This is a genomic window from Nonomuraea sp. NPDC050394 (assembly GCF_044459065.1).
GTDB lineage: Bacteria > Actinomycetota > Actinomycetes > Streptosporangiales > Streptosporangiaceae > Nonomuraea.
Genome location: NZ_JBITIO010000004.1, coordinates 504,849 through 560,440 on the forward strand (window position 1 = coordinate 504,849; position 55,592 = coordinate 560,440).

General features: G+C 70.6%; 57 protein-coding genes (2 of these 57 cut by a window edge). 27 read left to right on the forward strand and 30 right to left on the reverse strand.

The window, feature by feature from the left end:
- From ACIBKY_RS19815 to ACIBKY_RS19825, 3 genes are all read left to right on the forward strand, one after another.
- A protein-coding gene (locus ACIBKY_RS19815; protein ID WP_397098094.1) for a ketosynthase chain-length factor crosses the window boundary here: on the forward strand, positions 1-715 show its 3' portion. Its footprint begins 518 nt before the window's first position; the window shows 715 of its 1,233 coding nt (coding positions 519-1,233); its start codon lies off the left edge, out of view; it ends in the stop codon at positions 713-715.
- A gap of 177 nt (positions 716-892) precedes the next feature.
- Positions 893-1,672 (forward strand): BTAD domain-containing putative transcriptional regulator, encoded by a 780-nt coding sequence (locus tag ACIBKY_RS19820; protein ID WP_397098095.1) that lies wholly within the window; start codon positions 893-895, stop codon positions 1,670-1,672.
- 2,386 nt (positions 1,673-4,058) lie between these two features.
- Positions 4,059-4,538 (forward strand): GntR family transcriptional regulator, encoded by a 480-nt coding sequence (locus ACIBKY_RS19825; protein WP_397098096.1) that lies wholly within the window; start codon positions 4,059-4,061, stop codon positions 4,536-4,538.
- Here ACIBKY_RS19825 and ACIBKY_RS19830 read toward each other — a convergent pair.
- Positions 4,525-4,926, reverse strand: coding sequence for an ASCH domain-containing protein (locus ACIBKY_RS19830; RefSeq protein WP_397098097.1), 402 nt, complete (start codon positions 4,924-4,926; stop codon positions 4,525-4,527). The genes ACIBKY_RS19825 and ACIBKY_RS19830 overlap by 14 nt on opposite strands.
- Positions 4,927-5,015: 89 nt before the next feature.
- Between ACIBKY_RS19830 and ACIBKY_RS19835 the strand changes: the two genes are divergently transcribed.
- On the forward strand, positions 5,016-5,267 hold the full coding sequence (locus tag ACIBKY_RS19835) for a hypothetical protein (protein ID WP_397098098.1): 252 nt from the start codon (positions 5,016-5,018) through the stop codon (positions 5,265-5,267).
- On the opposite strand, the gene ACIBKY_RS19840 is transcribed toward ACIBKY_RS19835, so the two are convergent.
- A complete protein-coding gene (locus tag ACIBKY_RS19840) occupies positions 5,264-6,154 on the reverse strand; it encodes a LysR family transcriptional regulator (RefSeq protein ID WP_397098099.1) in 891 nt (296 codons plus the stop codon). The two genes, ACIBKY_RS19835 and ACIBKY_RS19840, sit on opposite strands and share 4 nt — an antisense overlap.
- A 63-nt stretch (positions 6,155-6,217) precedes the next feature.
- Here ACIBKY_RS19840 and ACIBKY_RS19845 point away from each other — a divergent pair, with 63 nt between their 5' ends.
- The 5 genes from ACIBKY_RS19845 to ACIBKY_RS19865 are packed head-to-tail and all read left to right on the forward strand — an operon-like array spanning position 6,218 to position 10,316.
- A complete protein-coding gene (locus tag ACIBKY_RS19845; RefSeq protein ID WP_397098100.1) occupies positions 6,218-6,673 on the forward strand; it encodes a nuclear transport factor 2 family protein in 456 nt (151 codons plus the stop codon).
- 8 nt (positions 6,674-6,681) lie between these two features.
- Entirely contained in the window at positions 6,682-7,335 is a 654-nt protein-coding gene (locus ACIBKY_RS19850; RefSeq protein ID WP_397098101.1) for an SDR family NAD(P)-dependent oxidoreductase, read from the forward strand.
- Positions 7,336-7,355: 20 nt separating this feature from the next.
- Positions 7,356-8,183, forward strand: coding sequence for an NAD(P)H-binding protein (locus ACIBKY_RS19855; protein ID WP_397098102.1), 828 nt, complete (start codon positions 7,356-7,358; stop codon positions 8,181-8,183).
- Complete coding sequence (locus tag ACIBKY_RS19860; RefSeq protein ID WP_397098103.1) at positions 8,180-9,424, forward strand: MBL fold metallo-hydrolase; 1,245 nt, start codon at positions 8,180-8,182, stop codon at positions 9,422-9,424. Before ACIBKY_RS19855 ends, ACIBKY_RS19860 begins: the two co-directional genes overlap by 4 nt.
- A 13-nt stretch (positions 9,425-9,437) precedes the next feature.
- Positions 9,438-10,316, forward strand: coding sequence for an alpha/beta hydrolase (locus tag ACIBKY_RS19865; RefSeq protein WP_397098104.1), 879 nt, complete (start codon positions 9,438-9,440; stop codon positions 10,314-10,316).
- Positions 10,317-10,437: 121 nt separating this feature from the next.
- On the opposite strand, the gene ACIBKY_RS19870 is transcribed toward ACIBKY_RS19865, so the two are convergent.
- The 4 genes from ACIBKY_RS19870 to ACIBKY_RS19885 all read right to left on the reverse strand — a co-directional run bounded on the left by ACIBKY_RS19870 (position 10,438) and on the right by ACIBKY_RS19885 (position 13,220).
- Complete coding sequence (locus ACIBKY_RS19870) at positions 10,438-10,632, reverse strand: AAA domain-containing protein (RefSeq protein ID WP_397098422.1); 195 nt, start codon at positions 10,630-10,632, stop codon at positions 10,438-10,440.
- Positions 10,584-10,868 (reverse strand): hypothetical protein, encoded by a 285-nt coding sequence (locus ACIBKY_RS19875; RefSeq protein ID WP_397098105.1) that lies wholly within the window; start codon positions 10,866-10,868, stop codon positions 10,584-10,586. Before ACIBKY_RS19875 ends, ACIBKY_RS19870 begins: the two co-directional genes overlap by 49 nt.
- Before the next feature lie 368 nt (positions 10,869-11,236).
- Complete coding sequence (locus ACIBKY_RS19880) at positions 11,237-12,259, reverse strand: hypothetical protein (protein ID WP_397098106.1); 1,023 nt, start codon at positions 12,257-12,259, stop codon at positions 11,237-11,239.
- A gap of 46 nt (positions 12,260-12,305) precedes the next feature.
- The gene (locus tag ACIBKY_RS19885; protein WP_397098107.1) at positions 12,306-13,220 is read right to left on the reverse strand and encodes a DMT family transporter; all 915 of its coding nucleotides are present in this window, start codon (positions 13,218-13,220) and stop codon (positions 12,306-12,308) included.
- Here ACIBKY_RS19885 and ACIBKY_RS19890 point away from each other — a divergent pair.
- Entirely contained in the window at positions 13,219-14,616 is a 1,398-nt protein-coding gene (locus ACIBKY_RS19890) for a PLP-dependent aminotransferase family protein (RefSeq protein ID WP_397098108.1), read from the forward strand. The genes ACIBKY_RS19885 and ACIBKY_RS19890 overlap by 2 nt on opposite strands.
- Here ACIBKY_RS19890 and ACIBKY_RS19895 read toward each other — a convergent pair.
- Positions 14,613-15,341 (reverse strand): alpha/beta fold hydrolase, encoded by a 729-nt coding sequence (locus tag ACIBKY_RS19895; RefSeq protein WP_397098109.1) that lies wholly within the window; start codon positions 15,339-15,341, stop codon positions 14,613-14,615. The genes ACIBKY_RS19890 and ACIBKY_RS19895 overlap by 4 nt on opposite strands.
- A 55-nt stretch (positions 15,342-15,396) precedes the next feature.
- Between ACIBKY_RS19895 and ACIBKY_RS19900 the strand changes: the two genes are divergently transcribed.
- Positions 15,397-15,999 carry a TetR/AcrR family transcriptional regulator C-terminal domain-containing protein gene (locus tag ACIBKY_RS19900; RefSeq protein WP_397098110.1) on the forward strand — a complete coding sequence of 201 codons (603 nt, stop codon included), beginning with the start codon at positions 15,397-15,399 and terminating at the stop codon, positions 15,997-15,999.
- Here the strand turns inward: ACIBKY_RS19900 and ACIBKY_RS19905 are convergent.
- Positions 15,975-16,280: an antibiotic biosynthesis monooxygenase family protein gene (locus ACIBKY_RS19905; RefSeq protein WP_397098111.1), complete on the reverse strand. Its 306-nt coding sequence runs from the start codon at positions 16,278-16,280 to the stop codon at positions 15,975-15,977. The two genes, ACIBKY_RS19900 and ACIBKY_RS19905, sit on opposite strands and share 25 nt — an antisense overlap.
- 49 nt (positions 16,281-16,329) lie before the next feature.
- Between ACIBKY_RS19905 and ACIBKY_RS19910 the strand changes: the two genes are divergently transcribed.
- The 6 genes from ACIBKY_RS19910 to add all read left to right on the forward strand — a co-directional run bounded on the left by ACIBKY_RS19910 (position 16,330) and on the right by add (position 22,633).
- Positions 16,330-16,833 carry a CGNR zinc finger domain-containing protein gene (locus ACIBKY_RS19910; protein ID WP_397098112.1) on the forward strand — a complete coding sequence of 168 codons (504 nt, stop codon included), beginning with the start codon at positions 16,330-16,332 and terminating at the stop codon, positions 16,831-16,833.
- A 44-nt stretch (positions 16,834-16,877) separates the two neighbouring features.
- Positions 16,878-17,486, forward strand: coding sequence for a GNAT family N-acetyltransferase (locus ACIBKY_RS19915; protein ID WP_397098113.1), 609 nt, complete (start codon positions 16,878-16,880; stop codon positions 17,484-17,486).
- Positions 17,487-17,500: 14 nt separating this feature from the next.
- Positions 17,501-18,373, forward strand: a complete 873-nt coding sequence (locus tag ACIBKY_RS19920; protein WP_397098114.1) for a 1,4-dihydroxy-2-naphthoate polyprenyltransferase — start codon at positions 17,501-17,503, stop codon at positions 18,371-18,373.
- Between the two features lie 128 nt (positions 18,374-18,501).
- Complete coding sequence (locus tag ACIBKY_RS19925) at positions 18,502-19,860, forward strand: purine-cytosine permease family protein (protein ID WP_397098115.1); 1,359 nt, start codon at positions 18,502-18,504, stop codon at positions 19,858-19,860.
- Positions 19,857-21,650, forward strand: coding sequence for an adenine deaminase (locus tag ACIBKY_RS19930; protein WP_397098116.1), 1,794 nt, complete (start codon positions 19,857-19,859; stop codon positions 21,648-21,650). Before ACIBKY_RS19925 ends, ACIBKY_RS19930 begins: the two co-directional genes overlap by 4 nt.
- Positions 21,647-22,633, forward strand: coding sequence for an adenosine deaminase (gene add, locus ACIBKY_RS19935; RefSeq protein WP_397098117.1), 987 nt, complete (start codon positions 21,647-21,649; stop codon positions 22,631-22,633). Before ACIBKY_RS19930 ends, add begins: the two co-directional genes overlap by 4 nt.
- Here the strand turns inward: add and ACIBKY_RS19940 are convergent.
- The 8 genes from ACIBKY_RS19940 to ACIBKY_RS19975 form a co-directional block, all read right to left on the reverse strand.
- Complete coding sequence (locus ACIBKY_RS19940) at positions 22,630-24,228, reverse strand: PucR family transcriptional regulator (protein WP_397098118.1); 1,599 nt, start codon at positions 24,226-24,228, stop codon at positions 22,630-22,632. The genes add and ACIBKY_RS19940 overlap by 4 nt on opposite strands.
- Positions 24,219-24,881, reverse strand: a complete 663-nt coding sequence (locus tag ACIBKY_RS19945; RefSeq protein ID WP_397098119.1) for a TenA family protein — start codon at positions 24,879-24,881, stop codon at positions 24,219-24,221. The genes ACIBKY_RS19940 and ACIBKY_RS19945 overlap by 10 nt, the downstream gene beginning before the upstream one ends.
- A 9-nt stretch (positions 24,882-24,890) precedes the next feature.
- Positions 24,891-25,376: a GNAT family N-acetyltransferase gene (locus ACIBKY_RS19950; RefSeq protein ID WP_397098120.1), complete on the reverse strand. Its 486-nt coding sequence runs from the start codon at positions 25,374-25,376 to the stop codon at positions 24,891-24,893.
- Positions 25,377-25,529: 153 nt separating this feature from the next.
- The gene (gene dapB, locus ACIBKY_RS19955) at positions 25,530-26,264 is read right to left on the reverse strand and encodes a 4-hydroxy-tetrahydrodipicolinate reductase (RefSeq protein WP_397098121.1); all 735 of its coding nucleotides are present in this window, start codon (positions 26,262-26,264) and stop codon (positions 25,530-25,532) included.
- A gap of 306 nt (positions 26,265-26,570) precedes the next feature.
- Positions 26,571-27,881, reverse strand: coding sequence for a M16 family metallopeptidase (locus tag ACIBKY_RS19960; RefSeq protein WP_397098122.1), 1,311 nt, complete (start codon positions 27,879-27,881; stop codon positions 26,571-26,573).
- The gene (locus ACIBKY_RS19965; protein ID WP_397098123.1) at positions 27,878-30,208 is read right to left on the reverse strand and encodes a polyribonucleotide nucleotidyltransferase; all 2,331 of its coding nucleotides are present in this window, start codon (positions 30,206-30,208) and stop codon (positions 27,878-27,880) included. Before ACIBKY_RS19965 ends, ACIBKY_RS19960 begins: the two co-directional genes overlap by 4 nt.
- Before the next feature lie 262 nt (positions 30,209-30,470).
- Positions 30,471-30,740 carry a 30S ribosomal protein S15 gene (gene rpsO / locus ACIBKY_RS19970; RefSeq protein ID WP_184966993.1) on the reverse strand — a complete coding sequence of 90 codons (270 nt, stop codon included), beginning with the start codon at positions 30,738-30,740 and terminating at the stop codon, positions 30,471-30,473.
- A 197-nt stretch (positions 30,741-30,937) separates the two neighbouring features.
- Positions 30,938-31,864, reverse strand: coding sequence for a bifunctional riboflavin kinase/FAD synthetase (locus tag ACIBKY_RS19975; RefSeq protein WP_397098124.1), 927 nt, complete (start codon positions 31,862-31,864; stop codon positions 30,938-30,940).
- A gap of 95 nt (positions 31,865-31,959) precedes the next feature.
- Here ACIBKY_RS19975 and ACIBKY_RS19980 point away from each other — a divergent pair, with 95 nt between their 5' ends.
- Positions 31,960-32,982 (forward strand): TRM11 family SAM-dependent methyltransferase, encoded by a 1,023-nt coding sequence (locus ACIBKY_RS19980; RefSeq protein WP_397098125.1) that lies wholly within the window; start codon positions 31,960-31,962, stop codon positions 32,980-32,982.
- Positions 32,983-32,987: 5 nt separating this feature from the next.
- Here ACIBKY_RS19980 and truB read toward each other — a convergent pair whose 3' ends face one another.
- The 8 genes from truB to rimP form a co-directional block, all read right to left on the reverse strand.
- The gene (truB, locus tag ACIBKY_RS19985) at positions 32,988-33,857 is read right to left on the reverse strand and encodes a tRNA pseudouridine(55) synthase TruB (RefSeq protein ID WP_397098126.1); all 870 of its coding nucleotides are present in this window, start codon (positions 33,855-33,857) and stop codon (positions 32,988-32,990) included.
- Positions 33,857-34,915, reverse strand: a complete 1,059-nt coding sequence (locus ACIBKY_RS19990; RefSeq protein WP_397098127.1) for a bifunctional oligoribonuclease/PAP phosphatase NrnA — start codon at positions 34,913-34,915, stop codon at positions 33,857-33,859. Before ACIBKY_RS19990 ends, truB begins: the two co-directional genes overlap by 1 nt.
- A gap of 8 nt (positions 34,916-34,923) precedes the next feature.
- Positions 34,924-35,397, reverse strand: coding sequence for a 30S ribosome-binding factor RbfA (gene rbfA, locus ACIBKY_RS19995; RefSeq protein WP_379618097.1), 474 nt, complete (start codon positions 35,395-35,397; stop codon positions 34,924-34,926).
- A gap of 17 nt (positions 35,398-35,414) precedes the next feature.
- Positions 35,415-35,711, reverse strand: coding sequence for a DUF503 domain-containing protein (locus ACIBKY_RS20000; RefSeq protein ID WP_379618095.1), 297 nt, complete (start codon positions 35,709-35,711; stop codon positions 35,415-35,417).
- 120 nt (positions 35,712-35,831) lie between these two features.
- Complete coding sequence (gene infB, locus ACIBKY_RS20005; RefSeq protein ID WP_397098128.1) at positions 35,832-39,011, reverse strand: translation initiation factor IF-2; 3,180 nt, start codon at positions 39,009-39,011, stop codon at positions 35,832-35,834.
- 112 nt (positions 39,012-39,123) lie between these two features.
- Complete coding sequence (locus tag ACIBKY_RS20010; RefSeq protein WP_397098129.1) at positions 39,124-39,438, reverse strand: YlxR family protein; 315 nt, start codon at positions 39,436-39,438, stop codon at positions 39,124-39,126.
- Entirely contained in the window at positions 39,422-40,426 is a 1,005-nt protein-coding gene (gene nusA, locus ACIBKY_RS20015; RefSeq protein ID WP_397098130.1) for a transcription termination factor NusA, read from the reverse strand. The genes ACIBKY_RS20010 and nusA overlap by 17 nt, the downstream gene beginning before the upstream one ends.
- A gap of 12 nt (positions 40,427-40,438) precedes the next feature.
- Positions 40,439-40,930, reverse strand: a complete 492-nt coding sequence (rimP, locus tag ACIBKY_RS20020) for a ribosome maturation factor RimP (RefSeq protein ID WP_397098131.1) — start codon at positions 40,928-40,930, stop codon at positions 40,439-40,441.
- 221 nt (positions 40,931-41,151) lie between these two features.
- On the opposite strand from rimP, the gene ACIBKY_RS20025 reads away from it, so the two are divergent.
- Positions 41,152-41,634 carry a hypothetical protein gene (locus ACIBKY_RS20025; protein ID WP_397098132.1) on the forward strand — a complete coding sequence of 161 codons (483 nt, stop codon included), beginning with the start codon at positions 41,152-41,154 and terminating at the stop codon, positions 41,632-41,634.
- Entirely contained in the window at positions 41,631-42,128 is a 498-nt protein-coding gene (locus ACIBKY_RS20030; RefSeq protein ID WP_397098133.1) for a ferritin-like domain-containing protein, read from the forward strand. The genes ACIBKY_RS20025 and ACIBKY_RS20030 overlap by 4 nt, the downstream gene beginning before the upstream one ends.
- Before the next feature lie 70 nt (positions 42,129-42,198).
- Here the strand turns inward: ACIBKY_RS20030 and ACIBKY_RS20035 are convergent, their stop codons facing one another.
- From ACIBKY_RS20035 to ACIBKY_RS20045, 3 genes are all read right to left on the reverse strand, one after another.
- On the reverse strand, positions 42,199-42,405 hold the full coding sequence (locus tag ACIBKY_RS20035; protein WP_184967012.1) for a DUF4236 domain-containing protein: 207 nt from the start codon (positions 42,403-42,405) through the stop codon (positions 42,199-42,201).
- A 71-nt stretch (positions 42,406-42,476) separates the two neighbouring features.
- On the reverse strand, positions 42,477-44,219 hold the full coding sequence (locus ACIBKY_RS20040) for a proline--tRNA ligase (protein ID WP_397098134.1): 1,743 nt from the start codon (positions 44,217-44,219) through the stop codon (positions 42,477-42,479).
- A gap of 94 nt (positions 44,220-44,313) precedes the next feature.
- The gene (locus tag ACIBKY_RS20045) at positions 44,314-44,964 is read right to left on the reverse strand and encodes a hypothetical protein (protein WP_397098135.1); all 651 of its coding nucleotides are present in this window, start codon (positions 44,962-44,964) and stop codon (positions 44,314-44,316) included.
- A 129-nt stretch (positions 44,965-45,093) separates the two neighbouring features.
- Between ACIBKY_RS20045 and ACIBKY_RS20050 the strand changes: the two genes are divergently transcribed.
- Entirely contained in the window at positions 45,094-46,029 is a 936-nt protein-coding gene (locus tag ACIBKY_RS20050) for an acyl-CoA dehydrogenase family protein (RefSeq protein WP_397098136.1), read from the forward strand.
- Here ACIBKY_RS20050 and ACIBKY_RS20055 read toward each other — a convergent pair.
- Positions 46,026-46,472: a hypothetical protein gene (locus ACIBKY_RS20055; RefSeq protein ID WP_397098137.1), complete on the reverse strand. Its 447-nt coding sequence runs from the start codon at positions 46,470-46,472 to the stop codon at positions 46,026-46,028. The two genes, ACIBKY_RS20050 and ACIBKY_RS20055, sit on opposite strands and share 4 nt — an antisense overlap.
- A gap of 174 nt (positions 46,473-46,646) precedes the next feature.
- Here ACIBKY_RS20055 and ACIBKY_RS20060 point away from each other — a divergent pair, with 174 nt between their 5' ends.
- The 4 genes from ACIBKY_RS20060 to ACIBKY_RS20075 all read left to right on the forward strand — a co-directional run bounded on the left by ACIBKY_RS20060 (position 46,647) and on the right by ACIBKY_RS20075 (position 51,905).
- Positions 46,647-47,693, forward strand: coding sequence for an LLM class flavin-dependent oxidoreductase (locus ACIBKY_RS20060; RefSeq protein ID WP_397098138.1), 1,047 nt, complete (start codon positions 46,647-46,649; stop codon positions 47,691-47,693).
- A 42-nt stretch (positions 47,694-47,735) separates the two neighbouring features.
- Positions 47,736-48,782 carry a hypothetical protein gene (locus ACIBKY_RS20065; protein WP_397098139.1) on the forward strand — a complete coding sequence of 349 codons (1,047 nt, stop codon included), beginning with the start codon at positions 47,736-47,738 and terminating at the stop codon, positions 48,780-48,782.
- Positions 48,783-48,791: 9 nt separating this feature from the next.
- Complete coding sequence (locus ACIBKY_RS20070; protein ID WP_397098140.1) at positions 48,792-50,351, forward strand: AMP-binding protein; 1,560 nt, start codon at positions 48,792-48,794, stop codon at positions 50,349-50,351.
- A 255-nt stretch (positions 50,352-50,606) separates the two neighbouring features.
- Positions 50,607-51,905, forward strand: coding sequence for an FAD-dependent oxidoreductase (locus tag ACIBKY_RS20075; RefSeq protein ID WP_397098141.1), 1,299 nt, complete (start codon positions 50,607-50,609; stop codon positions 51,903-51,905).
- Here ACIBKY_RS20075 and ACIBKY_RS20080 read toward each other — a convergent pair.
- The gene (locus tag ACIBKY_RS20080; protein ID WP_397098142.1) at positions 51,859-52,740 is read right to left on the reverse strand and encodes a type II CAAX prenyl endopeptidase Rce1 family protein; all 882 of its coding nucleotides are present in this window, start codon (positions 52,738-52,740) and stop codon (positions 51,859-51,861) included. The genes ACIBKY_RS20075 and ACIBKY_RS20080 overlap by 47 nt on opposite strands.
- A gap of 11 nt (positions 52,741-52,751) precedes the next feature.
- Positions 52,752-53,681 (reverse strand): caspase domain-containing protein, encoded by a 930-nt coding sequence (locus ACIBKY_RS20085; protein ID WP_397098143.1) that lies wholly within the window; start codon positions 53,679-53,681, stop codon positions 52,752-52,754.
- Between the two features lie 62 nt (positions 53,682-53,743).
- Between ACIBKY_RS20085 and ACIBKY_RS20090 the strand changes: the two genes are divergently transcribed.
- Together ACIBKY_RS20090 and ACIBKY_RS20095 are read left to right on the forward strand one after the other, a co-directional pair.
- Complete coding sequence (locus ACIBKY_RS20090; RefSeq protein ID WP_397098144.1) at positions 53,744-54,910, forward strand: DUF6986 family protein; 1,167 nt, start codon at positions 53,744-53,746, stop codon at positions 54,908-54,910.
- A gap of 106 nt (positions 54,911-55,016) precedes the next feature.
- Positions 55,017-55,592: the 5' portion of a copper homeostasis protein CutC gene (locus ACIBKY_RS20095; protein ID WP_397098145.1), read on the forward strand. Its footprint extends 105 nt past the window's final position; 576 of the gene's 681 nt are visible here — the first part of the coding sequence; it begins with the start codon at positions 55,017-55,019; the stop codon falls past the right edge of the window.

Sequence of the window (55,592 nt, forward strand, 5' to 3'; positions counted from 1 at the left end):
GCGGCGGATGCTGCGCTCGGGGGCCCGGCTGGCGTTGGTCGGGGGTACCGACGCCTCCCTGTGCCCCTACGGTCTGGTCGCCCAGCTGTCCAACGGCGGGTTGAGTACCCTCTCCGATGCTTCTCGGGCTTATGTGCCGTTTGACGAGAAGGCATGTGGCTACGTGCCCGGGGAGGGCGGTGCGATGTTCACCGTCGAGCGCATCGACGGAGAACGCATCGACGGCCAGCGCATCGTCGGAGAGGATGAGCGGATTTATGGCTATATAGCCGGATATGCCGCGACATTTGACCCTCCCCCCGAGCGGGAACGCCCGCCCACGCTGACCCGCGCCATCACGCTCGCGCTGGAAGACGCGGGACTGCGTCCTGACGAGATCGACGTCGTGTTCGCCGACGCCATGGGCCTGCCCCACGCGGACCGGGCCGAAGCGGAGGCCTTGAACGCTATTTTCGGTCCCCACAAAGTGCCGGTTACTGCGCCCAAAACCATGACCGGCCGTCTTTATGCCGGTGGCGCGGCATTAGACGTGGCAACAGCCCTGCTGAGCATGCGTGATGGTGTGATTCCGCCGACAGTGGGAACGACAGACCCCGTGCGATCTCTCGGTCTCGACCTCGTCCTCGGGCGGCCCCGCGAGCGCACCCTGCGCACAGCCTTGGTGGTGGCCCGCGGATTCGGCGGCTTCAACGCCGCCCTCGTGCTCACCAAGTGAATCGGGGAGCAGACAATACCAACACGGAATTGACAGCGCAACCAGACTTTCGACCGTTGCCATTCCTTGCCGGGTCTGCTTATTCTGAGTCAACTCCCATGCCAAATCGAAGATGGGCGGCGGCTTGCCTCCGCCCGTCTCCATGCGCTTCGATCCGCATTCAACGGGGTAGGTAAAATGCTGGAGTTCAAAGTTCTGGGGGCACTGGAAGTCCTTGATAACGGCCGTGTATGCACACCCACACCGCCCAAAGTCCTGCGCGTGCTGGCGCTTCTGCTCCTGCGCGCCAACCGCGTCGTCCCCATCGAGACCCTGGTCGAGGAACTGTGGGGCGACAACCCCGCCAGGACCGCGGTCACGACCACGCAGACGTACATCTACCAGGTCAGGAAACTCATCGACCGTGACCGGTCGGGCACCGACGAGGAACTCCTCGTCACCAAGTGGCCCGGCTACATGCTCCGGCTCCCCGCGGGGGCGCTGGACGCAGACAAGTTCGAGGCGCTCGTCACACGAGGCCGTACGCATCTGGAGCAGGGCCGCGCGGCAGAGGCGGCGCCGATATTGCACCAAGCGCTGAATTTGTGGACCGACTTACCGCTGGCGAATGTCCCGCAGGGCACCATTCTGGCGACGCACACGCAAAGCCTAATGGAACAACGCCTGCGCGCGATCGAACTACGCATCCAAGCGGACAGCCAATTGGGCCGCCACGTGGAACTCATCGGGGAGCTACGCGAGCTGATAGCTGAGTACCCATTCAATGAATGGTTGCACGAGCAGCTGATTTCCGCGTTGAATCACGCCGGACGGCGAAGTGACGCTTTGCTGGCATACCAAGAGATTCGGTCGACATTGCACACGGAACTGGGCCTGGAACCATCGACCCAGCTCCAGCGCCTGCAGCACGAGGTCCTGTCGAACCAACCGGTCCGCGTACCCAGGCTGAAAGCCTAGCCGAAACGCCGGCCGTACCGGCGGTGCAATCCCGCGACACCCGCGCGAGCGCCCCCTCGCGCACCCACAACTGAACAGCACACCCGGGAGTCAGCCCACACAACGACCCCCGCGCACAAGCACAGATCAACACCGCACATGAGACCCGCGCAGCGCCCCCGCACCCCCCACCGCGAGGCAGCGCGCCACCCTCGCCGGCTAAGCCGCGAGCACCCCCTGCAGCACCTCACCCGGGCACCCCTCGCGCGAAGTACCACCGCCCGAGCACCCCCGGCGCCGCAGCACCACCGGCCAGGCCACCCCGGTGCGCAGCCTCCCTTGCGCAGCCCCCCGCGCGCAGTCCCCCGCGTGCAGTCCCCCGTGCGCAGGACCACGTGCGCAGGACCACGTGCGCAGGAAGCCCCACGCGAGCCCACCGTGCGATAGGCCTCGCCGGCCCCGCCGCGCCCACGCCACGCGAACACTCCCCCGCGCCAAGCCACACCGGCCCTGCGCGCACCTCACACGAGCACCCCTATACGCCAAGCCACGCCGGCCTTGCCACGCGAGCACTCCCCGTGCCAATCCTTGGGCGGCCCACCGCGAGCATCGCTTCCTCTCGCATCCCCGCCGAAGCCCCACTGAGGCGCCCGGTTCGCACCCTCTGTGCCATGCCTTGCCAAGGCTTCCTGCCCGCCGGGCACGGTCACGCCCCCGCAAGCAGCTGCCCGCTGAATCTCACGTGACGTCCTGGGCGGCTCTCCCGCGGAGACGAGCCGGAGGGCACCGTGCGGAGACACCCGTGAGCGACCCCCAGACCCGCCCACGGGGGCCCCGGCGCGAGACGCAGGCGTCATCCCGCGCGTGAACCGGGCTGGGCGCGCGACTCCCCGGCGGAAGGCGCCCAGCCCGGAAGCAAGGCGAAAGGCGTGGCCCCGGCAACGCAGGGAGGGAGGCCGAGGCCACGCCAGTCGACGGCGCCGCAGCGCCATTCGGCGGCGTGGCTCCCGCAGCAGAGGCCACGCACCAAAGTGAACCGCCGAGTACGCATCCCACTGCGCTGGGACGCGCACACGGCAGATCTGCCTCGGACAGGGAGGGGGACCTAGCCAAGAAACCTGCCCGAGAGCCTCGAAGGGCGGGGTCCCCGCAGGGGTTCAATTCTGGGATGACCTGCGGGGACCAGCTCCACCCGGCCGAGGGGGAGACGAAGCCCTCGGCCTGGACCAGCACCACGTGATCCGACCAACGCCACGGCGCCGGTCACGTGATCGTGGCCCCTGATTCCGACAGCCCACAACGTAGGCCAGCGGTGTCTAGATGATTGATTCCTGCGTTGAGCCGCATCCGGCCTGGTCAGTCAGGTCATCAGAGCGACGACGTCTGGGCGGTGGATTCCGTCCCCGTCGGATGTGGCCGATCATGGGAATCCTCCCAACGCCGGAGTCACCGTCCGCGTCCTGACCCGGACCCTCGCCCTGACCCCCGCGATCTGGCAGAACGACAAGACCGGCCAGCCATCCCTCGGCGCCTGAACGCCTACGACCGCTGAATGAGGCCCCGCGACCGGGACATCCCAAGCGTCTGGCCGACTTCGGCAGCCGCAGACGGGTCCCGGGCCTGGGCGCCCGCCCGCGACTGCCCATGGGCCGCCAACAGGCCCACGGTGCGCGCCGAACCTAAAAGGTCTCCAGGCGCGTCACGCCTTGCGAACCGCGTGAAGTCAACGCTCTGGGAGCCCCCGCGAAGCCTTCGGTGGAGTCGCTCCGCGGGGACAAACTGGCACATCCCTCGGTGGCCGCGGGCGTTAGCTCCCGCGCCGGAGCACCACCCGCGACCACCCATGGGTCCCGACACCGACCCATGGCACGCCAGAACCCAAGGGGAAAAGAAGGGGGTCCGGCGCCGCATAAGGGAAGCCTGAATGCTTCTGAAGCCGCTGGCACACCGAGCTGTCTCAACCGTCGAAGACCCGCCGCCCGCCTCGCGATGCCCGCACGCGAGCGCTGTCAGTACGCCTCCCCACGCAGCAGGCGCGCCCACATCTCATTCGTCTTCGCCGCAGGAAGCCACGTCGACTCATGCACGATCACCCGCTTCCTCTCCCTCGTGTAACGCCGTATGAACCGCTGCCCGCCACCCTGGCAGAGCTCGTAGTACACCCTCCCGCAGCAGCACGTATGGTCCTTGACCCGCACCCGCTCCGCCCGAGGGACCGCGACGTCCCAGTCGATCTGCCGTGCCCGGGGCTGCGCGGGAGCCGGATGAGGTGACATGCACTGCCGCTCTTCCAGCACATCTAAAGAATACGTCTAGTTGTATCGCCACGTCTAGTGAGAACGATCGATCCGTCTATTCAGTAGGAGCGTTATGTAGGGGCTCGTACCTGTTCGTCTATCTTGCGGATGTGATCGACTACGACGGTGACACCCACGTCTACATCCAGATCGCGGAGGTTCTACGCCGCCGTGCCGCGGAGCTCACCGCCGGGCAGCCGATGCCGAGTGAGGCCGACATCCAGCAGGAGTTCGGGGTGGCCAGGACCACGGCGCGGCGGGCGATTCACATGCTGCGTGAGGAAGGGCTGATCTACACGGTCCAAGGCGAGGGGACGTTCGTCGGGGCGCCGGAGGACGCGCCGCGGGCCGCGCGGAAGACGCCGCTCTATCGGCAGATCGCGCATGACCTGCGGGAGCGCATCGTGTCCGGGCAGCTTCGGCCGCGCCGGCCGGTTCCGCCCGAGTCGACCATTCAGCAGCAGTACGACGTGGCGCGCGAGACGGTCAGGCGGGCCATGGCGCTGCTGCGGGAGGAGGGCTGGATCTACACCGTTCCGGCCCGGGGCAGTTTCGTCTCGCCTGAGGACGACTGGCCTACGAAGCGGTGACCAGGCGGAAGTGCAGGCAGACGACCTCTGTTTCGTCGTCCACCTGCTGTCCCTCGCCCGCCCAGTAGCGGCGGTGGACCTCGCGCCAGTGCTCGACCGAGCGGAAGCCCTCGCCTTCCGCCTGCGCGAACTCCCAGGTCACCGCGGAGAACGCCACTACTTCCACGGACGTCACCGACACCTCGCCGACCCGGCCGCCGTGGTCGTCGACCAGGACCAGGTGTTCGCCGACGAGCTCCAGGTCCTCGCCCTCGGCGCGGTAGTCGGACTCCATGAGCCCGGCCGTGGCGGTCTTGGCGCCGGACAGGACCAGGCCGTTGAGTTCAGCGCGCAGCGGGCCGGGGGTGCCGAGGTCCAGCACCCTGAGGCCGTCGATTCTTCCCCACATAGTGGGACTCAGCATAAGTGTGAGGAACGCACTGGTGGTGGTGACGCCTGCCTCTGGGAGGGCGGGCGCGCCGGCCGTACCGTCTGGGCATGGTCGGATGGTGCATCGCGGTGCTCGGCGCGGCCATGCTGGCCGCGCCGGGCACCCAGGCGACGGGCGGGTATATCTGCGTGACCGGCGAGTTCGGTCAGGGATGGCTGAGCGCGGAGAACTGCGCGGGCAACGGACTGCGGGACGTCACAGTGATCATCTGGTACGGCGACGCCGGCACCTACACCTGTGAGCAGGCCACCTTCTATCCCCTGGCCTCCCATCTGGAAGCAAGAGGCTGCACCATCTAGGAGCGTATGCCGGGTGACAGGGCCTCGATCAGGTCGCGGATGGCGGTGCGGTGGTCGCCGGGCCGCCACGCGAGGGCGAGCTCGCAGGGAGACAGCCCCGTGACCGGGATGGCCGTGATCCCCGGCCGCCGGTAGATCTCGGCGTTGCCGGCGGCGAGCAGGACGACGGCGTCGCTGCTCTCCAGGGCCGCGAAAGTCTCCTCGGTGTTCGTCACGGTCGCGCACACCACCGGCGGCCGCCCGCCACGCTCACCGGTCGCGAGCCAGTGGTCGCGCAGCAATCCGGCGCTTTCGGGAAGGGCCAGGAACGCGTCGTCCAGGAGCTCGGAGAAGCCGACCTCGTCCCGTCCGGCCAGCCGGTGTTCCTGCCGGAACGCGACCCAGCGCGGCTCACGGGCCACGACCCGGACGTTGAGATCGTCCTGGCCGGGGATCGGCAACCAGACGAACGCCACGTCCACCTCGCCCTCGGCCAGGCCCGCCGTGGGGTCGGTCCAGTTGACCTGGCGAAACCGCAGTTCGCAGCCCGGACGCCGGGTGGTGAACCGTTCCCGTATCGCTGCCAGGAAGCCGCGTCCGACGCTGGTGGACATGCCCACGGTGAGCCGTGCGGTTTCGGCGGCGGCGGCGTCGCCGACGGCCCGCTGGGCCTCGTCCCAGCGGTGGAGCAGCTCGCGGGCGATCGGCAGCAGCGCCTCGCCCGGTGCCGTGAGCCGCACCGCGCGCCGGTTCCGGTCGAACAACCTCACCCGCAGCAGATCTTCGAGCTGGCGGATCTGCTTGCTGAGCGTCGGCTGCGCGATGAACAGGCGCTCGGCCGCGCGGGTGAAGCTGAGCTCCTCCGCCACGGCGACGAAATAGCGCAGGTCCCGCAGGTGAGCATCCATAGCCGTTGTCTATTACAGCAGCTATTGGACGTGCCCGAAAGAACCGTTCCATCATTGCCCCTCATGAGCACCACTGAGGATCGCCTGGCGATCATCGAGACCTGCACCCGCATGGCATGGCACACCGACCAGCGTGAGTGGAGCCGCCTGGGCGAGGTGTTCGCGGACTCGGTGACCCTGGACTACACCAGCCTGAACGGCGGCGAGCCCGCCGTGCTGACACCCGGCCAGATCGTCGAGGCGTGGTCGGGCCTGCTCGGCGCGTTCGACGCCACGCAGCACCTGGTGACGAACCACCTGGTGATCGTCGACGACGACTCCGCGATCTGCACGGCGTCGTTCCAGGCCACGCACCGCCTCGCCAATCCGTTCGGCTCGCCGCTCTGGACGCTGGGCGGCACGTACCGCTTCGACCTCGTCCGGTCCGGCCACGCGTGGAAGATCAGCGGGGTGGTGATGACCGCCACCTGGGCCGACGGCAACAAGGACCTGCTGTCCCTGGCGGCCGGTACCGGATGATCGCGCTCGTGACCGGCGGCAACCGGGGGATCGGCCGGGAGGTGTGCCGCAGACTCGCGGAACTGGGCCACACGGTCCTGCTCACCTCCCGGTCGCCGAATGCCGGGGAACTCGGCGGCGACATCGTCCGGTTGCGTCTCGATGTCACCTCCGCCGCGGACATCGCGGAGGTGGCCGCCGCGGTCGCCGACCGGTACGGCCGGCTGGACGTCCTGGTCAACAACGCCGCCATCACCTACGACACGTGGCAGGACGCCGTGTCCGCAGATCTGGACGTGGTCCGCGAGGCCGCCGAGACGAACCTCTACGGCCCGTGGCGGCTGACCCAGGCGTTGCTGCCGCTTCTGCGCGAGAGCGCGCACCCCCGGATCGTCAACGTGTCCAGCGAGGCGGCCGCGCTGACCAACATGGGCGGTGGCACACCCGCGTACGGCATCACCAAGGTGGCGCTCAACGCCCTGACCCGCATGCTCGCGGCCGAGCTGCGCGGCGACGGCGTCCTGGTGAACGCGATCTGCCCGGGCTGGGTCGCGACGGACATGGGAGGGCCGGGCGGCCGTCCGGTCTCCGCGGGCGCGGAAGGCGTCGTCTGGGCGGCCACGCTCCCCGACGACGGCCCGACCGGCGGCTTCTTCCGCGACGGCCGCCCACTCCCCTGGTAACCATTGGTGAGGACGACTCAATGATCTTGGTGACGGGCGCGACGGGCAACGTCGGCGCCGAAGTGGTCCGTGCTCTGGTCGCGGCCGATGAACCGGTCCGTGCTCTGGTACGGGCTCCGCGCGCCGTACCTCATCTGGACGGTGCCGAGACGGTCACCGGCGACCTCAACCGCCCGGAGAGCATGGCCGCGGCGCTGGCCGGGGCCCGCGCGTTGTTCCTGCTTCCCGGGTACGAGAACCTGCCGGGGCTGCTGGCCGAAGCCCGCCGGGCAGGCGTGGAGCAGGTCGTCCTGCTGTCCGGCGGCTCGGCGGAGAGCGGCGACCCGACCAACGCGGTCACCCGGTACATGGCCGCGTCCGAGTCGGCAGTGCGGGAGTCCGGGCTGTCGTGGACGTTCCTGCGACCGGCCGCGTTCATGTCCAACGCCCTTCGCTGGCTGCCGCAGCTGCGGTCCGGCGATCGGGTGCGGGTTCCCTTCCCTGACGTCCGTACGGCGAGCGTCGACCCGTACGACATCGGGGCCGTGGCCGCCCGCGCGCTGCTGTCGGAGGAGTACCGGGGCGCGATCCTCCGGCCGACCGGGCCGGTCGCGATGACACCCGCCGAGCAGGTCGCCGTGCTGGCCAAGGTGCTCGGCCGCGACCTGGAGTTCGTCGGCCTGACGAACGAGGAGGCGCGCGCCGAGTTGCTGGCCACCATGCCCGCCGAGTACGTGGACGCGTTCTTCGACTTCTACGTGACCGGCACGCTGGACGAGTCCGTCGTCCGCCCGACGGTCCGTGAGGTCACCGGCCACGAGCCCCGCACCTTCGCGCAGTGGGCCCGGACCCACGTCGGCACGCCATGAACTCGACCGTGCGGCGCATGCTCGCCGCCTGCACGATCGTGGCGGTGGCCGGCTGTTCCAGCCCCGAGGCGACGGGACGCTTCGCCTCGCCCAACCCCGGCTCTGTCAACACCTACTGGATTCAGGGTCCTGAGGGCCTGGTCGTCATCGACACGCTGCGCACTCCGGCCGACGCCCGCAAGGCGGTGACCGAGATCAGGAAGACCGGCGAGCCGGTCGCCGCCGTCCTGCTCACCCACTCGCATCCCGACCATGTCGGCGGCGCGGGCGCCTTCGACGCGGCGTACCCCGAGGCGCCCATTTACGCCTCCAAGGCGACCGACGCGGCGATGCGGGAGGACAAGCGGGGTTTCTACCCGTTGGCCCGCTCGGCCAACGCCGGCTTCCCCGCCCAGGTCACCTACGCCGACAAGACCTTCGAGGACAACACGCCGTTGCGAGTCGGCGGCATCAGCTTCGAGACCGCCACGTTCGCCCACGGCGAGTCCGACACCGCGACGGTCTACTACCGCCCCGACACCGGCGACCTCTACGCCGGCGACCTGGCCACCGCCAAGGTCATGCCCGCGCTGCTGGAGGGGACCACCTGCGGCTGGCTCCAGGCCCTCGACCAGCTTGACCGGCGCTTCCCCCGCGCCGGAACGATCCACCCCGGCCACGGCGCCGCAGGCCCCGCCCGCGCCCTGATCGACGGGCAGCGCGCGTACCTGCGACGTTTCCGCGATCTGGTACGGCTCGCCACCGCCCGCGACTCCGCCGAGGGGGACACGGTCACCGCCGGCGAGCAGAAGTCGATCATCGACGAGCTCGAGCGCGCCTACCCCGGCCACCCGCCGGTCGCGGACCTCCCGACCCTCGTACAGGAGAACGTCAAAGCCGTGGCCCGCGAACTGTCCACCGAGAACCCCGCCTGCGCCGACGGTCTGCTGCCACCCGTGCAGGCCTACGTGAGCGCGGTCAACGAAGGGGACCTCGACGCGCTGGCGCAGGCGTTCGCCCCCGCGGCAGAACTCGTCGACGTCGGACGGCGCTTCGAGGGCCGCCCCGCGATCCGCGCCTGGGCCAAGGCCGAGGTGATCGGCGGCAGGCTGACCGTCACCAAAATCGCCGAGAACCGCCCCGGTTATCAGCGCCTGCTGGTCCGCTTCGCCCCCGGTGGCCAGGGAGGATTCGCCGCCTACTACGCCTTCACGGTGAACGGCTCATCCATCACCAAAGCCAACCTGACCTACGCCAACTGATCGAGGAGCTCCCATGGAAACGGTGAAGTTCAAGGCCGGAGACGTGACACTGACCGGAAACCTGTTCCTCCCGGACACGATAGAGCCGGTTCCCGGCATCGTGGTGGCAGGCACCTGGACCAGCGTCAAAGAGCAGATGGCCAACCGCTACGCCGAACGACTAGCCGACCGCGGCTTCGCCGCCCTCTCCTTCGACTTCACCGGCTACGGCGAATCCGGGGGCGAGCCCCGCGACTACGAACTGCCGGAGCGCAAGATAGCCGACATCCACCACGCCGTGACCTTCCTCGCAGACCATCCCGCCGTGGACGCCGACCGCCTCGGCGCCCTCGGCGTGTGCGCGGCCGCGATGTACATGAGCGCGAACGCGGCCGCCGACCCCCGCGTCAGGTCACTGGCACTGGTCGCGCCCTGGCTGCACGACCTGGAAATCTGCCATCAGGTGTACGGCGGCGCCGACGGCGTGGCCGGCAAACTGGCCGAGGCAACCCAGGCCCGCGCGAACTTCGAAGCGACAGGCGAGGTCGAATACGTACCGGTGGTCAGCGGCTCCGACCCACGCGCGGCGATGCCGTTCGACATCGACTTCTACCTCAACCCCTCCCGCGGCGGCCTCCCGCAGTGGCCCAACCGCTTCGCGGTGATGGCGTGGGAGGGCTGGCTCGGCTACGACTCGATCTCCCTGTCCTCCCGCATCACCCAGCCCGTCCTGCTGGTACACAGCGAGGCCGCCGCCATCCCGGAGGGAGCACGCCGCTTCTACGCCGGACTGACCGGACCCAAGAAGTCCATCTGGACGGACGGCGACCAGTTCGCCTTCTACGACCAGGAACCCCAGGTCACAACAGCAGTGAACGCGGCAGCGACCCACTTCACCCACACCCTCCCGTAGGTCGCGCCCTCAGCGTCACCAACCGCTCCGACAGGTCACGCCGCATTGAGTCGGTGGCCGTGAGCCGGGCTCGCACCAGGAGGTGCAGGGAGACGTCGGCGTTCTCGGTGACCTCGCGCGGCTACGGCGAGCCGACACGGACGATGGTTCCTGACGGATGGCGATGCTCCCGCAGGATGCCCAGCAGCGCGTTGCCCACGGCGATATTGGTCGCCGAGACAAGCAGGATGCGTTTGCCCGCGGCGATCAGGTCGCCGATCGCCCTCGTCAGTACCAGGGTCTTGCCCGTGCCCGGCGGGCCCCAGACCGGAGGCAGGCTTGGTAGGCCGCCTCCTGCTCCGGGAACAGCCCCGCCGGGGGCCGGGCTCGCGACAACTCGCCCATGGGATTCCTACCGGCCAGCAGGTCGCCGAGCGGCGCGGCGAGACTGTCCTTGAGCGCCTCCACCAAGAATGTCGGGGGCTGCTTGAGCGACCACAGGTAAGGGTCGGCAGGGTCGGCGAACTCGGCCACGCGCACGGTGAGCGTGGATTCGCTCTGCGAGACGTCCATCACCGCGAAGCCCTCGTCGATGCTGCCCTGCTCCGAGCCCGCCAGCCTCGGCCCGTCAAGCCGATGTCCCTACGACAAACAAACTCCTCGTGGCGTTTTCGGGTGTTTGCGGCTCGCCGTCTTCCCCTGCCCACGACCGGGGAGCGCGAGGGGCCGGAGGCCTCTCGCCGGGGGTGCGGGGGCTTGCCCCCGCTGTCACAGCCCGAGCCTTCTGGCGCGCAGCGCCCCACCGCGAGGACCACGCCCTTGGCCCGGGGGTGGGGGGGCCTTGCCCCCGCAGTCACAGCCCAAGCCCCCCGGCGCGCAGCGCCCCACCGCGAGGACCACGCCCTTAGGCCCGGGGACGCGAGGACCAGCCCCAGCCGTCGCTAGAACACGGGGATGATTTCTTCTGGGTCGATGAAGTCGACTGCCACACCCTCCAGGTCCAGTTCCGGGATGGCCGGGAAGGCGATGCCCCAGCGTTCGACGATCGCGCGGACCCTGGCCATAGCCTGGCGCCAGTTCTCCGCCTGTTCCTCGTACGACAGCACACCCAGCCCGGCCTCGCGGGCGTGGTCCATCAGGACGCGGTGGTTGTTCAGGAAGTACGGCGGCAGCTCCCAGAACCCCTCAGGCGGCTCCCAGAGGATCATCGACAGGAACACGAACCCGGCCCGCAACTGCCGGGTGATCAGTGACTTCACGTCCTCGGTCAGCCCCGGCCACTCGTTCTCCAGAATCGTCATGCAAATCTGGAGATGTCGGGACTCGTCCCGGCCGATGCGCTGGAACATCTCCCCGAACACCGGATGCCGGGTCCCCGACGCCATCCCCCTGAACAGCGTCGAGGCTGCCATCTCGCCCATCATGAAGCTCGTGAACAGGACGGGCAGCGAATACTTGCCCACCGCCGAGCTGTACCCGGTCCAGTAGCGCCCGCCGTTGTGGTACAGCCAGCCGATGTTGTTGTGGGCGGCCCTTTCCAAGTCGTCGGCGGGAGTCCAGTTCAGGGGGCCGCCGGGCCACAGGCGGGCGATGGTGCGCTGGCAGCACTCCTCGTGGTTCATCTCGTCGCGGGTGATGGAGAAGAAGCACTTGCGTACGGGATCCTCCTCGTGCTTCTCGAACGCCTGGATCGTCGCACGGGCGAAGACAGCCGGGCCCGAGGCGTCGAAGTTGGCGAGGACCGCGAACCAGTACATGATCCCCAGCCGCTGCTCCCGCGTGAAGTCCTCGGCCACCAGGCCGTCCCAGGGCAGGTCGGCCGGGTTCCAGAGCATGGTCTTGGACTTCTCGTAGATCGCCGCGAGCTTCTCGGTCTCGACCCGCCACTCCATCGGGTAGATGTTCGGCTGCGGGATTTCGGGCGCGGGCCAGAAACCGCCGTCGGGCACGCTGAGGTCGGCCATGTGTGACACCTCCGCCTCCCATCGTGCGGGCCGATGTCATGCGATTTCAAGTACGCGCGCGCTGCGTCACCGCCACACACGCCAGTACGGCCAGCGCCGCCGCCACCGTCACCCACCCGAACCGCTCGTCCAGCAGGACCCAGGCCCACACCATCGTGAGCAGCGGCTGCGCGAGTTGCGTCTGCCCGGCCCGCGCGATGCCGCCCTGGGCCAGACCCGCGTACCAGGGGATGAATCCCAGGAACATGGAGATCAGCCCGACATAGGCGAATCCGGCCACCGCCTCAAGGCTCCACACCACGGGCGTCGTCGCCGCGAGCACCGCGGTGACCGGCAGCGTCACCGGCATCGAGATCACCAGCGCGTAGGAGATCACCTGCCAGCCGGGTGTGGCGCGGGAGAGCCTGCCGCCCTCGGTGTAGCCGACGGCCGCCGACAGCAGCGCCGCCACCAGCAGCAGGTCCGCCCAGGAGGCGCCGCCGCCCTCCGCACGGGTGAAGGTGAAGGCGGTGATCGCGACGGCTCCGGCCGTACACGCGAGCCAGAACACGGGCCGGGGCCGCTCGCCCGCCCGCAGCACGGCGAACGCGGCGGTGGCGGCGGGCAGGAGCCCGATGACCACGCCCGAGTGCGCGGTGCCGGCGCCGAGCGACAGCGCGAGGCCGCTGAAGACGGGAAAGCCGAAGACGACGCCAAGGGAGATGAGCGCATAAGGACGCCATTGGTGGCGCGGCGGCAACAGCGGCACCCGGGCGGCGCGCAGGCACACCAGGGCCACCAGCCCCGCCACCAACGCCCGGCCGATCGCCACCAGCCACGGGTCGAATCCCCTCATCGCGAAGACCGTCGCGGGAAACGAGCCGGAGAACGACAGGACGCCGAGGAATGCCAGCAAGGTCCCGCGGCGGGCGTGGGAGACCGCTACTGCGGGGGCGACGATAGCGCTATTCTGTACATTCATGAACAACGATAGCAGTATCGCCCATATCGCCGCGATGCTGCGCGAAGAGGTCTCCCGCCTCCAACCGGGCGACCGGCTTCCGTCCAGCCGGGAGATCATGCGCCGCCACGGGGTCAGCCCGGTCACGGTGTCGCGGGCGATCGGGCAGCTCACCGCCGAGGGACGGGTGGTGACGCGGCCGGGCGCGGGCGCGTACGTGGCGCAGCGGCCCGCCGCTCCATCCCCCACGGAAGCGGATATGTCCTGGCAGACCGTGGCCCTGGGTGACCGCGTGGTCGACGACACGGCGGTGACCGCCCTGCTGGCCGGCCCGCCCGATCACGTCATCGCGTTGACCGGCGGCTACCTGAACCCCGCCCTGCGCCCCTCCCAGCAGCTCGCCGCCGCCATGGCCAGGGCGGCGCGGCGTCCCGACGCGTGGTCGGTGCCGCCGCTCAACGGGCTGGACGAGCTGCGCCGGTGGTTCGCGGTCCAGGCGGGCGGCGACGTGACCGCGGCCGACGCGCTCGTGGTCAGCGGCGGGCAGTCGGCGCTGTCGCTGGCGTTCAGGTCGCTGGCGGCGCCGGGCACGCCGGTCCTGGTCGAGACGCCCACCTACCCGGGCGCGCTGGCGGCGGCGAAGGCGGCCGGGCTGCGGGCGACAGCCGTACCCATGGATCGCGACGGCGTGCGGCCGGACCTGCTCGCCGAGGCCTTCGCCGTCACCGGCGCGCGGGTCTTCTACTGCCAGCCCACGCTGCACAACCCGACCGGCGCCACACTCTCCCTGGAGCGGCGCGAGCAGGTCATCGGCGTGGCGCGGGCGGCGGGCGCGTTCGTGGTCGAGGACGACGTGCTGCGCTACCTGGCCGACGCCGCGCCTCCGCCGATGGTCTCCATGGACCCCGACGGCACCGTCGTCTACGTCAGCTCGCTCACCAAGGTCCTCGCGCCGAGCCTGCGGGTGGCGGGGGTCGTCGCGCGCGGTCCCGCCGCGCACCGGCTGCGGGCCGGGCAGCTCGTGGAGTCGTTCTTCGTGGCGCGGCCGCTGCAGGAGACGGCGCTGGAGTTCGTGGGCTCACCCGCGTGGGAGCGCCACCTGCGCACGGTGCACGCCGAGATCGCCCGGCGCCGCGACGCGCTGCTCGCGGCCCTCGCCGCACGCCTTCCGGCCGCCGCGCCGCATCTGGTGCCCCGCGGCGGCAAGCATCTGTGGGTACGGCTGCCGCCGCACGTGGACGAGTCCGCCCTGGTCGAGGCGGCCTACCGCAACGGCGTGCTGGTGAGCCCCGGCCGCATGTACTACCCGTCGGAGCCGCCCGGCCCGCGCCTGAGGCTCACCTTCATGGCCGCCGCCCACGTGAGCGAACTGGCCGAGGGCGTCAGGCGGCTGGCCGAGGCGATGGGGCCCGGTTAGGCGAGCACCCGGCCGGCGTGTTCCAGGATGATCCGGGCGAGCAGGTCAGGGGCGCGGTGGTTGGCGGTGTGTCCCTGACCGGGCATGACCACGCGGGTGGCGTGCGGCAGCACGCGTTCGAGGGCGTCCATGCGCTCGCCGAGGTGGGCCGGGCTCTGGTCGCCGCCGAGCAGCACCACCGGCGCCTGGATGCCGGCGTAGTCGCCCAGCCGGTTGCCGAGGGCGTCGATGGCGGCCAGGTCGTCGAGCTGCCGGGGCGCCAGCGCGCGCAGCCTGGGCATCAGGGCCACCGCGAGCGCCCCCACCGCCGCCTGCCAGCCCGGAACCTTGATCACCTCCGCGAAGAAGGTCCGCATGGCCTTGGCCGTCTTGCCCCGGGCCATCGCGTCCCGTGCGCGGCGGGTGGTGTCGCCGCCGAGCGTGGTGCCGGTGATGACGGGCGGTTCGTAGAGGACGGCTCCGGCGAACGGCCCGGCGCGCAGGGCCTCCAGCGCGACCACGCCTCCGGAGGAGTGGCCGACCAGCAGGACCTCGCCGCCCAGCCGTTCGGCGGCGGCGAGCGTCTCGGTGACCTCGTCCTCGATGGTCACGGCCGGTCCCCGATCGGGCCGGTACTGAAGCCGGCATGGCACCTCGACCGGATACCGGGCGGCCAGCAGGCCGGCGGGCTTGCGCCACAGGGAGCCGTCATCCAGACCCGCATGCAACACCAGAATTCCCGACATATCGGCAAACCTCCTTAGCAACGCTAAGGGCAATTTAGCACTGCTAAGGTGAAGTGTGAACAAGAAGGTGACCCGGCAGTTGCTCATCGAGACCGGGCTGCGCCTCCTGGACGAGGTCGGCCTCGACGGCCTGACCGTCCGCAAGCTCGCCGCCGAGCTCGGCGTCCAGTCCCCCGCGCTGTATTGGCACATCCGCACCAAGCAGGAACTCCTGGACGGCATGGCCGACGCCATCGTCCTGGCCGCCGGCATGGGCCCGCCGCCGGACGACGAGTCGTGGCAGGACTGGCTGGCCCGCCGCGCCCGCGCGTACCGTGGCTCGCTGAGCGCGCACCGCGACGGCGCCCGCGTCGTGTCCGGCGCGACCAGCCTCAGCGCCCGCGCGGTGGAACTGTTCGAGCAGGAGCTTGACTCCATGGTCGGCCGGGGCTTCACGCCCGGCCTGGCGCTGCGCACGATCACCACGCTGACCCACTACGTCAACGGCGTCGTCCTGCACGAACAGGCCGGGCGCGGCGGCCCGTCCGGCGTCCTGCCGGGGCCCACCCTGCTGGCCGCCGTGCACGAGACCGGCGGCCCGCTGGGCGAGGACGGCTTCGAGCACGGGCTGCGCGCCTTCGTCGAAGGCACGGCTCAGGCGCTGGCGAAGACCTCGTAGTGCGCGACGGTACGCTCCCGGTCCACCAAGAAGGCGTCGTCGTCGGGGTAGAAGACGGCCCGCGACGGGTCCTCCCCGGCGAAGGCCGCGATGGCTTCCCACGACTCCCAGAACGAGATCAGCAGGAACTCGGTACGGTCACCGTCATCGCGCCGGGTGAAGCGCACCCCCTGGTTCCCCGGCGTCGAGGTGTAACCGGGAAACCCGGTGCGCAGCAGGTAATCCTCGTAGGCGGAGGCGTCGGCCGTACGGGTCCAGCCACGCCAGATGCGGACGATCATCAAGACTCCTCTCCGAAGAAGACACCACTCAACACGCTACAGTGGTTTCATGCTGGAGCTCGTGCGCGACTTCGTGAACACCTATGACGTGGAGAACGACGCCGACGAGCTGAACTCGCCCGCCGAGCTGGCCCTGTGGCTGCGCGAGCGGGGCCTGGCCGGCGAGGGCGACCGGGCGGAGGACGAGGATCTGGCCACCGCGATCGCCCTGCGGGAGGGCCTGCGGGCGGCGTTGCGCCGCGGGGAGGCGGCGGATCTGCCGGAGCTGCCGCTCCGGGTGGTGATCGCGGACGGGCCCCGGCTGGCACCGGTACGGCCCGGCATCCGGGGCGCGCTGGCCCGGATCGCGGCGGCCGTACTCGATCCCGGATGGGAACGTTTGAAGGTCTGCCTGGAAGGCACCTGCCAGTGGGCGTTCATCGACTCCTCGAAGAACCGCTCGCGGTCCTGGTGCTCCATGAAGGTCTGCGGCAACCGCACCAAAACCCGTGCATATCGGGCAAGGAAGCATGGTTCGCGTCGTCTCCAAGGCTCAAACACCGATACGGTGTAACTCGTGCCTTGTGGCATGACGGCAGGCGAAGGAGCGGGCCGAAAATGGCAGACGTAGGCGTCCGGGCGGCCCGGCGCGAGGATGTGCTCCAGGTTGCGAACGTTCAGGTCCGCGCCTGGCGCTACGGCTATCGGGATTTCCTGCCCGAGGGGCCGCTGGAGCAGATGACCGGTGCGGCGGCCGAGAAGATGTGGCTGCGCCAGTGGGATGAGGCCATCGTCGCCCCGCCCACCTCACGCCACCGGGTGCTCGTCGCGGTCGAGACCATCCTCGACACCGAGGGCTTCCCCGCGCTGGGCGTCGGCGGCAGCGCCGCGCTCGCCACGCCGCGCGGCGGCGAGCGCGTGGTCGGCCTGGCCTCCCACGCCCCCGCCGAAGACCCCGACCTCGACCCGACCGTGGTCTCCGAGATGCTGACGCTGCTGGTCGACCCCGACTTCGTCCGCCGCGGGCACGGCAGCCGCCTGCTCAACGCCACCGTCGACCACCTGCGCGAGGACGGCTACCGCCAGATCGTCACCTGGGCCTTCGCCGACAACCACGCCGTCCTGGGCTTCCTGGAGTCGGCCGGCTGGGGCGAGGACATGGCCGAAAGGGTGCTCGACATGGGCCGCCCGATCCGCATGGTCAGGCTCAGCACGGATATCAGCTAGAGGTAGACGAGAACATGGCAACTCCTGGTCAGTGGATCGCCGGTGCGCGGCCGCGCACCCTGCCCAACGCCGTCGTCCCCGTCATGGTCGGCACCGGCGTCGCCTTCGGTCTCGGCGCCGTCGGCTGGTGGCAGGCGCTCGTCGCCCTGGCCGTCGCGCTGCTGCTGCAGATCGGCGTCAACTACGCCAACGACTACAGCGACGGCGTGCGCGGCACCGACGACCAGCGGGTCGGCCCGATGCGCCTGGTCGGCTCCAGGGCCGCCACGCCACGCCAGGTCCTGACCGCCGCCCTGGGCTGCTTCGCCGCCGCCGCGGTGGCCGGCCTGACGCTGGTGATCGCCACCCGCGCGTGGTGGATCCTGCCGGTCGGCGCGGCGGCGATCGCCGCCGCGTGGTTCTACACCGGGGGCAAGCGCCCGTACGGCTACCGCGCGCTCGGCGAGTTGTCCGTCTTCGTGTTCTTCGGCGTGGTCCCGGTGGTCGGCACCACGTTCGTCCAGGTGGAGTACCTGTCCGGCCTGGCCCTGGCCGCTTCGGTCCCGGTCGGCCTGCTGTCGTGCTCGATGCTCGTGGTCAACAACCTGCGCGACGTCGTCACCGACGGTCCCGCGGGCAAGAAGACCCTGGCCGTCGTCCTGGGCGCCGAGCGCACCCGCGTGCTCTACGCCGCCTGCCTGGTGCTGCCGTTCGTGATCGTGCTGGCGCTGGTGACGGTCTCGCCGTGGGTGGCGCTGGCGCTGCTGGCCGCGCCGCTGGCCATCGCCCCCATCCGTACCGTTCTGGGCGGTGCTGTCGGGCCCGACCTGATCGCCGTCCTCCAGGCGACGGGCAAGCTCCAGATGGCGTTCGGGCTGCTGTTCTCGATCGGGCTGGCGCTGATCTAGCCGTCCGGGCTCGGATGATCTCTTTGTAGGCCTCGACAAGCGGTGCGGGACAGGCTCGTATGTCCGGATAACTGCCCAGGTCAGCCCCCTTTGGTTCACTGAAGGGGACACCGACCTGGGAGGACACGATGGAACAACGCGGGATCGAGCTGGTCCCGGCCGGGGAGAGGTATGGCCGCCCGCGTGACCTTCTCTTCCTGTGGACCGGGACGACGATGGGCATCTTCACCCTCGTCTACGGCACCACCATCGTGGCCGCCTTCGGCCTCAGCTTCTGGCAGGCCGTGGCGGCGATCGTCGTCGGCAACCTGCTGGCCTTCCCCCTCGTCGGCCTGACCAGCCTCCAGGGCCCGGCCACCGGCACCTCCACCATGGCCGTCTCCCGCGCCGCCTACGGACCCAAGGGCGCGCGGCTGCTCAGCTTCTTCGGCTGGCTCAACATGGTCGGCTTCGAGGCCGGCGGCATGGTCCTGATCACCTTCGCCGCCCTGTCGCTGCTCGGCCAGGCCGGAGTGGCCACCGAGGGCCTGGGGCTGAAGGTCGCCGTCATCCTGGTCGCCGCGCTCATCCAGCTCGTGCTGCCGCTCATCGGGCACGCCGCGGTGATGAAGGCGCAGAAGTACTTCACCTGGGTCTTCGTCGTCCTCTTCGGGCTCATGGCGATCCTGGTCGGCCCCAAGGTCGACGTGGCGGCGGGCGGCGCCGGCGCGGACTTCACCACCTTCACGGTCGCCGTCGCGCTGATCATGTCGGCGGGTGGCCTGTCCTGGGGACCGCTCGGCGGCGACTACTCGCGCTACCTCCCCGCCGACTCCTCCAAGAAGGCCGTCTTCGGGTACGCCTTCCTCGGTGGCTTCGTGCCGTACGTGCTGTTGATGACCCTCGGCGCGGCCGTCGCCACCGTGGTCAAGGACGCGGCCGACCCGATCTCCGGGCTGCCCGGGGCGCTGCCGGCCTGGTTCGTCGTGCCGTACCTGCTGCTGGCGATCGTCTCGCTGTTCGCGGTCAACACCACCGACCTGTACTCCTCGGGGTTGAACCTGCAGGCCGCCGGCATCAAGGTGAAACGGTGGGTGGCTGTGGTGGCCGACCTCATCCTGTGCGTGATCATCACGTACGTGGCGGTGACGTCGGAGAACTTCAACACGATGCTCAACACCTTCCTCGGCCTGCTGATCATCTGGCTGGCGCCGTGGGCCGGCGTCTACGTCACCGACTGGCTGCGCAGGAAGGGCCGCTACGACGCCCGCGCCCTGTTCGACGAGAGCGCACCCGGCCAGGTCCGCTGGGCGGCGATCATCGCCCAGGTCGCGGGCATGGTCGCCGCTGCCCTCTGGATCAACTCCACCGCGTTCGTCGGCTGGATCTCCCAGGCCACCGGCGGCACCGACTTCAGCATCTTCGCCGGGTTCCTGGTGGCCGGGGCGGCTTATGCCGTACTGGATCGCCGGCCCGTTTCCGTTCCTGTTCTTGAGGGGGTTCGATGACACTGCTCGACGTGGCGTACGGCAGGCGGCCGGCTGACACGATCATCACCAACGGCACGCTGGTCAACGTCCTGACGGGCGAGATCTACCCCGCAGAGATCGGGATATTTCAGGACCGGATCGCCGCCGTCGGGCCCGCTCTCCGGCGCGGTCCGGAGACCCGGGTGATCGACGCCGCGGGCGGGTACCTGGTGCCCGGCCTGATCGACGGGCACCTGCACATCGAGTGCTCCAAGTTGTCGGTCACCAGCTTCGCCGACCTGGTCGTACCGCTGGGCACGACAAGCGTCGTGTCGGGCCTCGACCAGGTGCTCGTCGTCGAGGGCCTACCCGGAGTCCGGAAATTTCTGGATGAGTCGAAGAAGACCGGGATGCGGATCTGGTGGGGCGCCCCCGCGAAAGCCCCGTACACCGTGCCCCAGAGCAACGTCGGCTTCACCTTCGGCCCCGACGAGCACCGCGAGGCCCACACCTGGCCCGAGTGCGTCGGCGTGTGGGAGACCGTCCAGGAGATGGTCGAGCACGGCGACCCCGCCGTGATGCGGGCTCTGGAGCTGGCCGAGAAGCACCGGCTGCCGGTCTTCGGCTGCGCCCCGATGTCGGACGCCCGCCGCATAGCGGGCCTGGCCGCCGCCGGCATCCGTCTCGACCACGAGTCGTACTCCCACGGGGAGATGCTGGAGAAGCTGCGCCAGGGTATCTACGCCATTGTGCGTGAATCCTCCGTGGCCCACTTCCTGCGGGAGAACATCCAGGTCGTGAGCAAGGTCGGCGCCCGCAGGGTGGCCTTCTGCACCGACGACGTGCACGCCGCCGACGTCCTGGCCGGCGGGCACATGGACAAGCTGGTACGCATGGCCGTGGAGGCCGGAGTGGACCCGGTCACCGCGATCCAGATGGCCACGGTCAACTGCGCCGAGATGTACCGCATCGACGACAAGGTGGGCAGCATCGCCCCCGGCCGCTTCGCCGACGTGCTGATCGTGGACTCGCTGGAGGACTTCCGCGTCCGCGACGTCGTCGCCGCGGGGTCGCTGGTGGCCCGCGACGGTCGTCTGATCAGCCCGACCGCCCCACCCGCCCGGGGCCAGGTCACGAAATTTCCGCTCAAGACGGTCACGGCCGACGACTTCGCCCTGCACAGCAACCAGACCAGCAACCAGACCGTCACCCAGACCGGCGCCCAGACCGTCACCCAGAGCGGCGAGCAGGCCGGCGAGCAGGAGACAGTGGACGTGCTGGCCATCGGCTTCACCGAGCAGGTCTTCGTCCGCAAGCGCCGCGACGTCACGCTCCCCGTGCTCAACGGCATCGTGGAGCCGAGCGTCGAGAAGGACGCCCTCCTCGTCACCGTCGTGGAGCGCTACGGCAAGACCGGCAACATGCCGGTGGCCGTGGTCAGCGGCATGGGCATCCGCGAGGGCGCCATCGCCACCAGCGCCGCCCCGGACGACAACAACATCATCTGCGTCGGCGCCTCCCGCGCGGACATGGCCCTGGCCGTCAACACCGTGGCCGAGATGGGCGGCGGCCAGGTGATCGTGGTCAACGGCGAGGTACGCGAACGGCTCCCGCTCCCCATCGCCGGCATCGTCTCCGACCTGCCCGCGGCCGAGATGGCCGTGGCCGAGCAGCGCCTGGACGACCTGGCCCGCGAGCTGGGCTGCACCCTGCCTTCACCGCTGATGTACCTGTTCTTCCTGTCCATCACCGCGATCCCCGACTACGCCGTGACCGACCTCGGCCTGGTGGATTGCGTCAACCTCGAGGTCGTGGAGGTCATTCAGTGACTGCGTTCATCGCCGGGCTGCCCAAGTGTGAGCTGCATCTGCACATCGAGGGGACGCTGGAGCCGGAGCTCAAGTTCGAGCTGGCCCGGCGCAACGGGATCGCGCTGCCGTACGCGGGCGTCGAGGAGATGCGCGCCGCCTACGACTTCGACGACCTGACCTCGTTCCTCAAGATCTACTACGAGGGCATGGGCGTGCTGCGCACCGAGCCCGACTTCTACGACCTGGCCATGGCCTACCTGCGCAAGGCCGCCTCACAGAACGTGCGCTACGCGGAGATCTTCTTCGACCCGCAGGCGCACACCTCGCGCGGCGTGCCGTTCGACGTGGTGATCCGGGGCCTGCGGCGGGCGCTCATCGACGCCGAGGCCCAGCTCGACGTGCGCGCGCAGCTCATCATGTGCTTCCTGCGCGACTTCCAGGCCGAGTACGCGATGGCGACGCTGCTGGAGTCGCTGCCCTACAAGGAGTGGATCGTCGGCGTCGGCCTGGACTCCGACGAGAAGGGCAACCCGCCGGCCAAGTTCGCCGCCGTGTACGAGCGCGCCCGCCAGGAGGGCTACCTGCTGACCATGCACTGCGACGTCGACCAGCAGAACTCGGTCGAGCACATCCGCCAGGCGATCCAGGACATCGGCGTCAACCGCATCGACCACGGCGTCAACATCCTGGAGGACCCGAAGCTGGTCGCGGAGGTCCTGGACAAGGGCATCGGCATGACCTCCTGCCCGATCTCCAACGGCTACGTCACCGACTCCATGAAGATCGAGGGCATCCGCAAGCTGCTCGACCTGGGCGTGCGGGTCACGATCAGCTCCGACGACCCGGCCTACTTCCTGGGCTACGTGGCCGAGAACCTCGAAGTGCTCAACTTCCCCGACGAGGATCTCAAGCAGCTGCAGCGCAACGCCTTCGAGATCACCTGGCTGCCCCGCCACGTCAAGGACGCCTACATCGCCGAAGTGGACGTCTACGCGCCTTAGCGCATGCGCACGGCCAGCATGAAGTCCACCCGCTGGTCCCAGGAGTTGAGCGAGCGGCCGGTCAGCTCCTCGATGCGCTTGAGCCGGTAGCGCAGCGTGTTGACATGGACGTGCAGGCGTTCCGAGGTCGTGGTCCAGTTGCCCGACTCCTCAAGGAACGCCTGCAACGTCTCCAGCAGATCGGTCTGGTGCGCCGCGTCGTAGGCTTCCAGCGCGCCCAGCAGCCGGGTCCGGAAGGACTTGCGCAGATCCGCCGGAATCGCCGCCAGCAGCGTGCGGTGGGAGCTGACGTCGTCGCCGGTGATCACGCTGATCCGCTCGCCGCTCAGCGCGGCCAGCGAGCGCGCGTGCCGGGCCTCCTCGATCAGCCCGTTCAGCGCGGCGGGCCCAGTCGTGACGCTGCTGACGCCGAGCGCGATCCGCCCCTCACCGCTCAGCCCCGCCTCCAGCCTGCGCGCGCCGGCCATCACGTGCTCGGTCAGCTCCCGCGCGCTGTTGCCCGCCAGCGGGACGAGCGCGATCGCCTCGCCGTCCGCGGCGGCCCCGGTGCCCGCGGCGCCGGACGTCCCGCTCACGGTTCCGGACATCCTGCCCGCGCTGCCGGACGTCCCGCTCGCGGTTCCGGGCGCGGCGGTCACGATGCCGGGCGCCAGCGGCCGCAACAGCTCATCCAGTACGGCCACGCCCGCGTCCCCCGGCGCCGACAACGCCACCACCAGCAGCCCGTGCTCGGTCTCCACGTGCAACGTGTGCAGGCGGGACACCACACCGGGCAGAGCCGCCTCCCCCGACTCCAGCAGCTCCAGGAGCTGGTCGAACACCCGCCGCTCGATCCGCTGCGCCGCCTCCAGCCGGGAGCGCTCCAGCGCCACCAGCGCGGCCAGCTCCACGACGAGGTCCTCGTTCTCCCCCTGCGCCTGCTCCCCTGCATAGGCCAGGAACCAGTTGGCGATCCGGTGCGGAGCGCCCTTGCTGATCGGGAAGACCGACAGCCCGCCCACCATCCCCGGCAGGTGGCGCGCGGTCAGGAACGTGTGGGCCAGCCGCTCCCGTTGTTCCTCGGCCAGCGGCTGCGAACCGACGATGACCCGGCCGGTCGGCGACATCACCCAGCACGGCACGTCGAGCTCCCCGGCCACCGCGGTGACCACCTTGGTCAGGCTGCCGCCGTCGACCAGCGTGCTGGCCAGGCGGCGGCGGGAGCCGTACCGCTGACGGGGCGGGGTGCCGAGCTCGGCGATCAGCGCGCGCAGGACGTGCTCGGTGACGTGGCTGAACGGCACCTCGACGGGGAGCGTGAGCAGCGGCAGCCCGGCCTCGGCGCAGGCGTCGACGAGGTCGAGCGGGACGCCCTTGAGCGCGGTGCCGGAGACGAGCGCCGCCACCTCACCCAGAGCTTTCACGAAATTTCGGGATGACTCGGCGCCGGTGTGCCAGGTCAGCTCGGTCAGCACCAGCTCCCCCGGCTTCACGAACCTGCCCGGTTCGGCGAGGTCCGTGGTGGACACGCCGCGTACCTGCCGGTCGAGCAGGTCATGCCCGGTCAGCACCTTGAGGTGGAGGTGGCGGGCCCGCACCAGCTCCCTCAGCCGCATGGCCAGCCCTCACGGCGCCAGGCGGCCTCCCAGTACATCCACTCGAACCGGGCCGTCGTCAGCGCCCGGTCCAGGAGCCGCTCACGGTCGTCGGCGCCCAGGATCAGGCCGTCGAGCAGGTCCAGCGCGCCCGCGACGGTCTCCTGGTAGGACTCGGCGCCGTAGGTCTCGATCCACCAGGCGTAGAGCGGATCGGGCGACGAACGCCGGAGCAGCGCCTCGCCGACCCTGGCGTAGATCCAGTAGCACGGCACGATCGCGCCGAGCGCCTCGGGGAAGGTGCCGAGCGAGCAGCTCCTGACCAGGTAGGAGGCGTAGCCGACCGTGGTGGGCGCGGCGGGCAGCTTGCGCGCGTCGGCCTCGTCAAGACCGAACGCCGCCAGCAGCTCCACCACCAGGCTGTGCTCGACCTCGACCGTCATCGCCGCGTCCCGCGCGAAGCTCTGCACCGAGGACGGCTCCGGCGAACGCGCCGCGCAGGCCGCCTGGGCCCGCGCGTAGTCCGGCAGGAAATGCGCCTCCTGCACGACGTAGTGCCGGAACGCCGCGCGCGGCAGTGATCCGTCCGTCAGCCCGGCCAGGAACGGATGGGCGAGGATCTGGTCATAGACCCCGCCGACGACCTGCCACACATCATCTCGCAAGCGGCTCACCCGCCCAGGCTATCGGCCCAGGTCGGCGCGCATCACCACCCGGGGCGCGACCTCGATCCCCAGCTCCCGCTCGTGCTCCACGACCTTGCGCACCTCCGGCCCCCACTCCCGCTCGGGCAGGACCGTGAACCCGTGCCGCTCGTACCAGGGCGCGTTCCACGGCACGTCGCGGAACGTCGTCAGCGTCACCGCCGGCGCGCCCGCCGCCCGCGCGTGATCGAGCACCGCCCGCACCAGCCGCCCGCCGATCCCCTGCCGCATCTGGCCGGGATGCACCGCGAGCTGGTCCAGGTGCACGTTCCCGTCAATCCACCCGAACATCGCGAACCCCGCCGCCGGCTCGCCCTCCACCAGTACGGTGCCGACGTCGGCGACCTCCTCGACCATCGTCGTCCCCGGCGGGAACTCGATCCCCACCTGCAGAAACAACCCGTCGGCCGCCTGCTCCACCTCGATCAGCCGGGAAAGTTCCCCGGATTCGGCCCATCGCACCATGCCGACACGGTCTCATGTTCCACGACGATGTGTCGCATGCGTTTAATGTGATGATCGTGTACCCGGCTTGTGCGGAGCCGGGAACCCCCTCCACACGGCGCGCCCGCATTCACCCGGGCGCGCCGTGTGCCTCTCTTCCCCGGGTCTTCGAGGTCAGAGATCGAGCAGGGGCTCCAGGCCGACGGTCAGGCCGGGCAGCTCGCGGACCCGGCGGACGCCCAGCAGGACGCCCGGGGTGAAGGCGGCGCGGTTCATCGTGTCGTGGCGGATCGTGAGGATCTCGCCGTCACCGCCCAGGAGGACCTCCTGGTGGGCGATCAGGCCGGCCAGGCGTACCGAGTGGACGTGCACGCCGTCCACGTCGGCGCCGCGCGCGCCGTCCAGCGAGGTGCTGGTCGCGTCGGGCATGCCGGACAGCCCCGCCTTCGCCCGCGCCTGCGCGACCAGCTCCGCGGTACGGCGCGCGGTGCCCGACGGCGCGTCGGCCTTGTTCGGGTGGTGCAGCTCGACGATCTCGACCGACTCGAAGTAGCGGGCGGCCTGCTGGGCGAAGTGCATCATCAGCACGGCCGCGATGCCGAAGTTGGGCGCGATCAGGCAGTTGGTGCCCGGAAAGCGCTCCAGCCAGCCCCTGACCGTGGCCAGCCGGTCCTCGTCGAACCCGGTCGTCCCCACCACCGGATGCACGCCGTGGGAGATGCACCATTCGAGGTTGCCCATGACCACGTCCGGGTGGGTGAAGTCCACCACCACCTCGGCACCGGTCAGGTTCTCGATGTCATCGCCCTGATCCACGGCGGCGACGAGCTCCATGTCACTGGCCGCCTCGACGGCCCTGCACACCTCGACGCCCACCCGCCCGCGCGCGCCCAATACCGCAACTCTCATCACAGCCCCACCCTATCCAGCTATCCGTTACGGCAAGCCGCCCCCACGCCACCCGCCGTCGCGGGCGGGCGCCGATCGTGGGGTCGCTTCTCACGTCGGACGTGGTCCCCACCGCAACGGCCCCGTTGACCAGCCACCGTGCCTCGTCCCGGCCACCTGAGAAGGCGCCGAACTCCACCGCCCAACCTCTCGGCGCCTCGGGGGCCCGTGCCCGCTTGATGCCCGGTTCCGGCGGTGCGCGCCGTACAGCCGAATAACGAAGCCCCGCACTGCCCGGAGAGGGCCGTGCGGGGCTTCGGAGGTTGGTCAGGCGATGGCCCGGGCGAAGTCCTTGTCGCCGTACGGGCCGATGACCGCCAGCGTCAGGGGGCGCTTCAGGACGTCGGCGGCCACCGAGGAGATCTCCTCCGGGCTCACCGCGTCGATGCGCTTCAGCACCTCGTCCACCGACATGAGCTCGTCGTAGACCAGTTCGTTCTTGCCGATCCGGGACATCCGGGAGCCGGTGTCCTCCAGGCCGAGAACCAGACCGCCACGCATCTGGCCCTTGCCCCTGATGATCTCCTCAGGCGTCAGGCCCTCGTCGATCACGCGGGCCACCTCGTCGCGGCAGATCTGGAGCACGTCGTCGATCTTCGAGGGCAGGCAGCCCACGTAGATCCCGAACTGGCCGGTGTCGGCGTACGCCGACGTGTAGGAGTACGCCGAGTAGGCCAGCCCGCGCTTCTCCCTGATCTCCTGGAACAGGCGCGACGACATGCCGCCGCCCAGCGCGGCGTTGAGCACGCCCAGAGCGAAGCGGCGGTCGTCGGTGCGGGACATGCCCGTCGTGCCGAGGACCAGGTTGGCCTGCTCGGTCGGACGGTCGATCACGCGTACCTCGGAGCGGGTCGCCGCGCCGGGGCCGCTGGTGCGCGGCGGTGCGCACTCCAGCGAGCCGCCGAGGGCACCGGCCCGTTCGTAGGCACGGGCCACCAGCTCCACCACGTGCTCGTGGCGGACGTTGCCCGCCACCGAGACGACGGTGCGCATGGGGCGGTAGTAGCGCTGGTAGTACTCGAGGATGCGCTCCCGGCCCAGGGCGTTGATCGAGTCGACCGTGCCCAGGATCGGGCGGCCGATCGGCGAGTCGCCGTACAGGGCGGCGGAGAACTGCTCGTGCACCACGTCCGACGGGTCGTCGTCGTGCATGGCGATCTCTTCGAGGATGACCCCGCGCTCGGACTCGACGTCGTCGGCGGTGATCAGCGAGCTGGTCACCACGTCGGAGAGCACGTCGACCGCGAGCGGCAGGTCTTCGTCGAGCACCCGCGCGTAGTAGCACGTGTACTCCTTGGCGGTGAAGGCGTTGATCTCCCCGCCGATGCCCTCGATGGACGCCGAGATCTCCATGGCGTCACGGGTGGGCGTGCCCTTGAACAGCAGGTGCTCAAGGAAGTGGGTCGCCCCGGTGTGCTCGGGGGCCTCGTCACGCGAGCCGATGCCGACCCACATGCCGACCGCGACGGAACGCACGGTCGGCATGGTCTCGGTCACCACGCGCAGCCCACCGGGGAGGACGGTGCGCTGGACTACCCCGGCACCGTCCTTACCGGGATGCAGCGTGGTCGTCGTCACGAGTTTCTGTCGTCCTCACCGTTGCGAGGGGCGGTGCGGGTCCTGGTGCGGGTACGGCGGGGCTTGTCCTCCCGGGGCCGCTCGTCGGAGTCGCCGGCCGACTCGGCGGGAGCCGCGTCGTCGGAGCCGCCGCCACCCTCGGCCTTCTCCGCGGCCTCCTTCTCGATGACCTCGACCGGGACCAGGGACAGCTTGCCCCGGCCGTCGATCTCGGCGATCTCGACCTGGATCTTCTCTCCGACGCTCATGACGTCCTCGACGTTCTCGATGCGCTTGCCCCCGTGGAGCTTGCGGATCTGCGAGACGTGCAGGAGGCCGTCCTTGCCCGGCATGAGCGAGATGAACGCGCCGAAGGCGGCGATCTTGACGACCGTGCCCAGGTAACGCTCGCCCACCTCGGGCATGTGCGGGTTGGCGATGGCGTTGATCGCCGAACGGGCGGCCTCGGCCGAGGGCCCGTCGGTGGCGCCGATGTAGATCGTGCCGTCGTCCTCGATGGTGATCTCGGCGCCCGTGTCGTCCTGGATCTGGTTGATCATCTTGCCCTTCGGGCCGATGACCTCGCCGATCTTGTCCACGGGGACCTTGATCGTGATGATGCGCGGCGCGGTGGCGTTCATCTCCGCCGGGGAGTCGATCGCCTCCTGCATCACGTCGAGGATGGCCAGGCGGGCGCCCTTGGCCTGCTTGAGCGCGGCGGCCAGCACGGAGGCGGGGATGCCGTCGAGCTTGGTGTCGAGCTGCAGGGCGGTGATGACGTCCTTGGTGCCGGCGACCTTGAAGTCCATGTCGCCCATGGCGTCTTCCGCGCCGAGGATGTCGGTCAGCGTGACGTAGGTGTCACCCTCGCCGATGAGGCCCATCGCGATGCCCGCGACCATCTCGCGCAGCGGCACACCGGCGTCGAGCAGCGACATCGTGGAGGCGCAGACCGAACCCATCGAGGTGGAGCCGTTGGAGCCCAGCGCCTCGGAGACCTGGCGGATCGCGTAGGGGAACTCCTCGCGGGCCGGCAGGACCGGGATGAGCGCCCGCTCGGCGAGCGCGCCGTGGCCGATCTCGCGGCGCTTGGGCGAGCCCACGCGGCCGGTCTCACCGGTGGAGTAGGGCGGGAAGTTGTAGTTGTGCATGTAGCGCTTGGTCCGCTCGGGGTTGAGCGTGTCGATGACCTGCTCCATGCGCAGCATGTTCAGCGTGGTGATGCCCATGATCTGGGTCTCGCCGCGCTCGAACAGCGCCGAGCCGTGCACCCGCGGGATCACGTGGACCTCGGCCGACAGCGCGCGGATGTCCTTGGTGCCGCGGCCGTCGATGCGGATGCCGTCCTTGACGACACGCTCGCGCATGAGCTTCTTCATGAGCGAGCGGTAGGCGGCCGACAGCTCCTTCTCGCGGCCCTCGAAGGCCTCGGCGAGCTTCTCGACCATGATGCCCTTGACCCGGTCGAGCTCGAGCTCGCGCTCCTGCTTGCCGGCGATGGTGAGCGCGGAGGCCAGCTCGCTCTTGATGGCGCCCTCGACGGCGGTGTAGGCGTCTTCCTGGTAGTCGAGGAAGACGGGGTACTCCGCGGTCGCCTTGGCGGCAACCTTGGCGATCTTGTTCTGCGCCTCGCACAGCACCTTGATGAACGGCTTGGAGGCGTCCAGGCCCTGCGCGATGGTCTCCTCGTTGGGCCCGACGGCGCCTTCGGCGACCAGCTTCAGCGTGTCCTTGGTGGACTCGGCCTCGACCATCATGATCGCGACATCGCCGTCGTCGAGCACGCGGCCCGCGACGACCATGTCGAACGTGGCCCGCTCCAGCTCGTGGTGCGTCGGGAAGCCGACCCACTGGCCGTCGATCAGCGCGACGCGCACGCCGCCGATCGGACCGGAGAAGGGCAGCCCGGCCAGCTGGGTGGACAGCGAGGCGGCGTTGATGGCCACCACGTCGTACAGGTGCTCGGGGTTGAGCGCCAGGATGGTCGCGACGACCTGGATCTCGTTGCGCAGGCCCTTGACGAACGACGGGCGCAGCGGCCGGTCGATCAGGCGGCAGGTGAGGATGGCGTCCTCGGACGGACGGCCCTCACGCCGGAAGAACGAGCCGGGGATGCGGCCCGCGGCGTACATGCGCTCCTCGACGTCCACCGTCAGCGGGAAGAAGTCGAGATTGTCCTTGGGATTCTTCGACGCGGTGGTCGCGGACAGGACCATCGTGTCGTTGTCGAGATAGGCGACGGCGGAACCCGCCGCCTGACGCGCGAGGCGGCCGGTCTCGAACCGGATCGTGCGCGTGCCGAATGCGCCGTTGTCTATGACGGCTTCAGCGGTGTGGACACCCTCCACGGGGGACCTCCTTGTTCGGTCGGTCTCCCGCGCCCTCTTTCTCACCGGCACCCTCGTTAGGTGCAGCGCCGGTCTTCGATCGAAGCGCCCGGTTCTTGACCGGAAGCCACTACCGAGGACCGGCCCGCAGGCGTCGCGGGTCGCATGGTGCTTGACGGACGCGGGGGCTCTCAGTGTCTCTGATATTCAGTTGTCCGGCTCGGCGCGACGCGCCGGGTCCGATATGAGAAGGGAGCGGCCGCTCGGCCGCTCCCTCACCACTCTATCGACGCAGGCCGAGCCGCTCGATGAGCGAACGGTAGCGCTGGATGTCGGTGTTCTGCAGGTACTTCAGCAGGCGGCGCCGGCGACCGACGAGCAGAAGCAGGCCACGACGGCTGTGGTGGTCGTGCTTGTGCGTCTTCAGGTGCTCGGTGAGCTCGCTGATGCGCTTGCTGAGCAGCGCGATCTGCACCTCGGGCGACCCGGTGTCGCCCTCAATGGTCGCGTACTCGGCGATGATTGCCTTCTTGGCAGCGGTGTCGAGGGACACGGCTCTCCTTCAATCTACGGACACGCGGTGAATGGTTCGAATGATGCGAACGACCGTGCGTGCCTACAGTCGCCGCAGCGAAGGCCTCTCCAGGCAGCGCGAGGCGCCGCCGATACAGAGCCGACACCACAGGCTACCACCAGTTGACGGTGTGCGTACTCCGCGTGATCTCACAGGCGGTCGACGAAGTGCCAAGGTCAGGCCGTGAGCCTGCGGGCTTCGTCCACGTCGGCGTGGATCTGCGCGACCAGCGCCTCGATGGAGTCGAACTTGGTGTTGCCGCGCAACCTGGCCGCGAAGTCGACCGCGACGTGCGCGCCGTAGAGCTCAAGGTCGTCGCGGTCCAGCGCGTACGCCTCGACGGTACGCGGCACGCCCTCGAAGGTCGGGTTGGTGCCCACCGAGATGGCGGCCGGCCAGCGGCAGCCCTCGTACAACGCGGGCAGGTTCCCCACGGCCACGCACTGCAGCCAGCCCGCGTACACGCCGTCGGCGGGGATGGCGGTGTGCGGCGGGGTCTCCACGTTGGCGGTGGGGAAGCCGAGCTGGCGCCCGCGCTGGTACCCGCGCACCACCACGCCCTCCACCCCGTGGGGCCGCCCGAGCTCGTGGGCGGCGGTGACGGCGTCGCCGCCGGCCAGCAGCTCCCTGATCGCGGTCGAGCTGACGCCTTCCACCAGCGGCACGACTTCTACCGAAAAATCGTACTTCTCGCCGAGTGCCCGGAGCGTCTCCACATCACCCGCCGCCTTGTGGCCGAACGCGAAGTTCGCCCCCACCACGACGCCCGCCGCCCGCAGCCGGTCGGCCAGCACCTGCTCGGCGAAGTCGGCCGGGGTCAGCCGCGAGACGTCCAGCGAGAACTCCAGCACCTCCACCGCGTCCACGCCGAGCCCGGTCAGCAACTCGGCACGACGACGCGCGCTCGTGAGCCGGGGCGGATGCGAGCCCGGCCTGACCACTTCCGCCGGGTGCGGCTCGAAGGTCAGGGCGACCGAGCGCAGGCCGCGCTCCTCGGCGACCTCGACGGCCCGTGAAACCACCCGCCGGTGCCCGCGGTGCACGCCGTCGAACACGCCGATCGTGACGACGGACCCTCCAGAACGCTGCACGCCCGGCCCCATTCGTATCCCGTGACTCCCGTGACGACTTCGGTCAGCGACAAGCCTGCCATGCCCGCCGGGACCACCGGCAATCGAGGGGTAACATCGTTCGCACCATGCCTCGATACGCACTGCTGATCCTGCCTGCCTTCAACCGGGTCTACGGTGAGGCCTCCGTCCGTCTGACCCGATCCGAGCTGGAGGTCTTCGGGCTCCGGGCGCTGGAGGGCCAGGTGTCGGGGGTGGAGGAGGCGGTCGTCGGCGGCGTGCCGTACATCTGCTTCGAGACCGCCGCGCCCCTGTCCGGGGGCGACGTGGCACTGCTGTCGAACCTGTCGTCGGCCTACGCGCTGTTCGGCATGGAGGGCGATCTGCTGCGCCCGCTGACCGTGACGCCGCTCGACCGGCTGAGCAGCGACCTGATCACCATCCAGAAGTACGCGGGCAAGACCAACGAGCACTTCACCAAGCTCCTGCTGAACGTGACCGTGCTCGCCTCCGACTTCGCGCTCGACGGGCATCTGTCGGTGTTCGACCCGATGTGCGGGCGCGGCACCACCCTCAACCAGGCGCTCATGTACGGCTACGACGCCTACGGCATGGACCTGGACACCAAGGACTTCGAGGCGTACTCAGGGTTCCTGAAAAAGTGGCTGCGCGACCGGCGGCTCAAGCACACCGCCGAGACGGTGCCGGTCCGGCGCGAACGCGCGCTGATCGGGCGCCGGTTCAACGTCTCGTTCGCGGCGACCAAGGAGGCGTTCAAGGGCGGCGACACGCAGCGGGTGGGCGTGGTCGGCGCCGACACGCTGCGCGGGCGCGACTTCTTCAAGCCCCGCACGTTCGACGTCATCGCCACGGATGCCCCGTACGGCGTGCAGCACGGCAGCCGCAGCGGTGGCGGCGGATTGTCCAGGAGCCCGCTGGAGCTGATCCGCAAGGCAGTGCCGGTCTGGGCCGAACTGCTGAAGCCCGGGGGCGCGATGGGCATCTCCTGGAACACCTACGGCGGAACCCGCGACGACCTGGCCGCGATCCTGGACGCCAGCGGCCTGGAAGTCCAGAAATTTCCCGACTTCGAACACTGGGTCGACCAGGCCATCGTCCGCGACATCCTGATCGCCAGAAAGCCCTCCTAGCCCCGTCAGGCGAAGACGGCGAGGGGCTTGGCGCTGCGGCCCTGCTCCTCCACCAACGCGAGCAGTTCCCCGTCCGGCCCGAACACCCCGATCGGCCCGGCCCCCAGCCCCGCGGAAGCCAGCCGCCCCCCGTGCGAGATCACCCGAGCCTGCTCAGCCGTTACATCCATGCGAGGAAAGGCAGCGGAAACCGCCTCCCCGATCGGCAGCACCACACACTTCTCCGCCAACTGCTCAACCGTGCGCGCCAGAGACAGGTCGTACGGCCCCACCCGGGTACGGCGCAGATACGTGAGATGCCCGCCTACCCCGAGACCGGCGCCCAGATCCCGGGCCAGCGAGCGAATGTAGGTCCCGGACGAGCACCGCACCGTGGCATCGACGTCCACGACGTCACCCGAGTACCGCACCCCGGTCACCTCGAACGCGTGCACCGTCACCGGCCGCGCCTTCAGCTCCACGTCCTCACCAGCCCGTGCCCGCTTGTAGGCCCGCTCGCCGTTCACCTTGATCGCGCTGACCTGCGGCGGCACCTGCATGATCGGCCCGCTCAGCGCCGCTACCCCGGCCAGCACCGCCTCCTGGGCCACCCCGGCGGCCGGCGCCGTGGTCAGCACCTCGCCCTCGGCGTCGTCGGTGTTGGTCGTGGCGCCCAGCCGGATCGTCGCCTCGTAGACCTTCTCGGTCAGCGCCAGGTGTCCCAGCAGCCGCGTCGCCTTCTCCACGCCGATCACCAGCACGCCCGTCGCCATCGGGTCCAGCGTGCCCGCGTGGCCGACCCGCCGGGTGCCGGCGATCCGGCGCAGCTTGCCGACGACGTCGTGCGAGGTCCACTCGGCCGGCTTGTCCACGATGATCAAGCCGCTCTCGGCCATCAAACCTTCCTCGGAAGTAGTGCCCGGATCCTGTTCATGGTCGTCTCGACGCTGTCGTGGGAGGTGAAGCCGGCCGCGCTGCGGTGGCCGCCGCCGCCCAGCGCCGTGCAGATCGCCGCCACGTCCACCGCGCCCTTCGAGCGCGTCGACACCTGCCAGGCCCCGAGGTCGTCCTCCTTGAGCACGACCGCGACCTCGGCCTCGTCGGTGCGCCTGATCACGTCGATGATGGCCTCCACCTCCTCGTACGGCAGGCCGTACGAGGCCCGGTCGAGGTGGGTGACCGACGTCCAGACCAGCCCGTCCTCCAGCGTGACCCGGTCGAGGGCGGCCGCGAGCACCTTGAGATAGCCGAACGGCGAGCGGTCCCACAGTTCCCGCGCGATCTCGTCGGTCCGCAGCCCGGTCGCCACGAGCCTGGCCGCCATCTCGTGCGCGGCCGGGGTGGTCGAGGAGTGGCGGAAGGAGCCGGTGTCGGTCACCAGCCCGGCATACAGGCAGGTCGCCACGTCGCGGTCGAGCGTGCCACCGAGCCGGTAGATGAGCTGCTCGGCCAGTACGGCGGTCGCCGCCACGTCGGGGTCGATGAGGCTGACCGTGCCGAACCCGGTGTTGGACGGGTGATGGTCGATCACCACGACCTCACGCGCCTTGCCCGCGTTGACGGACAGCAGCCCGAGCCGGTCGAGCGTGGACGAGTCGAACGTGATCATCAGCTCGGGCTCGGCGGGGAAGGCGGCGGGCGGCACCAGCAGGTCCTGGCCGGGCAGGAAGCGCAGCAGCCGCGGCACCGAGAACCGCCGGTCGCCGAAGGAGGCCACGACCTTCTTGCCCAGCGAACGCAGCACGGCGCCGACGGCCAGCATCGAGCCGAGCGCGTCTCCGTCGGGCGAGACGTGGCAGGCCAGAGCCACCTCGTCGGCCTGCTCGATGAGCGTGAGCACCCGGGTCCAGGCCGTCTCCCCCACGGCCTGGTGACCGGGACGCTCCGCCGTACCGTCATCGGGAGGAGGAGCGGCCGGGGGCGGGGCCCCCGGGCGGTCCGTCCGGTCACGCACGTCGGGCGTCATGTCGTCGGGTGCCCTGCGCGGCCAGAGGGTTCGTCCTCTTCCTCGTCCTCCGCGTCGGGCTTCTTGTAGGGGTCGGGTTCGCCGGCGTAGGCGGCGTTCTCGGCCTGGCGGGCCAGTTCCTGGTCCTTGGCACGGGCGGCGTTGATGAGGTCGTCGAGCTGACGGGCGCTGTCGGGCAGCGGGTCGTGCTTGAACGTCAGCGTCGGCGTGAAGCGCACGCCGGTCTGCTTGCCGACCTCCGAGCGGATGATGCCCTTGGCGCTCTCCAGCGCGGCGGCGCTGTCGGCCCGCTCGGCCTCGGAGCCGAAGACCGTGTAGAAGACCGTGGCCTCGCGCAGGTCGGCGGTGATCCGCGTGTCGGTCACGGTCACGAAGCCGAGGCGTGGGTCCTTGATCCGCCGCTCCAGCATCTCGGCGACGATCTGCTGGATGCGGTCGGCGAGCTTACGCGCTCGTGCGGCGTCGACCATGTCAGTCCCCCTTTGTCTTACTCTTCGTCGTTGTAGATCCGCTGCCGGGCGGACAGCAGCTCGATCTCAGGGCGGTAGGCCACCAGCCGTTCGCAGGCGTCCAGCACCTCTTTGCAGTTGCCGGCGGAGGCGGAGACGACGGCGATGCCGATCTCCGCGCGCCGGTGCAGGTCGAGGTGGCCGGTCTCGGCCGCGGCGGCACTGGGGTAGCGCCGCAGAACCTCGGCGACCAGGGGCCGCACGACAGATCGCTTCTGCTTCAGCGAACGTACGTCGCCGAGCAGGATGTCCAGGGTCAGAGCACCCACATACATCGTTGGCAACCACCGCTTCGCTCGAGTTCAGAACGCGCGTCCGGCTCCGCTGCGGTGGAAAAGCCCGCCGGGCGCGCGAGAGGCGCCCGGCGGATGGTCCGCCGGGCGCCCGGCCGCGTGTTACACGCGCGGCTTCTCCCGCATCTCGAACGTCTCGATGACGTCGTCGAGCTTGATGTCGTTGTAGCCGACACCGATACCGCACTCGAAGCCCTCGCGGACCTCGGTCGCGTCGTCCTTGAAGCGGCGCAGCGACGACACCGTGAGGTTGTCGGCGACCACGACACCGTCGCGGATGATCCTGGCCTTGCTGTTGCGGACGATGACGCCCGAACGGACCAGCGAACCGGCGACGTTGCCGATCTTCGGCACCTTGAAGACCTCGCGGACTTCGGCGGTGCCCATCTGCACCTCTTCGAACTCGGGCTTGAGCATGCCCTTGAGTGCCGCTTCGATCTCCTCGATCGCCTGGTAGATGACCGAGTAGTAGCGGATGTCGACGCCCTCGCGCTCGGCGAGGTCGCGCGCCCGGGGCTCAGGCCGGACGTTGAAGCCGATGATGACCGCGTTGTCGTCGGCCACGGCCAGGTTGACGTCGTACTCGGTGATGGCGCCGACGGCGCGGTGCAGGACACGGAGCCTGACCTCGTCGCCAACGTCGATCTTGAGCAGGGCGTCTTCCAGGGCCTCCACCGAACCGGACACGTCACCCTTGATGATGAGCTTGAGCTCGTCGACGCGACCCTTCTCAAGGTCGCTGAAGAGCTCTTCGAGGGAACGGCGGCGCGAGGACTTGGCCATGTCGGCGCTGCGCTTGCGCGCGGCGCGCTGCTGGGCGATCTGGCGAGCCATCCGGTCGTCGGTGACCACGATGAAGTTGTCACCGGCGCTCGGCACGGCCGTCAGACCCATGACCAGGACCGGACGCGACGGGTCGGCCTCTTCGACCGGCTCCATGTTGTCGTCGAGCAGCGCCCGGACGCGGCCGAAGGCCTCGCCGCAGACGATGGAGTCGCCGACGCGCAGCGTGCCGCGCTGGACCAGGACGGTCGCCACCGGACCGCGCCCCTTGTCGAGGTGCGCTTCGATCGCGATGCCCTGAGCGTCCATCGTCGGGTTGGCGCGCAGGTCGAGCTCGGCGTCGGCGGTCAGGATGATCGCCTCGAGGAGCTGGTCGATCCCGGTGCCGTTCTTGGCGGAGATGTCCACGAACAGCGTCGAGCCGCCGTACTCCTCCGCCACCAGGCCGTACTCGGTGAGCTGGGCACGGACCTTGTTGGGGTCGGCGCCCTCCTTGTCGACCTTGTTGACCGCGACCACGATCGGCACGTCCGCCGCCTGGGCGTGGTTGAGCGCCTCGATGGTCTGCGGCTTCACACCGTCGTCGGCCGCGACCACCAGCACCGCGATGTCGGTGGCCTTGGCACCACGGGCACGCATGGCGGTGAACGCCTCGTGACCCGGGGTGTCGATGAAGGTGATCTTCCGGTCTTCGCCCTCGTGCGTCGCGCCGACCTGGTAGGCACCGATGTGCTGGGTGATGCCACCGGCCTCGCGGGCCACCATGTTGGTCTTGCGGATGGCGTCGAGCAGCTTCGTCTTACCGTGGTCGACGTGACCCATGACGGTCACGACGGGCGGACGCGCGGCCAGGTCGGCCTCGTCGCCCTCGTCCTCGCCGAACTCGATGTCGAAGGCCTCGAGGATCTCGCGATCCTCCTCCTCCGGGCTGACGACCTGGATGTCGTAGTCCAGTTCCTGGCCCAGAAGCTGCAGGGCGTCCTCGTTGACCGACTGCGTCGCGGTCACCATCTCGCCCAGGTGCAGCATGATCTGCACGAGCGAGGCGGGGTTCGCGCCGATGCGGTCGGCGAAGTCGGACAGCGACGCACCGCGCGGAAGGCGGATCGTCGCACCGTTGCCACGAGCGACCTGCACGCCGCCGATCGCCGGCGCCGACATGTTGTCGAACTCCTGGCGCCTCTGCCGCTTGGACTTGCGGCCACGCGTGGGACGGCCACCGGGACGGCCGAAGGCGCCGGCGGTGCCGCCACCACGACCGCGACCACCGCCACCGGGACGACCGGCGAAACCGCCGCCACCGCCACCGGGACCACCGGTGCCCGTGCGCGGACCGGCGCCGCCGCCACCACCGGGACGACCGGCGAAACCGCCGCCGCCACCGGGACGACCGCCGCCGCCACCAGGACGACCGCCACCGCCGCCACCGCCGCCGGGACGACCGCCGCCGCCACCGGGACGACCGCCACCGCCACCGCCGCCACCACCGGGACCGGCGGGACGACCCTGCGGCATCATCATCGGGTTGGGACGCGGACCACCGGGACGCGGGCCACCGGCGCCGGGACCCGGACGCGGACCGGCCGCACCGGGCGGGCCGGGACGCGGACCCGCGGTACCCGCGGGACCGGGACGGCCCTGCGGCGGACGCGGACCGGCGCCGTCGCGCGGCGGACCGTCACGACGGTCGCGCGGACCACCCTGGCCACCGTCGCGGCCGGGGCGGTCGCCACCGGGACGCGGCGGACGGGACTGGCCCATGCCGCTGGCGTTGGACGAGAACGGGTTGTTCCCGGGACGCGGGCCACGCGGACCCGGCTTGGGTCCACCGGGGCCCGGACGCGGGCCACCGCCGGACTGCGCGCCGGGGCGCGGGCCGGACTGACGGTCACCGCCGGACTGACGGTCACCACCGGACGGACGCTCGCCACCGCGCTCGCCGCCGGATCCACCGGGGCGGGACGCGGGACCGGGCTTCGGCCCGCCGGGCCCGGGACGGGCGGCGGGACCGGGGCGCGGGCCGGGAGCCGGCCGCGAGCCGGAGGGCCCGCTCGGGGTGCTCGGAGCACTCGGGGCGCTCGAGGCACTGGTGCCACTGTCGAAATGCGCCTGCGGAGCCTCGGAGCGCGGAGCTTCGGGCTGCGGCTGGTGCGGCATCGGAACCGGACCAGGGCGCGGGCCCGGCTTGGGAGCCGGACCAGGCTTGGGCCCCGGACGCGGGGCGGATGGAATCGGCGACTCGGCGCCGTTGCCGGCTTGGCTGTCAGCCGGCCGAGGAGCAGCCCTTGGCGGCTGCGGCTTGTTGGACGACGAACCGCCGCCCTTACTGGACCCACCCTTCGATGCGCCCAGAGCTTCGGTGAGCCTGCGGACCACCGGCGCCTCGATGGTGGAGGACGCCGAACGGACGAACTCCCCCATCTCCTGGAGCTTGGCCATGACGACCTTGCTCTCGACGCCGAACTCCTTAGCGAGCTCGTATACCCGGACCTTCGCCACTGCACTCCCTTACTCGGCCCGGGAGGCTGGCTGTGCCGTCCGGACCGTCGCTACCTTGACGTCTTCATCGCCGCGTGCTCATCAGGCGCTCATAGCAATCTGACTCCGCCCATCAACTCGGCGTCCTACATGACATTTCGTGGTTCTCCTCTTCCAGGTGCGCCCGCACACGCGAGACGTCAAGCGGCCCCGGCACGCGGAACGCGCGCGGAAACGCTCGGCGACGCTCGGCAAGCTCCAGACAGCTTGGGTCGGGATGCAGCGATGCACCCCGTCCGGGAAGCCGTCCTCGCAGGTCGGGGACTATCTGATCCTCAACCAGCACCAATCGGAGCAGCTCGGACTTAGCCGTGCGAACCCTGCAGCCCACACATGTTCTCTGCGGGGCTGCCAGGCCACCATATTCCAGCTTACCGTGTTGACGCATCTACGGAACCGGCGGCATCCTCTGCCTGTGCGTCGGAGCGGATGTCGATCCGCCATCCCGTGAGGCGGGCGGCGAGCCGGGCATTCTGCCCTTCCTTGCCGATGGCCAGCGAGAGCTGGTAGTCGGGCACGATGACGCGCGCGACCCTCCCCTGGAGATCCAGAACCTCAACGTTGGAAACACGGGCGGGCGACAGGGCATTCCCCACGAACTCCGCGGGGTCCTCCGACCAGTCGATGATGTCGATCTTCTCGCCGTGGAGCTCCGTCATCACGTTGCGCACCCGCGAGCCCATCGGCCCGATGCAGGCGCCCTTGGCGTTGACGCCCGCCTTGCGCGAGCGCACCGCGATCTTGGTACGGTGCCCCGCCTCCCTGGCCACGGCGGCGATCTCCACCGTGCCGTCGGCGATCTCGGGCACCTCCAGCGCGAACAGCTTCTTCACCAGCCCGGGGTGCGTACGCGACAGCGAGACCGACGGCCCCTTGTGCCCCTTCTTCACCTGCACGACGTAGGCGCGGATGCGCTCGCCGTGCACGTAGTCCTCGCCCGGGACCTGCTCGTTGTGCGGGAGCACGGCCTCGATCTTGCCCAGGTCGACCAGCACGACGCGGGGATCCTTGCCCTGCTGGATGACGCCGGAGACCAGCTCGCCCTCCCGGCTGGCGAACTCGCCGAAGTTGATCTCGTCCTCGGCGTCGCGCAGCTGCTGCAGGATCACCTGCTTGGCGGTCGTCGCCGCGATGCGGCTGAAGTTGCCCGGGGTGTCGTCGAACTCCCGGACGACCTCGCCCTCCTCGTCGAGCTCCGCCGCCCAGATGCTGACGTGGCCGGTCTGCCGGTCGAGTTCGGCCCGTGCCTTCTGGGCCGCGCCGTCGGTGCGGAAGTAGGCGATCAGCAGCGCGTCCTCGATCGCCTTGACCACCAGGTCGAAGGAGATGTCCTTCTCCCGCTCCAGGCTGCGCAGGACGCTCATGTCGATGTCCACGAGGCTTCCCCCTTAGCCCTCGTCGCCGTCTGGGTCTTCGTCGTCCAGACGGCGGAATTCCACCTGCACCCGTCCGCGGGTGAGGTCCTGATAGTCGAGCCGGCGCTCGGCGCCGTCAACGGAGAGGTCGACGCCGGCGTCGTCGGCGGTCAGCACCCGGCCCTCCACGATGGAGCCGTCGCGCAGCTCCGCCTTCACCAGCCGCCTGGCCGCGCGGCGCCAGTGGCGCGGCTCCGTCAGCGGCCGGTCGACGCCCGGAGAGGACACCTCGAGCGTGTAGGCGGATCCGCCCATCGCATCGTCCTCGTCGAGGGCGGTGGAGACGGCCTGGCTCACCTCCGCTACGTCGTCGAGGCTCACGCCGCCGTCGCGGTCGACGACCACGCGCAGCAGCCGGCGCTTGCCGGCCGTCGTGACCGTGACGTCCTCCAGATCGAGACCCTCCGCGGCGACGACGGGCTCAAGGAGCTTCATCAGGTGGTCGCGGGATGATGCGCTGCCCATATCGACCTCCCCTATTGTCATGTTTCCAGCCGGGCGTACCTCGCCGTCGGCTGTCGGCGTCCATGGCAGCACTGCCAGCGACGACAGTTGACACCCTATCCGTACCAGGGCCCGAAAAGAGCGCCACTCGGCACGCTCGGGTGGCGAGCCGCCGGTGGCAGCGATCGCGGGCGCGAGCCCGTACGATGCTGTCTGCGTCCTGTTTCCCGGAGGTCTCACCCGTGCGCCGTCCACTGTCCCGCCGTGCCGTTCTCGCGGGCGGGGCGAATCTCGCGGGCGCGGCGGCCCTGGCAGGGTGCAGCGGCTCGGGCGCCCCGGAGGCCACGACCCCCAGGCCGGAGGATCCGGAGCACGTCCTGGCGCGCGAGCTGATCGCCGACAAGGAGCGCACGATCGGCCTCTACACCACGCTGATCACCGCCGGTGGCGAGAAGCTGACGCCCTTCCGTGAACGCCACCGGGCCCACCTCGCCGAGCTGCGCCGCCGTTTTCCCGACGCGGGCAAGCTCCCCACCAACCCGCCGACCACCCCGCCGTCGCCTCCGCCGAAGGTCTCCCTGACGCGGCTGCGCGACGTGGAACGCAAGGCCGCCGCCCTGCGCCCGCGCCAGCTCGCCGACGCCTCACCCGCCCTCTCCCAGCTGATCGCCAGCATCGGCGCCTGCGAGGCCCTGCACGTCCTGTCGCTGCCGAGGTCCCTATGACCCCTTCCACGGAGACATCCGGCGCCGAGCGGCGCCGGGGAGCCGCCACGGATCTGGAACGGCTCCGCAAGGCACTGGCGGCCGAGCACGCGGCGGTCTACGCCTACGGCCTGATCGGAGCGAGGACGACGGGCGCGCTGCGGGCCAGGGTGACGTCGGCGTTCGACGGCCACCGGGCCCGCCGCGACCAGCTACGCGGCCTCATCACCGCCCGCCGGGGCGCCCCGGCCGAGCCCGAGCCCTCCTACGCGCTGCCCGTGACGCCCGGCAATGCCACGGAGGCGATCCGCCTGGCGGTACACGTGGAGCAGGGCATCACCGCGACCTATCTGGAGCTGGCCGCCTGCGAGGACGCTGCCCTGCGCCGGTACGCGGCCCTGGCCATGCAGGAGTCGGTGACCCGCTCCCACGGCTTCCGCCCCTCGGTGCCGGCGTTCCCCGGCATGCCCGCCCCGCCCAAGCCGGCCCCTTCCCCCACCACCAGCCCAGGATGACCAAGAGCCCGGGGAGTGGTGAGAGCGGCTCGTCCTTCACCACCGGCAGGATGTCCGCGAGCCACCTCGGTCAGTAGCGGTAGTGGCGGGTACGGCCGCGCCCCAGGGTCTTGGTCACGTGCAGCCCACCGGGCAGGCGGACAGAGAGGTGCCGGCGCCCGTCGGGGGTCGTCTGGATGTGGAAGCGGCGGTTGCCGAAGCTGTGGCCGACACCGTGGCGCGAGAGGTTGATGCGGAAGGGGCCTACCTTGATGGACTTCCGGTAGTGCCAGCCCATGGAACCCTCCTCGGGATCGGTTACGCCCTGATAACGAGCGACCGGGTGAGGAGAGTTCCGGAGCGTGACGGTCAGGAGCAGGCGGCGAGGATGCGGGCGCCCGCCTCGTCGAGGGGGATCTCTTCCTTGGTGCCGGAGACGCGGTCGCGCAGTTCCACCACGCCGGAAGAAAGGCCGCGGCCGATCACCAGGATCGTCGGCATGCCCAGCAGCTCCGCGTCCTTGAACTTGACGCCGGGCGACACCCCCGCCCGGTCGTCGACCAGGACGCGCAGGCCCTTGGCGGTCAGTTCTTCCGCCAGTCGCAGGGCGACCTCGATCTGGTTCTCCTTGCCGGTGCCGACGATGTGCACGTCGGCGGGAGCCACCTCGCGCGGCCAGACCAGGCCGAGCTGGTCGTGGGCCTGCTCGGCGATGACGGCGACAGCGCGGGAGACGCCGACGCCGTAGGAGCCCATGGTGATGCGGATGGGCTTGCCGTCGGGGCCGAGGGCGTCGAGGCCGGCGGCGTCGGCGTACTTGCGGCCGAGCTGGAAGATGTGGCCGATCTCGATGCCGCGGTCGATCGACAGCTCGCCGCCGCAGCGCGGGCAGGCGTCGCCGGCGCGTACCTCGGCGGCCTCGATGGTGCCGTCGGGGGTGAAGTCGCGGCCGGCGACGACGTTGACGGCGTGCTTGCCGGGCTCGTTGGCGCCGGTGACCCAGGCGGTGCCGGTGACGACGCGGGGGTCGACCAGGTAGCGGATGCCGAGGTCCTTCAGGACCTGCGGGCCGATGTAGCCGCGGACCAGGCCGGGGTGCTTGGCGAAGTCCTCGAACTCGAAGATCGCCGGCTCGCCGGGGGCCAGCGCGGCCTCCAGGCGCTTGAAGTCGACCTCGCGGTCGCCGGGGATGCCGACGATGAGCGTCTCGACCTTGTCGGAACCGGGCGTGGTGACCTTGACGACGACGTTCTTGAGGGTGTCGGCGGCGGTGATCGACAGGCCGTGGACCGTGTTGACGTGGTCGACGAGGGTCTCGATCGTGGGGGTGCCGGGGGTGTCGAGCACCTGCTGGGCGCCGGCCTCCGCCACCGGGCGCGCGGCGGGCGCGGGGGTGGTGACGGCCTCGGCGTTGGCGGCGTAGCCGCAGGAGTGGCAGGCGACGAAGGTGTCCTCGCCGGTGGGCGTGGGGGCCAGGAACTCCTCGGAGGCCGAGCCGCCCATGGCGCCGGAGGTGGCGAAGACGATCTTGTACTGGATGCCGAGCCGGTCGAACAGCTTGATGTAGGCCTCGCGGTGCTGCTCGTAGGAGCGCTTGAGGCCGTCGTCGTCGAGGTCGAAGCTGTAGGAGTCCTTCATCAGGAACTCCCTGCCGCGCAGGATGCCGGCGCGCGGGCGGGCCTCGTCGCGGTACTTCGTCTGGATCTGGTAGAGCGTGACCGGGTAGTCCTTGTAGGAGGCGTACTCGCCCTTCACCATGTCGGCGAAGAGCTCCTCGTGGGTGGGACCGAGCAGGTAGTCGGCGCCCTTGCGGTCCTTGAGGCGGAAGAGCGTGTCACCGTACTCGGTCCAGCGGCCGGTGGCCTCGTAGTACTCCCGGGGCAGCAGCGCGGGGAAGAGGACCTCCTGCCCGCCCATCTTGTTCATCTCGTCGCGGACGACCGACTCGACGTTCTTGAGCACGTGCATGCCCAGGGGCAGCCAGGAGTAGATGCCGGGCGCGACGCGGCGGACGTAGCCGGCGCGGACCAGGAGCTTGTGGCTCGGGACTTCCGCGTCTGCCGGGTCGTCCCGCAGGGTGCGAAGAAACAACGACGACATGCGCAGCAACACGGCTACTCCTTGCTCGAACCCGGAAGTGAAGGACTACAGGCTATCGACTCGGGGGGCCGCACCGCGCGGGCTTGCCGCCCCGGCGCCTTCACACTCAGGTCACGAACAACGCGAAGAGCCCCGCCAGCACGGCCGTGACCCCCAGCGCGCGCAGCCGTCCCACGGTGGTACGGCGCAGCCACAGCACGGCCATGACGGTCAGCACGCCCACGACCACGGCCGGGACCGGCCAGAACGTGGCCTCGGTGTCGAGGAACCCGGGCGTCGCCCGGTCGATGACGTCGGCCAGCACCAGGGCGCCGATGCCGCCGGTGGCCAGGTCGCCCCAGAGGTCGTTCCTGCGGGTGAGGTAGCCGAGCATGCCCAGGCCCACGAGCAGCACGAGCAGAACGTTCAGCGCGACGGGTCCGCCGCCCACGACGTCGATGTTGAAGCGGCCCTGGAGCGCGCTGCCGCCCATGGCGGCCACCAGCGACGAGACGGTCGCCAGGAACGTGGTCAGCAGCGCCCATCCGAACCCGCTGCTCGTGGCGCCGAGCGCGATGGTCAGCGCGAGGTAGACGTACGGGTCGTACAGGTCGGAGAGCAGGGCCGGCGCGTTCTCGACGACGAACATGCCGAGAAGGCCGACGGCCAGCCCTCCGAGGAAGGCCGCGAGAACGTGGCGTTCGATGCCGCGCTGTCGCCGGTCGTACTCGGCGAAGTCGGCATAGTCGACGGCGCTCGTCTTCTTCTCCATCTCCATTCCCAGGCCACCCTTTCCCCCAGTAACCACTAAAGGCGGCCATTACTCACAGTATGCGGACTTACAGAAAAGGCAAAATTCGGTCAACCGAAGCTAACGGCGAAGCAAGTGCTTGGTTAGTCTGGAGACATGGATCTCCTGCGTGACACCGTCCGGTCGTACCTGTCCCGCCGCCCGTCCGCGTCGTGGGCGGACTTCGCGCGAGAGCTGGGCGTCGCGGGGCTGGCCGTGCCCGAGGAGTACGGCGGCGCGGGCGGCGGGCCCGGGGAGGTCGCGGCCGTGGCGTGGGAGGTGGGGCGGGCGCTGTCGGCGCAGCCGTTCCTGCAGACGGCGGTGCTGGCGGTGGCGGCGCTCAGGCTCGACGGGGACGCGGCGGCCCGCTCGCGCCTGCTCCCGCCGCTGGCCGAGGGCGCGATGAGCGCGACCGTCGTGTTCGGCCAGGAACTGTCACTGGAGGACGGGCTGCTGACCGGCGAGGCGCCCTTTGTCCTGGACGGGGATCTGGTGCTCCTGTACGCCGGTGGGCACCTGGTCGAGGCCCGGCCCGCGGCGCGGGAGCCGTACCGGACCATGGACCTCACGCGGCCCCTGACCAGGCTCGTCTTCGACCGGACGCCCGCCACCGTCCTTGGCGGGGACGAGCACCGGGACGCGGTCCGCACGCTCGGCGTCGCCGCGCTCGCGGCCGAGCAGGCGGGCGGGGCCGAGCGGTGCCTGGAGGCGTCGGTGGAGTACGCGAAGCAGCGGCGGCAGTTCGGGCGGCCGATCGGGTCGTTCCAGGCGATCAAGCACAAGCTGGCCGACGTGGCGCTGCTGGTGGAGTCGGCCAGGTCGGCGGCGCTGGCCGCGCACGAGTCGGCCGTGAACGCCGCCGTCGCCGGGGCCTACTGCGGAGAGGCCTACCTGCGGGCGGCAGGGGAGAACATCCAGGTCCACGGCGGCATTGGGATCACGTGGGAGCACGACGCCCACCGTTACCTCAAGCGCGCCACCTCCGACGCCCAGCTCTTCGGCACCCCGCTTGGCCATCGCGGGGACCTGGCCGCGCACGTGTTCGGCGGCTAGCCGCCGAGGAGTTCTTCCCAGGGCCGGCGAGCGTTGGTGCGGCGGGTGGTGTCCAGGGCCTCGGCCAGGCGCCAGAAGCCGGGGCGCACGTGCACGCGGGCCGAGCCCATGGGGTCGACGGCGTGGAGTTCAAAGCGGACGCCCATGACGTCCAGGATGGCCGAGGCGTTGTTGCCGGGACCGGCCACCGTGACCAGGCTGCCGTCGAAGTCGGGGTCGCGCACGTGCTCGGCGAGCAGCGCGGCCACCTCGGCGGCGTAGGGGCCGTCGCGCCACTCGATGTGCCAGCTGTGGTCGGCGCCCCGCCACCAGGTGAGGTCACGGCACGCCTCGATGAAGTCCGCCTTGGTGGCCAGGACCGCCATGACCCGGCCGAACGCCTCGTAGCGGCGCGCGCTGGAAAGCTCGTCGTCGCTCGACCGAGTCCGGCGGAAACCCCTCATGTCTGGGAGCGTGCCATCTTTCTGCCGCCGCAGCGCGTGCTTTCGCCTCACGATCACCCACTCTGATCGCCGTACCACGTATCCCGCAAGTCCCGGACGCACAGCCGCACTTCCCGCCGGACAGCCGCCCTGATAGTCTCTACCAAGCGAGCGCTTGGTTTACTTGGAGGATGGATGCGGATCAGCCTCGGTTACGAACTGGAGGTTCGCGGGCGTACCCGCGAGGTCGAGCAGCAGGCGTTCCGGAATGTGATCGACCAGGTGGTCCTGGGCGACCAACTGGGTTTCGACACGGCCTGGTTCGTAGAACACCACTTCACCAGGGGTTTCTCCCACTCCTCCGCGCCGGATCTGGTGCTGGCCGCGATCTCTCAGCGCACCGAGCGGATCCACCTGGGGCTGGGCGTGGTGCTGCTGCCCTTCCAGTCGCCCATCCGTACGGCGGAGCGCGTGGCCACCCTCGACGTCCTGAGCGGCGGCCGGGTGGAGTTCGGGACCGGCCGCGGCGCCTCGCCGCTGGAGTACCAGGCGTTCCAGAAGCCGTTCGAGAAGTCGCGGCAGATCTGGGAGGACTCCCTGGAGGCCACGCTGGCCATCTGGCAGGCGGACGGCGAACCGGTCAGCCGGTCGAACGAGTTCTTCGAGATCCCGGACGTGTCCGTGTACCCGCGGCCGGTGCAGGAACCGTATCCGAGGGTGTGGGTGGCGTCCACGTCCCTGGAGGGCTACCTGGCGGCCGCCAGGCACGGCTACAACCTGCTCGGGATGACGATGCTGAAGGGCATCGACGACGTCGCCGCCGACATCGCGAAGTATCGGGAGTGCCTGGCCGACAACGGGTTCGACCCCGCCAGCCGGCGGGTGGCGCTGATGATCCCCTGGTACGTGGGGCAGGCGCGGGACGAGGCGGCCGACGCCGTGCTCTGGTACATCCGGCGCCAGGTCAACCTGGTCACGCCGCCCGACTACTACGACGCCCGCCACGCCACCCACCGCGTGCTGGGACAGCTCGCGGCCGGCATGCCGCCCGAGGAGGCCATGGCGACGTTGCGCGAGCACCTCATGGTCGTGGTGGACGACGTGGAGGGCTCACGCAAGGCGGTCGCGCGCATCGCCGAGGCCGGCGCCACCGACCTGATCCTGCAGTGCCAGGTGGGCGGGCTGGCGCATCCGCTGGTCACGGAGTCGATGCGCACGTTCATGACCGAGGTGGTGCGCTGATGCGCCGCGAAGGTCTCAGGGAAGGGATGGGGGTGGCCTTCGATGCGATGGCTCACACGTGACGACCTGGGCGCCGCCGGCCGGTCGGCGTCCGGGCTGCTGGTGGTCTCGCCGGACGCGGCGAGCGTGTTCCCGCTCGGGCCGGAGGATCGCGCGCACGCCGCCGCGATGACCGGGGCGGCGCTCAAGGCCGCGGGCGTCGGCGCGCGGGACCGCGTGGTGGTGGCGCTGGCCGAACCGGCCGGCGCGCTGTGGGCCGGAGCGGCGGCGGACGTCGCGCAGGCGGCCGCCTCGGTCGGGCCCAGAGGACGGATGCGGCTGCACCACGCCCTCACCTCGGTCGGGGCCACGGCTCTGGTGGCGACGCCGACCGGGGCCATGGACTTCCTGGCCCGCCTGCACCTGGAGTTTCTGCTGGACCCGCTGGATCTGGGGCTGCGCACGATCGTGCTGACGGGTGAGAACGCGGCCAGGCGGACGCTGGCGTATCTGGCCAAGGAGTTCGACGCCGCGGTGACCGAGGTGTTCGCGAGCCCGTTCACCGGGGCCGCGCTGGCCTGCCGTACCGCGGAGGAGGAGCCCTTCGAGCCGCTGGCCGAGGGGATGGTCGGGCTGGCGGCGCTGGGCAAGGACACGCTCGATCCCGGTGCGGGCGAGCTCGCCGAGGTGGTGATCACGCCGCGCGGGCACGCGGCGCTGGGTGACGCGGTGCTGCGTACCGGGCAGGTGTCGCGGGGCGGGCTCGCGCCCGCGCACACGGTCGGCGAGCACGTGCTCGTGCGCGGCGTGTGGGTGTCGCTGCTCCGGATCCAGAAGGCGCTGGCCAAGGTGGACGGAGTGTCGGGCTGGAAGCTGACGGTCAGCCGCCAGGGCACGCTGGACGCCGCCGTGCTGACGGTCGTCTTCAACCGGGCCGGCCTGGTCAAGAACCCGATGTGGAAGTCGCGCATCCAGCAGGCCGTCCATGGGCTGACGCCGGTGCAGATCGGGGTGGAGGTGGCGCCCGAGGTGTCGGAAACCGTCACCCCCGGTGTCGTGGAGGACCTGCGCGGCCACCACCTGGGCCGCGATCGCAGCCTGGCCGGCTGAGGAGGCGCGATGGAGAGTGTGCCCGGCTGGGGGACGCTCCCCCGCATGCTGCGCGCGCAGGCCTCGGCGTATCCGGACACCCTCGTGGTGGAGGGGCAGGTCCGCCTCACCCTGCGCGAGCTGCGCGAACAGGCCGCCGCGGTGGCGCGCGGGCTGATGGCGCTGGGCGTCGGACCCGGCGACCGCGTGGCGGTGTGGGGGATCAACGACGCGGCGTGGGTGACGCACGCCTTCGGCGTCTGGGACGCGGGCGCGGTGATCGTGCCGCTCTCCTCCCGGTACAAGGGGTTCGAGGCGGCGGAGATCATCGCGAAGACGGGCGCGGAGGTGCTGGTCACCGGTCCCGGCGCGGGCGGCGCCGTACTGGCCGACCTGCTGCCGCCACTGCCGGTCCTGCGCCACGTGATCGTCCCCGACGGGGTACGGCGGGCCGCCACGCTGACCACCTCCGAGCTCGTGGAGACCGGCGAGGGCGACGTCGAGGCCAGGGCGCTGGCGGTGAAGCCGGACGACCTGTGCGAGATCATGTCCACCTCCGGCACCACCGGCACCCCCAAGGGCGTCATGCTCGACCACGCCCAGGTGCTGCGCGGCTATTGGGACTGGGCCGAGATCGTCACCCTGGGCCCGGACGACCGCTATCCGGTGATCGCGCCGTTCAACCACGGCTTCGGGCTCAACGCCGGGCTGATCGCCTGCGTCCTGCGCCGGGCGACGATGATGCCGGTCGGGGTGTTCACCCCCGATGGCCTGATGGCGCTGGTGGAGTCCGGGAAGGTGAGCATCCTGGCGGGTCCGCCCACGTTGTTCGCCCGGCTGCTGGACGAGCTCGACCGGCGCGACTGGGACGTCTCGTCGCTGCGGGTGGCGATCTGCGGGGCGGCATCGGTCCCGGCGCCGCTGATCACGCGCCTGGTCGAGCGGGTGGGCCTGGAACGCGTGATCAACGCCTATGGGCTCATGGAGGGCACGGTCGTGTCCATGACGCGGGCCGGCGACCCGATCGAGGTGATCGCGACGACCACCGGACGGGCGGTGCCGGGGATCGAGGTGAAGATCGTCGACCTGGCGGGCAAGGAGGTGCCGCCCGGGGAGCGGGGCGAGGTCCTGCAGCGCGGGTACGGGGTGATGCGCGGCTACTGGGGCGAGCCCGGCAGGACCGCGGAGGCGATCGACGCCGGCGGATGGCTGCGCACGGGCGACGTCGGCGTGCTGGACGCGGCGGGCAACCTCAGCATCGTGGACAGGAAGAAGGAGCTGTTCATCGTCAACGGCTTCAACGTCTCGCCCGCCGAGGTCGAGGCGCTGCTGCTGCGGGAGGGGTCGCTGGCTCAGGCCGCGGTGGTCGGGGTGCCGGACGACGACTCCGGCGAGGCGGGGTGGGCGTTCGTGGTGCCGCGTTCCGGTGTGCGGGTGGACGGCGAGGCGCTGCGCGCGTGGGCGCGGGAGAACATGTCCAACTTCAAGGTGCCGAAGCGGGTGATCGTGGTGGAGGAACTGCCCGCCAACCCGAACGGCAAGACCGACAAGATCGCCCTGCGCCGGATGGCCGCGGGGGATATTTCCTGACCTGCGGCTTTGGCCGCGCTTGCTGGTCATTCGCGGATTAGGGTGGAAGCGCACCGCCTGCCTCAGGGCGGTGCGCGGATCCGTCGCAGCCGCTACGTTGACACCGAGGCCGCGCTCGGGATCATGCCCGAACTCTGCCGGAATTGCGGGTGTTCGCGAAAGATGGGTTCGTACGCACGAGCGACCGGGGATACCTCGTTGAGGTTGGCCGGTCGCACCTACTAGGACGTGTCCCCCGCTCCTGAGGAGGCAGGCGTGTCGTTGCGCGTGGCGGTAGTCGGGTCGGGCCCGGCGGGCATCTACACGGCGGAGGCGCTGGTCAAGCAGTCGGCCGAACCAGTCGAGGTCGACGTGCTGGAGCGGCTGCCCACGCCGTACGGGCTGGTCCGCTACGGGGTCGCCCCCGACCACACCTCGATCAAGTCCATCGCCAACTACCTGCGCAAAGTGCTCGAACTCCCCCAGGTGCGCTTCCTCGGCGGCGTCACCCTCGGCGAGCACCTGTCCGTCGAGGATCTCCTGGCGAGCTACGACGCCGTCGTCTACGCCACCGGCGCCATGGTCGACCGGCGCATGGGCATCCCCGGCGAGGACCTGCCCGGCAGCGTGGCCGCCACCGACTTCGTCAACTGGTACTGCGGCCACCCCGACGTCGACCCCGGCCGCTTCGTGCTCGACAGCCCCGAGATCGCCGTGATCGGCGTCGGCAACGTGGCCGTCGACGTGGTGCGCGTCCTGGCCAAGACGGCAGAGGAACTGGCCGCCACCGACGTCCCCCACGACGTGCTCGAACGCCTGGCCGACAGCCAGGTCAAAGCCATCCACATGATCGGCAGGCGCGGTCCCGAACACGCCAAGTTCACGCTCAAGGAGCTGCGTGAGCTGGGCGAGCTGGCCAACGCCGACGTGTGCGTACGCCCCGACGAGGCCGTCGTGCTGGGCGCCGACTTCCCGCGCCAGATCCGCGGCAACATCGACGTGCTGCAGTCATGGGCCGCCCGCGCCCCCGTCGGCCGCCCGCGCCGCCTGGACGTGCGGTTCTGGCTGCGCCCGGTGGAGATCCTCGGCACCGAGCGGGTCGAGGGACTCAAGCTGGAGCGCACCCGCCTGGAGGACGGCCGCGTCGTCGGCACCGGCGTGTACGAGACGCTGCCGGTCGGCATGGTGCTGCGCTCGGTCGGCTACCAGAGTGTGCCGCTGCCCGGCGTGCCGTTCGACACGGGCTCGATGACGGTCCCGAACGAGGCCGGGCGGGTGCGCGGGCGCGAGTACGTGGCGGGCTGGCTCAAGCGCGGCCCCACCGGGGTGATCGGCACCAACAAGTCCGACGCCGCAGAGACCGTCCGCACGCTGCTGTCCGACCTCGCCGGCCACGACAGGGTACGGCCCGCCTCCGTCGATGACCTGCTGCGCTCGCGCGGCGTCGAGCCGGTCACCTACGAGCGCTGGCTGCGCATCGAGGCCGCCGAGGAGGCGCTGGCCAGGACACTGGGCCGGGGCGAGCGGGTCAAACTGGTCGGGCTGGACGCGATGCGCGACGCAGTCCAAGGCTGAGCACCGCGATCCCGAGGGCGAGCACGAGCGTGGTCGCCACGCCGCCCTCGGGCCCGAACACGCCGCCGGTGACCACGTCGGGGCCGTTCTCCCTGAGGTCGACGATCGCCATCATGCCGGTGCCGGTGCCGCTGACCTCGAAGCCGAAGACGTTGCCCTGGGCCCAGTTCCACGCCGCGTGCCACAGGCACACGCCCCAGAGCGCGCCCTCCCACAGCGCGTACAGGCCGAGGAGCACGCCGACGAGCACCAGGTTGACCAGGCTGAGCGCGTTGATGCCGGGGTTGAGCAGATGGAGGGCGGCGAAGAGCATCGAGGACAGGCCGACGCCGGCCACGGCCCCGTAGCGCGCGCCGACCACCGGCAGCAGGAAGCCGCGGGTGACGATCTCCTCGGTGGAGCCCTGCACGACCCAGCCGGCGAACACCAGGATCGCCGGGCCGATCGCCGCCAGGCCCTGCGGCACGTTCTCCGTCAGCGTGAAGCCCGGCACGACGAGGATCGCGGTGACCAGGCCGAAGGACAGGACCCCGGTCAGCAGGCCGCGGGCCGAGCGCCGGGCGGCGTGCTCGCGGGTGAACCCGAGCGTGCGGAAGCCGCGTGCCTCGAACAGGCCGATCCACAGCCAGATCAGCAGCGCGACCGGCGCGAACCCGGTCACCAGGTTCACCAGCATGCGCAGGGCCGGGTCGGCGGGCAGGCCGGTGAACGTCAGGATGATCGCCCCGATGAGCCCGCCCAGCAGGATCGCGGCCACGGCGACGACGAGGGCGAGAATCGGATGGGTGCGCCGCCTGCCCGAGGTGGCCAGGGCGAAGAGCGGATTGTCCGTCACGGTCAGGAACCTTACTTCCTGGAACGCCGCCGGCGGGCGACGTACGCGACAACGGCCACCACGGCTCCGGCGCCGACGACCACGAGCCCGATGACGAAGATCAGGGCGAGGACGTCCAGTGCGTCGGCGGGCAGGCCCGGCCGCCAGATGCGCCAGGCGAACCAGCCCGAGGCCAGCATCGCCAGGAGCGACAGGCCGGCGATCACGAGGCCCCAGTAGACGATGCGCACGGCCCAGTCGCCCACGGTGCGCTTCGGCCGCTCGGCCACCGGGGCGGGCTCATGGGCGGGCCGGGGAGCGCGATCCGCGTGGGCGAGGAGCAGGCCGGGCTCGCGGATCCCGGTGACGGCGGCGGGGAGCCCGGCCAGGTCGGCCGCGGTGACCGGGCGGCCGCCGCGCAGGGTCTCGGCCAGGGCGGGGGTCAGCTTGGAGTGGACGCCCCTGCCGCGGATCATGCCCCGGTCGAGGACGTACTCGACGCGGTCGGTGGCGCTGAGGAAGACCTGGGCGGGCGCGGACAGGCCGGACAGGTCGATCGGGGAGCGCCCGGCGCCGCTGAAGCAGCAGTCGAGGACGAGCACGACGTGCCCGGCGGCGGTCCCGGCCAGCGCCCGCTCGACGGCGGCGACCGGCACCGAGGTCGCGGCCTGGTCCTCGCGGCCGGTCGTGGAGGTGGTCAGCAGCAGGCCGCCGGGAGTGGCGACGGCGTGGCAGGCCACGTAGAGCAGGAGCACGTCGTCGGGTTCCCGGTCGGCCAGGAAGGTGGTGACCTCGGCCAGGATCTCGCCCGGAGTGCCGTTGATCAGTTTCCGCAGGGCGAAGCTCGCGAGCAGTGCGTCGCCGAGCGCTTCGGTATCGCTCGCGGGCGTCCGTAATTGGGCCATCCCCGGGTCGGTCTGGGTGATGGTCACGATCATCAGCGCCTCACGGGCTGCCGGCATGGGCCCTCCCAAGCTGTGAGATGCTCGGCGAGCTTGCCAGCGCCGCGTTTCCGGAGGAGAACATGCGTGTCACCGTTGGGCATCGGCCGATCACCGGGTTCGCGGAGGAGTACCGGCTGCAGCAGAGCCGCTACCCGATGACCCCGGCCGGCTGGCAGCCGGTGCACACGGTCTACGTTCCGGCCGACCGTTTCTCGGCCGAGACGGTGGCGACGTGGGGCGGGCAGGCGCTGGAGCTGGCCGAGGCCCACCTGCCGGGCCCTGGCGAGCTGGCCCAGGTGTTCGGGGTGAGCGAGGACCTGGCTCCCGGCGTGCACCGGCGGCTGCTGGCGAAGCTGGCCGCCGAGCCCGTCGAGGACCTGCGCATCGACTTCGAGGACGGCTACGGCGTGCGTCCCGACGACGAGGACGGCCACGCCGAGCAGGCCGCCGCCGCGGTGGCGGCGATGCACGAGGAGGGACGGCTGCCGCGCCGGTGGGGCCTGCGGGTCAAGTCGTTCGCCGACGCCGACCCGGAACGTTCGGTCCGCACGCTTGACGGCTTCCTGACCGAGGTCGTGGCCCGGATCGGCGCCCTTCCGCCGGGTTTCGCGCTGACGTTTCCCAAAGTCCTGATGGAGAACTACCTCGGCCAGTTCACCGCCTTCCTGGAGGATCTGGAGAAGGGGCTCGGGCTCGGCCCGCTGCGCTTCGAGATCCAGGTGGAGGCGCCGCAGACGCTGCCGTTCCTGCGCGCCGGCCTGGCCGGGGGCAGGCTGGCCGCGGCGCACTTCGGCGTCTTCGACTACACCGCCGCGATCGGGCTGCCGCCGCACGAGCAGCGCCTGGACCACCCGGCCTGCGACCACGCCAGGCACGTGATGCAGACGGCGTTCGCCGGCACCGGGGTCGAACTGTCGGACGGCTCGCTGGCCGCCGCCCCGGCGTCGTCCGCGACGGCCGACGTGCACGCGTTGTGGCGCCGGCACGCCGGGCTGGTACGCCACTCGCTGGCCCACGGCTTCTACCAGGGCTGGGACATGCACCCGTCGCACCTGGTGAGCAGGTTCGCCACCGTCTACGCCTTCCACCTGGCCACCTACGAGTCCTACACGGCCCGGGTGGCGGCCTGGGAACAGCAGCGGCAGGTGGCGGGCGTCCTGGACGAACCGGCCACCGTCAAAACTCTTGTGACGGCACTTTCGCGGGCCCGGTCCGCGCTGGGGGAGTTCACCGGAAACCCCGCCTGAACCGGCGTTGTAGGGCAACCTTGACTGGAGGGTTGTCCGCGGGCTGTCTGGATTGTCAGGGAATCGGGTGCAGTGGACGGGTAGCGCACCATATAGCCTCAGCTCCATGACCGGATCCCTCCTTGAGGTGATCGCGCTCGATGTGCGCGACGCCGTGGCCGCCGAACGTGGTGGTGCCGACCGCCTTGAGGTCGTCGCCGACATGGCCGCCGACGGACTCACCCCAGCGCCGGAGACGGTCGCCGCCATCGCCGCCGAGTGCGCGCTCCCCCAGATGGTGATGCTGCGCGGCGAGGCCGGGTTCACGGCCGACGCCGAAGCGCTCGACCGGCTCAGGAACGACGCCAAGGCGCTGGCCCAGGCCGGGGCCGCCGGATTCGTGTTCGGGTTCCTCGACGCCGACGGCGCCGTCGACCTGGCCGCCACCGAAGCCATGATCCACGCGGTGTCGCCGCTGCCGTGGACCTTCCACCGCGCGGTCGACTACGCCGCCGACACCTCCGCGAGCTGGCGCGCCGTGCGGCTGCTGCCGAACCTGGCCACCGTGCTCACCTCCGGCTCGCCGTCCGGGGTGGGCGACGGGCTGCCGGTGCTCAAGGCCCGTTGCGAGGCGGGCGACGCGGGGCTCGTCCTCGCGGGGGGCGGCCTGAAGCCACCGCACGTGCGGGCCCTGCTCGACTAC

Coding starts and splice junctions, on each gene's coding strand:
- ACIBKY_RS20000 (WP_379618095.1), bottom strand. CDS start 35,711: ATGTATGTGGGTGCTCTGACCCTGGACATCCTGCTCGGCGACGTACGT.
- ACIBKY_RS19920 (WP_397098114.1), top strand. CDS start 17,501: ATGGCAACTCCTGGTCAGTGGATCGCCGGTGCGCGGCCGCGCACCCTG.
- ACIBKY_RS20050 (WP_397098136.1), top strand. CDS start 45,094: ATGGATCTCCTGCGTGACACCGTCCGGTCGTACCTGTCCCGCCGCCCG.
- ACIBKY_RS20030 (WP_397098133.1), top strand. CDS start 41,631: ATGACCCCTTCCACGGAGACATCCGGCGCCGAGCGGCGCCGGGGAGCC.
- ACIBKY_RS19940 (WP_397098118.1), bottom strand. CDS start 24,228: ATGCGGCTGAGGGAGCTGGTGCGGGCCCGCCACCTCCACCTCAAGGTG.
- ACIBKY_RS19845 (WP_397098100.1), top strand. CDS start 6,218: ATGAGCACCACTGAGGATCGCCTGGCGATCATCGAGACCTGCACCCGC.
- ACIBKY_RS19950 (WP_397098120.1), bottom strand. CDS start 25,376: ATGGTGCGATGGGCCGAATCCGGGGAACTTTCCCGGCTGATCGAGGTG.
- ACIBKY_RS19895 (WP_397098109.1), bottom strand. CDS start 15,341: ATGTCGGGAATTCTGGTGTTGCATGCGGGTCTGGATGACGGCTCCCTG.
- ACIBKY_RS20035 (WP_184967012.1), bottom strand. CDS start 42,405: ATGGGCTGGCACTACCGGAAGTCCATCAAGGTAGGCCCCTTCCGCATC.
- ACIBKY_RS19835 (WP_397098098.1), top strand. CDS start 5,016: ATGGTCGGATGGTGCATCGCGGTGCTCGGCGCGGCCATGCTGGCCGCG.
- rimP (WP_397098131.1), bottom strand. CDS start 40,930: ATGGGCAGCGCATCATCCCGCGACCACCTGATGAAGCTCCTTGAGCCC.
- ACIBKY_RS20085 (WP_397098143.1), bottom strand. CDS start 53,681: ATGCCGGCAGCCCGTGAGGCGCTGATGATCGTGACCATCACCCAGACC.
- ACIBKY_RS20065 (WP_397098139.1), top strand. CDS start 47,736: ATGCGATGGCTCACACGTGACGACCTGGGCGCCGCCGGCCGGTCGGCG.
- ACIBKY_RS20045 (WP_397098135.1), bottom strand. CDS start 44,964: ATGGAGATGGAGAAGAAGACGAGCGCCGTCGACTATGCCGACTTCGCC.
- ACIBKY_RS19930 (WP_397098116.1), top strand. CDS start 19,857: ATGACACTGCTCGACGTGGCGTACGGCAGGCGGCCGGCTGACACGATC.
- ACIBKY_RS19855 (WP_397098102.1), top strand. CDS start 7,356: ATGATCTTGGTGACGGGCGCGACGGGCAACGTCGGCGCCGAAGTGGTC.
- rbfA (WP_379618097.1), bottom strand. CDS start 35,397: ATGGTCGACGCCGCACGAGCGCGTAAGCTCGCCGACCGCATCCAGCAG.
- ACIBKY_RS19840 (WP_397098099.1), bottom strand. CDS start 6,154: ATGGATGCTCACCTGCGGGACCTGCGCTATTTCGTCGCCGTGGCGGAG.
- ACIBKY_RS19820 (WP_397098095.1), top strand. CDS start 893: ATGCTGGAGTTCAAAGTTCTGGGGGCACTGGAAGTCCTTGATAACGGC.
- ACIBKY_RS19910 (WP_397098112.1), top strand. CDS start 16,330: ATGCTGGAGCTCGTGCGCGACTTCGTGAACACCTATGACGTGGAGAAC.
- ACIBKY_RS19905 (WP_397098111.1), bottom strand. CDS start 16,280: ATGATCGTCCGCATCTGGCGTGGCTGGACCCGTACGGCCGACGCCTCC.
- ACIBKY_RS19830 (WP_397098097.1), bottom strand. CDS start 4,926: ATGTGGGGAAGAATCGACGGCCTCAGGGTGCTGGACCTCGGCACCCCC.
- ACIBKY_RS20090 (WP_397098144.1), top strand. CDS start 53,744: ATGCGTGTCACCGTTGGGCATCGGCCGATCACCGGGTTCGCGGAGGAG.
- ACIBKY_RS19865 (WP_397098104.1), top strand. CDS start 9,438: ATGGAAACGGTGAAGTTCAAGGCCGGAGACGTGACACTGACCGGAAAC.
- ACIBKY_RS19880 (WP_397098106.1), bottom strand. CDS start 12,259: ATGGCCGACCTCAGCGTGCCCGACGGCGGTTTCTGGCCCGCGCCCGAA.
- ACIBKY_RS19975 (WP_397098124.1), bottom strand. CDS start 31,864: ATGGGGCCGGGCGTGCAGCGTTCTGGAGGGTCCGTCGTCACGATCGGC.
- ACIBKY_RS20010 (WP_397098129.1), bottom strand. CDS start 39,438: ATGCGTCAACACGGTAAGCTGGAATATGGTGGCCTGGCAGCCCCGCAG.
- truB (WP_397098126.1), bottom strand. CDS start 33,857: ATGGCCGAGAGCGGCTTGATCATCGTGGACAAGCCGGCCGAGTGGACC.
- ACIBKY_RS20055 (WP_397098137.1), bottom strand. CDS start 46,472: ATGAGGGGTTTCCGCCGGACTCGGTCGAGCGACGACGAGCTTTCCAGC.
- ACIBKY_RS19915 (WP_397098113.1), top strand. CDS start 16,878: ATGGCAGACGTAGGCGTCCGGGCGGCCCGGCGCGAGGATGTGCTCCAG.
- ACIBKY_RS19925 (WP_397098115.1), top strand. CDS start 18,502: ATGGAACAACGCGGGATCGAGCTGGTCCCGGCCGGGGAGAGGTATGGC.
- dapB (WP_397098121.1), bottom strand. CDS start 26,264: ATGAGAGTTGCGGTATTGGGCGCGCGCGGGCGGGTGGGCGTCGAGGTG.
- ACIBKY_RS19860 (WP_397098103.1), top strand. CDS start 8,180: ATGAACTCGACCGTGCGGCGCATGCTCGCCGCCTGCACGATCGTGGCG.
- ACIBKY_RS19890 (WP_397098108.1), top strand. CDS start 13,219: ATGAACAACGATAGCAGTATCGCCCATATCGCCGCGATGCTGCGCGAA.
- ACIBKY_RS20060 (WP_397098138.1), top strand. CDS start 46,647: ATGCGGATCAGCCTCGGTTACGAACTGGAGGTTCGCGGGCGTACCCGC.
- ACIBKY_RS19980 (WP_397098125.1), top strand. CDS start 31,960: ATGCCTCGATACGCACTGCTGATCCTGCCTGCCTTCAACCGGGTCTAC.
- ACIBKY_RS19885 (WP_397098107.1), bottom strand. CDS start 13,220: ATGAATGTACAGAATAGCGCTATCGTCGCCCCCGCAGTAGCGGTCTCC.
- ACIBKY_RS19875 (WP_397098105.1), bottom strand. CDS start 10,868: ATGGACGTCTCGCAGAGCGAATCCACGCTCACCGTGCGCGTGGCCGAG.
- ACIBKY_RS20070 (WP_397098140.1), top strand. CDS start 48,792: ATGGAGAGTGTGCCCGGCTGGGGGACGCTCCCCCGCATGCTGCGCGCG.